General features: G+C 41.6%; 59 protein-coding genes and 3 riboswitches (1 of these 62 running past the window's edge). Of the genes, 16 read left to right on the top strand and 43 right to left on the bottom strand.

The window, feature by feature from the left end:
- The 4 genes from D0469_RS07910 to D0469_RS07895 form a co-directional block, all read right to left on the bottom strand.
- On the bottom strand, positions 1-973 hold the 5' portion of the coding sequence (locus D0469_RS07910) for an HD-GYP domain-containing protein (RefSeq protein ID WP_117326123.1). The gene continues 131 nt to the left of window position 1, outside the view; 973 of the gene's 1,104 nt are visible here — the first part of the coding sequence; it begins with the start codon at positions 971-973; the stop codon falls past the left edge of the window.
- 920 nt (positions 974-1,893) lie between these two features.
- The gene (locus tag D0469_RS07905) at positions 1,894-2,196 is read right to left on the bottom strand and encodes a YunC family protein (RefSeq protein WP_117326121.1); all 303 of its coding nucleotides are present in this window, start codon (positions 2,194-2,196) and stop codon (positions 1,894-1,896) included.
- Positions 2,197-2,263: 67 nt separating this feature from the next.
- Positions 2,264-3,631, bottom strand: a complete 1,368-nt coding sequence (locus tag D0469_RS07900) for a bifunctional metallophosphatase/5'-nucleotidase (RefSeq protein ID WP_117326119.1) — start codon at positions 3,629-3,631, stop codon at positions 2,264-2,266.
- 42 nt (positions 3,632-3,673) lie between these two features.
- Complete coding sequence (locus D0469_RS07895; RefSeq protein WP_117326117.1) at positions 3,674-4,519, bottom strand: DUF72 domain-containing protein; 846 nt, start codon at positions 4,517-4,519, stop codon at positions 3,674-3,676.
- A 201-nt stretch (positions 4,520-4,720) separates the two neighbouring features.
- Here D0469_RS07895 and D0469_RS07890 point away from each other — a divergent pair, with 201 nt between their 5' ends.
- On the top strand, positions 4,721-4,867 hold the full coding sequence (locus D0469_RS07890) for a YpzI family protein (RefSeq protein WP_117326115.1): 147 nt from the start codon (positions 4,721-4,723) through the stop codon (positions 4,865-4,867).
- A 411-nt stretch (positions 4,868-5,278) separates the two neighbouring features.
- Here the strand turns inward: D0469_RS07890 and sufB are convergent, their stop codons facing one another.
- From sufB to D0469_RS07790, 19 genes are all read right to left on the bottom strand, one after another.
- The gene (sufB, locus tag D0469_RS07885; RefSeq protein WP_117326113.1) at positions 5,279-6,676 is read right to left on the bottom strand and encodes a Fe-S cluster assembly protein SufB; all 1,398 of its coding nucleotides are present in this window, start codon (positions 6,674-6,676) and stop codon (positions 5,279-5,281) included.
- A 62-nt stretch (positions 6,677-6,738) separates the two neighbouring features.
- A complete protein-coding gene (gene sufU, locus D0469_RS07880) occupies positions 6,739-7,173 on the bottom strand; it encodes a Fe-S cluster assembly sulfur transfer protein SufU (RefSeq protein WP_117326111.1) in 435 nt (144 codons plus the stop codon).
- Positions 7,163-8,392 carry a cysteine desulfurase gene (locus D0469_RS07875; protein WP_117326109.1) on the bottom strand — a complete coding sequence of 410 codons (1,230 nt, stop codon included), beginning with the start codon at positions 8,390-8,392 and terminating at the stop codon, positions 7,163-7,165. The genes sufU and D0469_RS07875 overlap by 11 nt, the downstream gene beginning before the upstream one ends.
- A complete protein-coding gene (gene sufD / locus D0469_RS07870; RefSeq protein WP_117326107.1) occupies positions 8,392-9,702 on the bottom strand; it encodes a Fe-S cluster assembly protein SufD in 1,311 nt (436 codons plus the stop codon). Before sufD ends, D0469_RS07875 begins: the two co-directional genes overlap by 1 nt.
- Positions 9,703-9,716: 14 nt before the next feature.
- The gene (gene sufC, locus D0469_RS07865) at positions 9,717-10,502 is read right to left on the bottom strand and encodes a Fe-S cluster assembly ATPase SufC (RefSeq protein WP_117326105.1); all 786 of its coding nucleotides are present in this window, start codon (positions 10,500-10,502) and stop codon (positions 9,717-9,719) included.
- A gap of 848 nt (positions 10,503-11,350) precedes the next feature.
- Positions 11,351-11,503 (bottom strand): hypothetical protein, encoded by a 153-nt coding sequence (locus D0469_RS21335; protein ID WP_199478420.1) that lies wholly within the window; start codon positions 11,501-11,503, stop codon positions 11,351-11,353.
- A gap of 139 nt (positions 11,504-11,642) precedes the next feature.
- Complete coding sequence (locus tag D0469_RS07855; protein ID WP_117326101.1) at positions 11,643-12,008, bottom strand: carboxymuconolactone decarboxylase family protein; 366 nt, start codon at positions 12,006-12,008, stop codon at positions 11,643-11,645.
- A 351-nt stretch (positions 12,009-12,359) separates the two neighbouring features.
- Entirely contained in the window at positions 12,360-13,226 is an 867-nt protein-coding gene (locus tag D0469_RS07850; RefSeq protein ID WP_325048935.1) for a MetQ/NlpA family ABC transporter substrate-binding protein, read from the bottom strand.
- A gap of 14 nt (positions 13,227-13,240) precedes the next feature.
- Complete coding sequence (locus tag D0469_RS07845; protein ID WP_117326097.1) at positions 13,241-13,909, bottom strand: methionine ABC transporter permease; 669 nt, start codon at positions 13,907-13,909, stop codon at positions 13,241-13,243.
- Positions 13,902-14,936, bottom strand: coding sequence for a methionine ABC transporter ATP-binding protein (locus D0469_RS07840; protein WP_117326095.1), 1,035 nt, complete (start codon positions 14,934-14,936; stop codon positions 13,902-13,904). Before D0469_RS07840 ends, D0469_RS07845 begins: the two co-directional genes overlap by 8 nt.
- A gap of 122 nt (positions 14,937-15,058) precedes the next feature.
- Positions 15,059-15,174, bottom strand: a riboswitch (SAM riboswitch).
- 166 nt (positions 15,175-15,340) lie between these two features.
- The gene (locus tag D0469_RS07835; protein ID WP_117326093.1) at positions 15,341-16,657 is read right to left on the bottom strand and encodes an O-acetylhomoserine aminocarboxypropyltransferase/cysteine synthase family protein; all 1,317 of its coding nucleotides are present in this window, start codon (positions 16,655-16,657) and stop codon (positions 15,341-15,343) included.
- Positions 16,658-16,741: 84 nt separating this feature from the next.
- A riboswitch (SAM riboswitch) is annotated at positions 16,742-16,843 on the bottom strand.
- Positions 16,844-16,914: 71 nt separating this feature from the next.
- Positions 16,915-17,265 carry an SCP2 sterol-binding domain-containing protein gene (locus tag D0469_RS22120; RefSeq protein WP_117326091.1) on the bottom strand — a complete coding sequence of 117 codons (351 nt, stop codon included), beginning with the start codon at positions 17,263-17,265 and terminating at the stop codon, positions 16,915-16,917.
- A gap of 280 nt (positions 17,266-17,545) precedes the next feature.
- Complete coding sequence (locus D0469_RS07825) at positions 17,546-17,854, bottom strand: thioredoxin family protein (RefSeq protein ID WP_117326090.1); 309 nt, start codon at positions 17,852-17,854, stop codon at positions 17,546-17,548.
- A gap of 4 nt (positions 17,855-17,858) precedes the next feature.
- The gene (locus tag D0469_RS07820) at positions 17,859-18,221 is read right to left on the bottom strand and encodes a toprim domain-containing protein (RefSeq protein ID WP_117326089.1); all 363 of its coding nucleotides are present in this window, start codon (positions 18,219-18,221) and stop codon (positions 17,859-17,861) included.
- A 233-nt stretch (positions 18,222-18,454) separates the two neighbouring features.
- Positions 18,455-18,838, bottom strand: coding sequence for a glycine cleavage system protein GcvH (gene gcvH / locus D0469_RS07815; RefSeq protein WP_117326088.1), 384 nt, complete (start codon positions 18,836-18,838; stop codon positions 18,455-18,457).
- A 96-nt stretch (positions 18,839-18,934) separates the two neighbouring features.
- Positions 18,935-19,291, bottom strand: a complete 357-nt coding sequence (locus D0469_RS07810) for an arsenate reductase family protein (protein ID WP_117326087.1) — start codon at positions 19,289-19,291, stop codon at positions 18,935-18,937.
- Between the two features lie 531 nt (positions 19,292-19,822).
- On the bottom strand, positions 19,823-21,607 hold the full coding sequence (locus D0469_RS07800) for an acyl-CoA dehydrogenase family protein (protein ID WP_117326083.1): 1,785 nt from the start codon (positions 21,605-21,607) through the stop codon (positions 19,823-19,825).
- A 71-nt stretch (positions 21,608-21,678) separates the two neighbouring features.
- Positions 21,679-22,857 (bottom strand): acetyl-CoA C-acetyltransferase, encoded by a 1,179-nt coding sequence (locus D0469_RS07795; RefSeq protein WP_117326082.1) that lies wholly within the window; start codon positions 22,855-22,857, stop codon positions 21,679-21,681.
- Positions 22,858-23,074: 217 nt separating this feature from the next.
- On the bottom strand, positions 23,075-25,465 hold the full coding sequence (locus D0469_RS07790) for a 3-hydroxyacyl-CoA dehydrogenase/enoyl-CoA hydratase family protein (RefSeq protein ID WP_407675734.1): 2,391 nt from the start codon (positions 25,463-25,465) through the stop codon (positions 23,075-23,077).
- 175 nt (positions 25,466-25,640) lie between these two features.
- On the opposite strand from D0469_RS07790, the gene D0469_RS07785 reads away from it, so the two are divergent.
- Complete coding sequence (locus D0469_RS07785) at positions 25,641-25,772, top strand: YuzL family protein (protein WP_117326272.1); 132 nt, start codon at positions 25,641-25,643, stop codon at positions 25,770-25,772.
- A gap of 258 nt (positions 25,773-26,030) precedes the next feature.
- On the opposite strand, the gene D0469_RS07780 is transcribed toward D0469_RS07785, so the two are convergent.
- The 4 genes from D0469_RS07780 to D0469_RS07765 form a co-directional block, all read right to left on the bottom strand.
- A complete protein-coding gene (locus D0469_RS07780; protein WP_117326079.1) occupies positions 26,031-26,945 on the bottom strand; it encodes a proline dehydrogenase family protein in 915 nt (304 codons plus the stop codon).
- A 392-nt stretch (positions 26,946-27,337) separates the two neighbouring features.
- A complete protein-coding gene (locus D0469_RS07775; protein WP_117326077.1) occupies positions 27,338-28,144 on the bottom strand; it encodes an ABC transporter ATP-binding protein in 807 nt (268 codons plus the stop codon).
- A 318-nt stretch (positions 28,145-28,462) separates the two neighbouring features.
- Positions 28,463-29,518, bottom strand: a complete 1,056-nt coding sequence (locus D0469_RS07770; RefSeq protein ID WP_117326076.1) for a FecCD family ABC transporter permease — start codon at positions 29,516-29,518, stop codon at positions 28,463-28,465.
- Positions 29,518-30,519, bottom strand: a complete 1,002-nt coding sequence (locus D0469_RS07765; protein WP_117326074.1) for a FecCD family ABC transporter permease — start codon at positions 30,517-30,519, stop codon at positions 29,518-29,520. The genes D0469_RS07770 and D0469_RS07765 overlap by 1 nt, the downstream gene beginning before the upstream one ends.
- A gap of 232 nt (positions 30,520-30,751) precedes the next feature.
- On the opposite strand from D0469_RS07765, the gene D0469_RS07760 reads away from it, so the two are divergent.
- The gene (locus D0469_RS07760; RefSeq protein ID WP_117326072.1) at positions 30,752-31,738 is read left to right on the top strand and encodes an ABC transporter substrate-binding protein; all 987 of its coding nucleotides are present in this window, start codon (positions 30,752-30,754) and stop codon (positions 31,736-31,738) included.
- A gap of 240 nt (positions 31,739-31,978) precedes the next feature.
- Here D0469_RS07760 and D0469_RS07755 read toward each other — a convergent pair whose 3' ends face one another.
- Together D0469_RS07755 and D0469_RS07750 are read right to left on the bottom strand one after the other, a co-directional pair.
- Entirely contained in the window at positions 31,979-32,134 is a 156-nt protein-coding gene (locus D0469_RS07755; RefSeq protein WP_117326071.1) for a DUF1540 domain-containing protein, read from the bottom strand.
- A 53-nt stretch (positions 32,135-32,187) separates the two neighbouring features.
- Positions 32,188-33,000, bottom strand: coding sequence for an IucA/IucC family C-terminal-domain containing protein (locus tag D0469_RS07750; RefSeq protein ID WP_233522983.1), 813 nt, complete (start codon positions 32,998-33,000; stop codon positions 32,188-32,190).
- On the opposite strand from D0469_RS07750, the gene D0469_RS07745 reads away from it, so the two are divergent.
- The gene (locus D0469_RS07745; RefSeq protein WP_117326070.1) at positions 33,001-33,207 is read left to right on the top strand and encodes a hypothetical protein; all 207 of its coding nucleotides are present in this window, start codon (positions 33,001-33,003) and stop codon (positions 33,205-33,207) included. It begins immediately after the preceding gene.
- Positions 33,208-33,239: 32 nt separating this feature from the next.
- Here the strand turns inward: D0469_RS07745 and D0469_RS07740 are convergent, their stop codons facing one another.
- On the bottom strand, positions 33,240-33,971 hold the full coding sequence (locus tag D0469_RS07740) for a GGDEF domain-containing protein (protein ID WP_158553387.1): 732 nt from the start codon (positions 33,969-33,971) through the stop codon (positions 33,240-33,242).
- A 158-nt stretch (positions 33,972-34,129) separates the two neighbouring features.
- Positions 34,130-35,305 carry an FtsW/RodA/SpoVE family cell cycle protein gene (locus D0469_RS07735; RefSeq protein WP_117326066.1) on the bottom strand — a complete coding sequence of 392 codons (1,176 nt, stop codon included), beginning with the start codon at positions 35,303-35,305 and terminating at the stop codon, positions 34,130-34,132.
- A 1,049-nt stretch (positions 35,306-36,354) separates the two neighbouring features.
- Here D0469_RS07735 and D0469_RS07730 point away from each other — a divergent pair.
- On the top strand, positions 36,355-36,678 hold the full coding sequence (locus tag D0469_RS07730; RefSeq protein ID WP_117326064.1) for an ArsR/SmtB family transcription factor: 324 nt from the start codon (positions 36,355-36,357) through the stop codon (positions 36,676-36,678).
- Positions 36,679-37,261: 583 nt separating this feature from the next.
- Positions 37,262-37,426 (top strand): hypothetical protein, encoded by a 165-nt coding sequence (locus D0469_RS21020; RefSeq protein WP_158553386.1) that lies wholly within the window; start codon positions 37,262-37,264, stop codon positions 37,424-37,426.
- A gap of 72 nt (positions 37,427-37,498) precedes the next feature.
- Here the strand turns inward: D0469_RS21020 and D0469_RS07725 are convergent, their stop codons facing one another.
- From D0469_RS07725 to gsiB, 3 genes are all read right to left on the bottom strand, one after another.
- Entirely contained in the window at positions 37,499-37,822 is a 324-nt protein-coding gene (locus D0469_RS07725) for a DUF948 domain-containing protein (RefSeq protein ID WP_117326062.1), read from the bottom strand.
- Positions 37,823-37,919: 97 nt separating this feature from the next.
- Positions 37,920-38,285 (bottom strand): metallothiol transferase FosB, encoded by a 366-nt coding sequence (fosB, locus tag D0469_RS07720; protein WP_117326061.1) that lies wholly within the window; start codon positions 38,283-38,285, stop codon positions 37,920-37,922.
- Positions 38,286-38,449: 164 nt separating this feature from the next.
- The gene (gsiB, locus tag D0469_RS07715) at positions 38,450-38,839 is read right to left on the bottom strand and encodes a glucose starvation-inducible protein GsiB (RefSeq protein ID WP_117326060.1); all 390 of its coding nucleotides are present in this window, start codon (positions 38,837-38,839) and stop codon (positions 38,450-38,452) included.
- A gap of 330 nt (positions 38,840-39,169) precedes the next feature.
- Here gsiB and D0469_RS07710 point away from each other — a divergent pair, with 330 nt between their 5' ends.
- Positions 39,170-40,036, top strand: coding sequence for a YihY/virulence factor BrkB family protein (locus tag D0469_RS07710; protein WP_117326269.1), 867 nt, complete (start codon positions 39,170-39,172; stop codon positions 40,034-40,036).
- Between the two features lie 113 nt (positions 40,037-40,149).
- Here D0469_RS07710 and iadA read toward each other — a convergent pair whose 3' ends face one another.
- Together iadA and D0469_RS07700 are read right to left on the bottom strand one after the other, a co-directional pair.
- A complete protein-coding gene (gene iadA, locus D0469_RS07705) occupies positions 40,150-41,316 on the bottom strand; it encodes a beta-aspartyl-peptidase (protein ID WP_117326059.1) in 1,167 nt (388 codons plus the stop codon).
- A gap of 271 nt (positions 41,317-41,587) precedes the next feature.
- Positions 41,588-42,793 carry a DHH family phosphoesterase gene (locus tag D0469_RS07700; protein WP_117326058.1) on the bottom strand — a complete coding sequence of 402 codons (1,206 nt, stop codon included), beginning with the start codon at positions 42,791-42,793 and terminating at the stop codon, positions 41,588-41,590.
- A 197-nt stretch (positions 42,794-42,990) separates the two neighbouring features.
- Here D0469_RS07700 and D0469_RS22115 point away from each other — a divergent pair, with 197 nt between their 5' ends.
- The gene (locus tag D0469_RS22115; RefSeq protein WP_117326056.1) at positions 42,991-43,257 is read left to right on the top strand and encodes a DUF1450 domain-containing protein; all 267 of its coding nucleotides are present in this window, start codon (positions 42,991-42,993) and stop codon (positions 43,255-43,257) included.
- Between the two features lie 67 nt (positions 43,258-43,324).
- On the opposite strand, the gene D0469_RS21330 is transcribed toward D0469_RS22115, so the two are convergent.
- Positions 43,325-44,173, bottom strand: a complete 849-nt coding sequence (locus tag D0469_RS21330) for a YtxH domain-containing protein (RefSeq protein ID WP_199478416.1) — start codon at positions 44,171-44,173, stop codon at positions 43,325-43,327.
- A 318-nt stretch (positions 44,174-44,491) separates the two neighbouring features.
- Between D0469_RS21330 and D0469_RS07685 the strand changes: the two genes are divergently transcribed.
- On the top strand, positions 44,492-44,797 hold the full coding sequence (locus D0469_RS07685; protein ID WP_117326054.1) for a hypothetical protein: 306 nt from the start codon (positions 44,492-44,494) through the stop codon (positions 44,795-44,797).
- A gap of 226 nt (positions 44,798-45,023) precedes the next feature.
- On the opposite strand, the gene D0469_RS07680 is transcribed toward D0469_RS07685, so the two are convergent.
- Positions 45,024-47,162, bottom strand: a complete 2,139-nt coding sequence (locus D0469_RS07680) for an ATP-dependent Clp protease ATP-binding subunit (protein ID WP_117326052.1) — start codon at positions 47,160-47,162, stop codon at positions 45,024-45,026.
- 245 nt (positions 47,163-47,407) lie between these two features.
- Between D0469_RS07680 and D0469_RS07675 the strand changes: the two genes are divergently transcribed.
- The 6 genes from D0469_RS07675 (at position 47,408) to D0469_RS07650 (ending at position 52,404) form a co-directional block, all read left to right on the top strand.
- On the top strand, positions 47,408-47,665 hold the full coding sequence (locus tag D0469_RS07675; RefSeq protein WP_117326050.1) for an alpha/beta-type small acid-soluble spore protein: 258 nt from the start codon (positions 47,408-47,410) through the stop codon (positions 47,663-47,665).
- A gap of 409 nt (positions 47,666-48,074) precedes the next feature.
- A complete protein-coding gene (locus tag D0469_RS07670) occupies positions 48,075-48,647 on the top strand; it encodes a GNAT family N-acetyltransferase (RefSeq protein WP_117326049.1) in 573 nt (190 codons plus the stop codon).
- A gap of 486 nt (positions 48,648-49,133) precedes the next feature.
- Positions 49,134-49,730, top strand: coding sequence for a YczE/YyaS/YitT family protein (locus D0469_RS07665; RefSeq protein WP_158553389.1), 597 nt, complete (start codon positions 49,134-49,136; stop codon positions 49,728-49,730).
- Positions 49,731-50,021: 291 nt separating this feature from the next.
- On the top strand, positions 50,022-50,522 hold the full coding sequence (locus tag D0469_RS07660) for a GNAT family N-acetyltransferase (protein WP_117326047.1): 501 nt from the start codon (positions 50,022-50,024) through the stop codon (positions 50,520-50,522).
- A 135-nt stretch (positions 50,523-50,657) separates the two neighbouring features.
- Positions 50,658-51,569, top strand: a complete 912-nt coding sequence (locus tag D0469_RS07655; RefSeq protein WP_117326046.1) for an ABC transporter ATP-binding protein — start codon at positions 50,658-50,660, stop codon at positions 51,567-51,569.
- Positions 51,562-52,404, top strand: coding sequence for an ABC transporter permease subunit (locus D0469_RS07650; RefSeq protein ID WP_117326045.1), 843 nt, complete (start codon positions 51,562-51,564; stop codon positions 52,402-52,404). The genes D0469_RS07655 and D0469_RS07650 overlap by 8 nt, the downstream gene beginning before the upstream one ends.
- A 157-nt stretch (positions 52,405-52,561) precedes the next feature.
- Here D0469_RS07650 and thiE read toward each other — a convergent pair whose 3' ends face one another.
- The 4 genes from thiE to D0469_RS07630 form a co-directional block, all read right to left on the bottom strand.
- Complete coding sequence (gene thiE, locus D0469_RS07645; protein ID WP_117326044.1) at positions 52,562-53,224, bottom strand: thiamine phosphate synthase; 663 nt, start codon at positions 53,222-53,224, stop codon at positions 52,562-52,564.
- Between the two features lie 8 nt (positions 53,225-53,232).
- The gene (gene thiD, locus D0469_RS07640; RefSeq protein ID WP_117326043.1) at positions 53,233-54,039 is read right to left on the bottom strand and encodes a bifunctional hydroxymethylpyrimidine kinase/phosphomethylpyrimidine kinase; all 807 of its coding nucleotides are present in this window, start codon (positions 54,037-54,039) and stop codon (positions 53,233-53,235) included.
- Between the two features lie 74 nt (positions 54,040-54,113).
- Positions 54,114-54,920: a hydroxyethylthiazole kinase gene (thiM, locus tag D0469_RS07635; protein WP_117326042.1), complete on the bottom strand. Its 807-nt coding sequence runs from the start codon at positions 54,918-54,920 to the stop codon at positions 54,114-54,116.
- Between the two features lie 15 nt (positions 54,921-54,935).
- Positions 54,936-55,697, bottom strand: coding sequence for a 3-oxoacyl-ACP reductase (locus D0469_RS07630; RefSeq protein WP_117326041.1), 762 nt, complete (start codon positions 55,695-55,697; stop codon positions 54,936-54,938).
- A gap of 73 nt (positions 55,698-55,770) precedes the next feature.
- Positions 55,771-55,881, bottom strand: a riboswitch (TPP riboswitch).
- 269 nt (positions 55,882-56,150) lie between these two features.
- On the opposite strand from D0469_RS07630, the gene D0469_RS07625 reads away from it, so the two are divergent.
- A complete protein-coding gene (locus D0469_RS07625; protein WP_117326040.1) occupies positions 56,151-57,260 on the top strand; it encodes a LysM peptidoglycan-binding domain-containing protein in 1,110 nt (369 codons plus the stop codon).
- A gap of 145 nt (positions 57,261-57,405) precedes the next feature.
- Here D0469_RS07625 and D0469_RS07620 read toward each other — a convergent pair.
- Positions 57,406-57,671 (bottom strand): transposase (locus tag D0469_RS07620; RefSeq protein ID WP_199478414.1); only part of this gene is annotated, 266 nt, incomplete at its 5' end.

Here is a 57,671-nt window from a genome sequence, read left to right as displayed (position 1 = left end):
GATCACTTAAACCGGGATTTTGCTTTGAAACTACCCCTATTCTCCCATCGCTTAATTCCACCATCAGGCCAACCGGATATATGGCAACGGCCCTCCGAAAGGCTTCCACAATATGGACTTCAAACTGGGTTGCAGAACCTGCATATAAAATTTCCAGACCTTCATGAGGCAGCATTGCTTTTCGGTACACACGATTGGAAGTCACTGCATCAAATACATCGGCCACCGCGATAATCCGCCCAAAAAGGTGGATATCTTCTCCTTTAATACCTCGCGGATATCCTGTACCATCAAGCCTTTCATGATGCTGATAGGCACAATGGGCAACAACCAGTGGAACAGTTACTGCGTTACGAAGCAGCTGGAAACCTAGTTCTGAATGCTTCTTCATTTCAGCAAACTCCTCCGCAGTCAGCTTATCAGGTTTCATCAATATTTTTGCCGGCACAAGCATTTTTCCTACATCATGTAATATTGCGCCCATTCCCAGCGTCTCAATCTGCTTTTGATTCAGTTTCATTTCAATCCCAATTGCCAAAGAATATAAAGTTACATTCAAGGAGTGTGTAAAAATATAATTATCATGGATAAAAACATCCGCCAGAAGAGATAGCAGCTCTTTATTTCCGTGAATCTCCTTTAGTATATGGCGAATCAGCTCGTTAATCTGTTTTGCAGCTTTTTCAATGACAATTGACGCATTTTTGTCTTCCTTCTGTATATGGGCAAAGGTATCAACAATCGTTTTTATAGCTTCACGTTGCAGGTCTTCCGAAATGGCCCTGGCAGGCTTGATATGTTCTGTTCTCCGTTCCTGAATGTACACAAAAGGTATATTAAGTTCCATCAATCGCTGTATCATTCTTTCTGTTAATTCAACGCCATCCTTGAGAAGGATTTGACCGTTCTCATTATAAAGGCTTCTCCCAAGCTTTAAACCGGGGATAAGTGTGTCCGTGTTAATTAACCTCATGTTTTTACCCCTGATTCTCTTTTCATATTTGGGCTCTGTTAAACTTGCCTGTTGATTTCCGCTCTAGTGGTGGTTCCAGCCCTGACGTAGAGGACGTGCTAGTGCCGATGCCGCCACATGACGTGGCGATGAGCTAGACATCATAGAAAAGCGGAAGCGCCCTGTTTTAGAGGAAGAACGGCTAAATTCGCCACGTCCTGTGGCAACGCCGTTCTGACCCACATCCTGTGGGCCTCCGACAAGCATAAGACAAGCACTGACAGAAGGCACTTTTTGCCTTCCGAAGTGATTGGCTTATGACCAAGGTTGCGATGGCACTTGATCGCAACACAGGGTTGTGACGGCCTTTGGTCACAACATTCGAGGGGCTGGGCGCTGCAGCTAGACATCAACAAAGTGCCAAAATCAACAATGAGCTTTAACATAGCCCTAGTTTAAAATGTAAATGTTGTCCATTAACCCACCTATCCTACAACACAATTCTCATCTTCCATTATCGGATATTTGAAAAAAAAATAAAGAATTTTATTGATTATTAGATATTTTTTTTCGCTTTGGTGAATTTTTACTCATATTTCTGGCAAAGCATGTATTGCCCATTCCAGGTTGTTTTCAGCCTAAAACTTTTTACAGAATTCTTCCCAGAACAGCGTTTGGAAGATTGTTTGCCATCCCTCGCTGATTATGTTTCAAAGAGTCTTTTACTTAATGACTAATAGTTTTCCTTACATTGATAGACTGGTTCCTCCTAGCGCCTTGCCATTTTCGCTTAAGGTTAGAGCACTCTAATAGTGTTTCCGCTTTACCACATCTCTCATTTCTTACAGAAAAGATAAATGAAGTTAAAAAAGCCCCGCCAATAAAGGCAAGGGCAATGAAATTTTTCATTGAGAATGAAAAAGGCTCACACCTGGGACGGACTATAGCATTTTCAGGAGCGCATCCCTGCCTATCATTCCTTTTGTAATTCCCAATTTTTCTGCATGGGTTGTGACAGATTCCATACTGGCTTCCAGCAGTTCATCTAATGTTCTGACCCCAACCGCCCTGGCAGCAATTATTTCCCTGCTGCTGAGTTTTTCATTCAATAGTGCCACATCAAGTGCACCGCACATGATATATCCCTTCTCCGAAGAAATAGATAGCAGATTGGTTTTCGGGAGCTGAACTGAAACACCAAGAAATGTGTAACCATTTACGACGATTGGCTCAATGGTAATCATGGATAAACCGCTCCTTTCCTTTCACAATGTTAATTTATGAAAAAGAAAAAGAAACGGTTACGGTACTTTACTTTTTTAGCTTCCAGGCCAGCAGATCCCTCATAAATTCCGGCATATAATACCGTTTATCGGGAGATCGCCTTATTCCCGGAAAGAAATTCCCAAACGTAAACATATCAGGAATAGCAAGACGGTAAAGCTGATCAGGGACGATTGGATTGCCATTAATGGTGACATGCAGCTGTCCGCCGGAATTATTGTTTTTAAATTCAATTCCGTGATAGACCATTGAACCCATAATCTTTCCCCTAAAACCGAAACCTTTAATTTGGAGATGTGGCCATTCCTCATTCCTGGATTCCAACAGAACTTCTTTTAATTCTGAACCGGTTAGGGTTACCGTACAAGGATTGATCGGATGAGGACAGATGAAATGGAGCATCGCTCTTGTAACAGGTCCTTTGTTAAGGCTGGACATAAGAAGTCCAGCATTCAAAAAGGAGCAATCAGCATCGCACCATTCCCGAAGTGCCTCACATAATAGATCAGGAAGAACTGAAGGAGCAAACCAATCATTTGATAACTTTTCCGGTAAAACCGCTACTACTTCCCCAAGCATTGATTTACCTAATTCGAATAGTGTATCCTCCCATTCCTTTTCACCATGACTATAAGCAAGCTTGTTTGTATCATATAGCTGTGCCGCCTTTTTTACAGCTTGATTTTTATCGATAGTAACCTGAACGTGGCCTATAAATTCGCCGTATTTTCCTGCACAGCATAATAAGCTCTGATTGCTAAGCTTCCCCTCATGAAGGATATGATGGGTATGTGCGCCAAGAATGATATCGATTTCCGGAAAATCCTCAGCCATCCTCTCATCTTCTGAGAGTCCCAAGTGAGATAAAACGACAATTATGTCAGTTTTACCTTTCAGATCTTGGAGCTGATGCTTCAATTCTTGAAATGGTTCGGACACTTGCCAGCCCAGTTCCGAATAAAAAGCATGAAAATAGGCTGTTAACCCCACCAGGCCAATCCTGGTACCTTTATTCGTATTATGTATAGCATACGGAAGCAACCATTTCGGCCTTCTGCCGTCGACTTCATATAAATTGGCAGCAAGAACTTTAAAATTCGCTTCTTTATATAGGGAATCCAGAGCTATATGCGGCAAGGTAATCCCTTCATTATTACCCACAGCCGCATACTGAAACCCCGCCTCATTTAAAAGCTTTACATTCCCTTTCCCTAATGTTGCTTCCGTATATGGATGCCATCGATCCATATGATCGCCGAGATCCACCAGCAAAAACTCTTCACCCGTATCGGTGTGGAGCTCCTTTCGCTTCTTCAGGAAATTACAGATCCGTGGCCAGTTTTCAAAATGGCTGTGAAAATCGTTTATGTGGTAAAAATGTAATATTTCTGACATCGTTCAACCCTCTTTGCTTGCCCGATTAAATTCCCCGCTGTCTTAAAATAAATCCAGCTGTTGGGGTGCCAGCCCTTTATATTCTATGCCGAGGATACGCATCAGTTGCTTTGCATTATCAGCCGCATCTCCACCCGAATTATTATTGAACATAACATACACATCTTCACTTTCGTTTGTAAGCTGGATCAGCATCTTTGCCCATTCCTCCAGTTCCTGCTGATTGTATCGGTATAAATATCTTACCTCCCGCCAATCTTTTCCGCCGGTTTTTTGCCACCCATGCAGATTACGGCCATGAAAACGGACAAGTGTTTTTTCTTTGTTCGTAGACTTCAAAACGATAGGAACGGAACCATCCCCAGCCTGCGGTTCATCACAAATACTATGGATCCATCCTTCTGATTCCATGAATGCTAGCGTTTTATCGTAAAATTTTGGTGCAAACCAGGACTGATTCCTAAATTCTAGCGCAGCTGGAATTTCCCCGAGCTGTTCTTTACACCAGCGCAAATAATCTACATTCTCCTTTGTGCAATCAAACCAAGGGGGAAATTGAAACAAAGACATAGCCAATTTATCTGCCTCCAGATACAATTGCAGTGACTCACGGAATGCCTTAAACATTTCCTGTTTGCTTGTAAAAGGAATTTGTCCGCGCTGATGACCTGTCATCCCCTGATATGCTTTAACAATAAACAGAAAATTTGCAGGTGTATCCGACACCCATTTTTCAATATTCCGTTTCGGCTGTATTGCATAAAAGGATGCATCCACCTCCACAACTGGAAAGTGAGAAGCGTATTCCTTTAGTTTATTTCTTGGAGAAATCCCCTCATGATAAAGACTATCATGATCTCCCCAACCAGTTACACCAATGTATATCATAGTATCCTCTACTTTACAAAATTATTTAAAAGGAGAAGCTGTATAAAATATTACCCTTTTCCTTGAGATTTCTAACTCTTCGAAGAACACGCTCTTGTTAAAGAGTAGCGAAATGTAGGCGTCGGGAATGAACCCATCGACAGTTCAAATTTGAATAATCTTTCATCTATCGGTCAAGTTAAGAAAGGGAGGTGTGTAAACATGGGAAGAGACCGCCAGGAAAAAAAGTTAAGGAATAGCGGCAGAGTTGAATCAGATCGGGATCATGACCTGCATTATCCAGGAGCCACTAAAATGTCCGGACCAGAAGAAGCAAGGAAACTAAATGACAACAAACAGAGCTATTAGTTTCAAGAACACAAAAAAGCAAGCTCCCTTGATAAACATAGATTTTCCCAAAAAGCAAACCCCGCCTATCAAGGGCGGGGTTGTTTAGATAAGAAAGTATGCTTTTTGAAGAAGTAAAGATGTCTAGCTTCAGCGCCCAGCAATTTTTTTTACGGAGTAAAATAAAGCCCCGACGCACAGGACGTGCTAGTGCCGATGTCTCCACACGACGTGGCGATCCTAATCGGCCTCGAATGTTGTGACCAAGTGCCGTCACAACCCTGTGTTGCGATCAAGTGCCATCGCAACCTTGGTCATAAGCCAATCACTTCGGAAGGCAAAAAGCGCCTTCTGTCAGCGATTTACTCATGCTTGTAGGTCTTGCACAGGGTGTGCTGGCCGTTCCTTTGTGACAGGGTGCTTACGCTTTTCTTATCCAATGGAACCTTCCATTTCAAACTTGATCAGGCGGTTCATTTCAACTGCATATTCCATAGGAAGTTCTTTTGTGAATGGCTCAATGAAGCCCATTACGATCATTTCCGTTGCTTCCTGCTCTGATACACCGCGGCTCATGAGGTAGAATAACTGTTCCTCTGAAACCTTGGATACCTTTGCTTCATGCTCTAGTGAAATATTATCGTTCAGAATTTCATTGTATGGAATTGTATCAGATGTTGATTGGTTATCCATAATTAGAGTATCACACTCAATATTAGAACGGGCTCCATCCGCTTTGCGGCCAAAGTGAACGATTCCGCGGTATGTTACTTTACCGCCATGCTTCGAGATGGACTTGGAAACAATCGTTGAAGATGTATTTGGTGCAAGGTGAATCATCTTCGCTCCTGCATCCTGGTGCTGTCCTTTACCAGCGATTGCAATAGACAATGTCAGCCCACGTGCGCCTTCTCCTTTTAGGATAACGGCAGGATACTTCATTGTCAGCTTAGAGCCAATATTTCCGTCGATCCATTCCATGGTGGCGTTTGCTTCACAAACGGCACGTTTTGTAACCAGGTTGAATACGTTGTTGGCCCAGTTTTGGATTGTCGTATAACGGCAATAAGCATCTTTCTTAACGATTATTTCTACAACAGCACTGTGAAGTGAATTTGTCGTATATACAGGAGCTGTACAGCCCTCTACATAATGTACAGACGCGCCTTCATCAACAATGATTAACGTACGCTCAAATTGACCCATGTTTTCAGAGTTAATGCGGAAATAAGCCTGAAGAGGCGTATCTACTTTGATTCCTTTTGGAACATATATGAATGAACCTCCGGACCACACAGCAGAGTTCAATGCAGAAAACTTGTTATCAGTAGGAGGAATAGTCTTCCCAAAGTGCTCGCGGAAAATATCTTCATTTTCCTTAAGAGCGGAATCAGTATCCTTAAACACGATTCCCATTTCTTCAAGATCTTCCTTCATGTTATGGTACACTACTTCTGATTCGTATTGTGCTGATACCCCAGCCAAATACTTTTGTTCAGCTTCAGGAATCCCAAGCTTATCAAATGTTTGTTTAATTTCTTCTGGAACCTCATCCCATGAACGTTCTGATTTCTCAGAAGGCTTAACATAGTAAGTGATTTCGTCAAAGTTTAGGCTGGCCATGTCTCCGCCCCATTGCGGCATTGGCATTTCATAGAAATGCTCCAATGATTTTAAGCGGAAATCAAGCATCCACTGCGGCTCGCTCTTCATTCGGGAAATCTCTTCAACGATCTCACGGGTCAGGCCGCGCTTTGACCGGAAAATAGATACGTCTCTATCAGAAAAACCATATTTATAATCACCGATCTCTGGCATTTTCTTAGCCATTGGTCGTTTCCTCCATTCGTAAATAGCCAGGACTTAGCTGCAAGTCCATGAAACTATTATCATTATTTGTCGTTCAGGCCCTTCTCCATTGCTTTCCATGCCAGCGTTGCACATTTTATTCTCGCAGGGAATTTGGAGACCCCCTGAAGGGCTTCGATATCGCCAAGGTCCAATCCTTCATCGTCATATTCTTTTCCTTGAATCATATCTGAAAAGATTCGGGAAAACTTTAAAGCTGTTTCGATATCTTTCCCCTTTATTGCCTGAGTCATCATGGAGGCAGAAGACATGGATATAGAACATCCTTCACCGTCGAATTTTGCATCAGTAACTTTACCGTCTTCCACTTTAAGTGTTAACCTGATCCGGTCTCCGCATGTTGGATTATTCATATCAATAATTAGACTGCCATCCTCAAGCGCACCCTTATTTCGGGGGTTCTTATAATGATCCATAATAACCTGCCGATATAGTGTATCTAAGTTATTAGAAGACATCGCCAAAATACTCCTTTGTTCTGACAAGCCCTTCAACCAGCTTATCAATATCTTCTTCTGTGTTGTACAGGTAAAAACTGGCGCGTGCAGTTGCTGAAACCTTGAGCCATCGCATCAGCGGCTGGGCACAGTGATGACCTGCCCGGACAGCGATTCCCTCTGCGTCGAGAACTGTTGCGACGTCATGTGGATGAACATCAGTTATGTTAAATGTTACTACACCCGCGCGCTGATCTGCGTTTTCAGGTCCATAAATAGTCAGACCTTCTATAGCAGACATTTTATCAAGAGCATAAGCAGCGAGTTTGTGTTCATGTTTTTCAATATGGTCCAGGCCGATCTGTTCCAGGAAGTCAATAGCGGCTCCCAGCCCAATCGCGCCTGCTATGATCGGAGTCCCTCCTTCAAATTTCCAAGGAAGCTCCTTCCATGTGGAATCATACAGATCAACAAAATCGATCATTTCGCCGCCGAATTCCACCGGCTCCATAGTTTCAAGGAGTTCCCTCTTTCCGTATAATACCCCGATGCCGGTAGGGCCACACATTTTATGCCCAGAAAAAGCAAAGAAATCGCAATCCAAATCCTGAACATCTATTTTAATATGCGGCGCGCTCTGGGCTCCATCGACCACCATAATCGCACTATTTTCATGGGCAATTTTCGCGATTTCTTTAATAGGATTGATTACACCCAGTACATTGGAGACATGCATAATGGAAACAATCTTTGTATTCCCAGTTATAGTTTCCCTGGCATCCTCAAGGGAGATCGTGCCATCTTCCTGAAGCGGCAGATATTTTAGTGTCGCTCCAGTTTGTTTAGCTATCTGCTGCCAAGGGATGATGTTGCTGTGATGCTCCATATAGGAAATAACAATTTCGTCGCCTTCGGAAAGATTGGCGCCTCCATAGCTTCTGGCAACCATATTTAAGGATGTGGTCGTTCCCCTTGTAAAAATAACCTCTTCAGCAGATTTAGCATTGATAAACCTGCGGACCTTTTCCCGTGCTCCTTCATAACCATCGGTTGCTTTTGTGCCCAGGGTATGGACACCGCGATGGACATTCGAGTTGTACTCGCGGTAATACTTTGATAAAGCATCGATCACTTGAATGGGCTTTTGGGAAGTAGCGGCACTGTCAAGATAAACCAAAGGATGTCCGTTCACTTCCTGATCCAAAATAGGGAACTGGCTGCGAATTTCAGCTGCAATCATTATTGCACTTTCCTTTCGATTACCTCTACCAGCTGCTTTTTGACTCCTTCAATTGGCAGTTCGTTTACAACCGGTGCAAGGAATCCATGGATGACTAATCGCTCTGCTTCAGTTTTTGAAATCCCCCGGCTCATCAAATAGTAAAGCTGTAGAGGATCGACACGTCCGACAGACGCAGCATGCCCTGCCGTTACATCATCTTCATCAATAAGCAAGATTGGATTTGCATCTCCGCGTGCTTTTTCACTCAGCATCAATACACGCGATTCCTGTTCAGCATTTGACTTAGTTGCACCATGCTCAATTTTGCCGATCCCGTTAAAGATGGAAGAGGCACTGTCCTTCATTACACCATGCTTTAATATATAGCCTTCTGAACGTTTTCCGTGGTGGATAACGCTTGTGGTAAAGTTTTGCTTTTGTTCACCACGGCCCACAACTACAGTCTTTGTATCACCAATTGATCCATCGCCCAGCAGGTAGGTAATGTTCTCAGAAATTGTATCGCCGTCATTCATAAGCCCAAGGGCCCAATCTATCCGCGCATCTCTCATTGCAACACCACGGCGGTTAACATATGCTGTAATTCCTTTTGCCAGTGTATCTACTGCGCCATAGGTAATTTTTGCATTGTTATTCGCAATAACCTCTGAAATGGTATTTACAATCCCACTTTCAGAAGAGCCTGTTGAAAAATAGTTTTCAACATATGTCACTGAACTGTTCTCATCAGCAACGACCAAAACATGATTGAAAAGGGCGGTTTCCACTGTATCGATAATGTAAACTGCCTGAATAGGCTCCTTAATTTCGACATTCTTCGGAACATATAAAAATGCTCCCCCGTTCATCAACGCTGCATGAAGAGCTGTTAAACGATGTTCATCTGCCTTTACTCCGTTTCTCATAAAGAAGGATTCAAGCAGATCGCTATGCTCACGCGCAGCCGTAAAGATATCAGTAAAAATCACGCCTTGGTCCTTTAACTCCTGAGACATTGAGAAGTATGCAGGCGTATTATTTCTTTGAATATATAAATTTTGTGACTCATTTTCAATATTAATTAGTGCTTTTACATCTTCTGGAAGCTCCTGCAGGCTGGTGAACGCTTCGCTCTCTACAGTATGCTGGGCAAAAGATGTAAAGTTCCATTTATCAATCTTTGTTTTATCAGGCCGTGGCATTGGGAGTGTTTCAAATCCGGCGAAAGCTTCTTCGCGTTTCTTTGTCAGCCAGGCAGGTTCATTATTTTGTTTTGAATAGGAGTTAACAGACTCCAAATCCATTGGGAATTTCGTTTCCGTTGTCATGGCAATCCTCCTTACTACGCTTCTTGGCCGACAGTTTCGTCTTCGATGCCTAGTTCTTTTTTAATCCAGTCATATCCTTCAGCTTCCAAACGCTGTGCCAGCTCAGGACCTCCAGATTTTACGACGCGGCCTTGCATCATAACGTGTACGAAGTCAGGAGTAATATAGTTTAATAAACGCTGGTAATGAGTGATGATCAAGCAGCCAAAATCCTCACCGCGCATTTCATTAATACCATTTGAAACAACTTTCAATGCGTCAATGTCCAAACCGGAATCAATTTCGTCCAGGATCGCAATTTTAGGCTGAAGCATCATAAGCTGAAGAATCTCGTTACGTTTTTTCTCACCGCCGGAAAACCCTTCATTTAAATAACGCTGTGCCATGTCTTGGTCCATTTCAAGAAAATCCATTTTCTTATCCATTTCGCGGATGAACTTCATTAATGAAATTTCATCGCCTTCTTCACGGCGGGCATTAATGGCAGAGCGAAGGAAGTCTGCATTTGTAACTCCGCTGATTTCAGATGGATATTGCATAGCAAGGAAAAGACCGACGCGTGCACGCTCGTCCACTTCCATTTCCAGTACATCTTCACCGTCGAAAGTAATGCTTCCGCTTGTTACTTCATATTTTGGATGGCCCATGATGGCAGAGGAAAGTGTTGATTTTCCTGTACCATTTGGTCCCATGACTGCGTGGATTTCGCCGCCCTTTATTTCGAGGTTTACGCCTTTTAATATCTCTTTGCCTTCAATAGAAACATAAAGATCTTTAATTGTTAAAGTTGAACCTGCCATAATATAACCTCCGTCATATATCCTGTTTGATTGTGTAGAAAAGTTTTTGTAATGGTTTGAAAACATCCATTCTCATTTTATTCTCATTACAATCTTATAACAAATTAAAACTGTAAGCAACTAATAAAGAAATGTTTCTCCTATCTCTATAGTCGTTTGTTTTTTCCATTGGCATTGTTAACATGCCTGTAATTTCCGCTCCAATACTCGCTTTCTGCGGGTGGATCGGAAGCCTCCTTAGCGCTTGTGCCTGCGGGGTCTGCCTTTACCCGGTTTCCCCGCAGGACGTAGAGTTGGCTTCCCCGAATAAAAACCGCTCAAGAAAATGCGGGTGGAAATGCGGAAGCGCCCTGACAAGCATAAGACAAGCGCTGACAGAAGGCGTTTTTTTGCCTTCCGAAGTGATTGGCTTATGACCAAGGTTGCGATGGCACTTGATTCCAACACAGGGTTGTGACGGCGGTCACAACATTCGAGGGCTTTTTTTTCCTAAGAAAAAAAGTTGCTGGGCGCTGCAGCTAGACATCATAGAAAAGCGAAAGCGGCCTGGTCAGCCCTGAAAAGCATAAGACAAGCGCTGACAGAAGGCGTACTTTGCCTTCCGAAGTGATTGGCTTATGACCTCGAGGGGCTGGGCGCTGCAGCTAGACATCAGCAAAGTGCCAAAATCAACAATGAGCTTTAACACAGCCTTTCCATTAATTAAGGTAGGCAAATACTGTGTCATTCCAAACAAATTTGCATCTCCGATAGTTTTTCTATTCTGCCTCTGATTCATTCTTTGCCGCGCCAAAAAATGTAAAAAGGCATCGCCAATAATAGGGATGCCTTTTTTCTTCCTTTAAAATTTATACGTGAACTCTCCGCTGCAAATCATTTATCATTTGAGCGCTTTGTGCATAATCCTTTTCTCTTTGCTGTTCAACCTGTATTCGCTTATCAAGATTCAAACTGTATTCATTATAACCAATCCCGTGAGCTTGCTGCATTGCTTTCTCCATCTCGGTAGTCACTTTTAGTTCTAACGGGTAAATAATGAATCATCCTTTCTCTATTTAAACTCACTCATTCTTTACCCCATTGAATTAAGATTAAACGGCTAATGCATACTTTCTTGCAAAAAATAACAGATTACCAACCTTATTGCTGCATTCCTTTTAAATCCTGTATAGCTTCTTGAATAAGGGTAACTGCCTGGCTCATTGCAGTCCCTCCTCCAAATGCAGCCGTTACCCCAACTGCTTCATAAATGGCTTCCTCTGTTGCTCCATGGTCCAGGCATCCCTTTACATGATAAAGAATGCAGTATTCATCCTGAGTGTACAGGCTTATCCCTAAGGCAATCAGCTGTTTTTCTCTTTGAGACAGTACACCTTCTTTAAAGCATGCTTCAGTAAAAGCATTATAGTGCTGTGCGATTTCGGGCATTTTTTGCATAAACTTGCCCAAGCCTTCCTTATAATCGTAAATCGCTGCTTCAGTTGCATTATTCAGTTCAACAGTCATTCCAGTCACTCCTAACAAATAGTATCTGGATTAGTATGAAACCTGCAAAGGGGTTCTATCCAAACATGAAGATAAGAAAAGTGCTTTTCCAGAACTAATAGGATCGTATGTGCTGTGCCGGCCTGAGCTTGTGGCCGTTCCATGTTTAAAAATTACCTTCTTTCCTCAGAAAAGAGTAAGTGCCCTGACAAAAGTAACTTCGACTAAGTTCTGGCAATCCTTGTCCCAAACATGGACGGACACGCATCCTCCCAGGGAAAAATAGTCTGTTCTTGTTAAAACAGGAGTTCTTATCTAACAAAAAAACCCGCACCACTACTATTAGTGTACGGGCCCTTCTTAAGTATTTTATTATTCTGTTACAGGAACAACTGCACCTTTGTATTCAGATTTAATAAAGTCTTGGATTTCTTGTGAGCGAAGAACTTCAACCAGTGTTTTGATTTCTTCACGGTTTTCGTCTCCTGCTCTTACAGCAATAACATTGACATATGGAGATTCTGAATCTTCAATTTCAATTGCATCTTCCATTGGATTCAAGCCAGCGTCAATCGCATAGTTGCTGTTGATCATTACAGCGTCACCTTCATTTTTTTCATATACCTGTGTTAATAATGAAGCTTCAATATCAGTTTTGAACTTAAGCTTTTTGCTGTTTTCTGTAATATCATCAACAGTTGCAGTTGTCTTGTCGATACCTTCTTTAAGCTTGATCACACCTTTTGCTTCAAGCATAGAAAGAGCGCGTCCATGATCTGCAACAGAGCTGCTCATAATGATTTCAGCACCTTCTGGAAGGTCTTCAAGTTTTTTGTGTTTCTTTGAGTAAATACCAATTGGTTCAATGTGAATTCCGCCGGCATTTACAAAATCATAACCAAATTCTTTCTTTTGCGCTTCTAGATATGGAATATGTTGGAAGTAATTGGCGTCAAGCTGACCTTGATCTAAGTTCTTGTTAGGCAGGATGTAGTCTTGAAAAGGAACGATTTCCAATTCAACTCCCTTTTCTTCAAGAATAGGCTGTGCCTTTTCCAAAATTACTGCGTGCGGAACATTTGATGCACCAACAATAAGCTTTTTTGTTTCTTCGCTTGTATTTTCTTTGCTTCCATTATCCGCGGTGCCGCCATTTCCGCTTTCTTCTTTCTTTGTACCGCAGGCAGCCAGTGCCAGCGCCAGCACTAACAATAAAATAAAACCTGTTAACTTTTTCAATTTTCCCATCTCCTTTAACGTTTATCTAATTTAGAAGTTATTAAATCTCCAATAAATTGGATGATAAATACAATTAATAATACAACAATTGTCGCAACAAGTGTTACATCATTTCGGTTCCGCTGAAAACCTTCCAGATAGGCGAGATTTCCAAGGCCGCCTGCACCAATTACTCCGGCCATCGCTGTATAGCCAACAAGTGCAATAGCGGTAACTGTTATTCCTGAAATAAGAGCAGGCATTGATTCTGGAAGAAGGACCTTCCAAATAATTGTACTAGTCTTCGCACCCATTGACCTGGCTGCTTCGATAACACCTTTATCTATTTCCCTGAGCCCGATTTCTACCATCCTAGCATAAAATGGAGCAGAACCGATTATAAGTGCAGGCAGTGCCGCGTTTTCCCCGATCATCGTTTGCATGATAAACATTGTAAATGGAATAAGCAGAACGATTAGGATAATAAATGGTATAGAACGGAAGATGTTGACGAATGCACTGATAATTCCGTTGATCATTCTATTCTCCCAAATATTTCCCTTTGATGTAAGGAAAAGCAATAATCCTAGTGCTATTCCAAGTATAAAAGTTACAGCAACTGAAATAGCAGTCATATATAATGTTTCATTTGTTGCTTCAAGTATTCGATCCCAACTAACATTTGGAAACATGTTTTCAATCATTTGAAATGACCTCCACCCCTACCTGCTGCTGCTTAATGAATTCAAGAGCGTGGTCAATTTCTTCCGCAGGTCCGTCAATATGGATAAATAACGTTCCATAGCTGCCATCCCTCGTTTGGGAAATCTTCCCTTGAACGATATTGACATCCAATTTAAAATTGCGGATAAGCTGAGTAATTAGCGGATTCTCAGCACTTTCCCCTACAAAGGTCAGCTGTATCACTTCACCATCAGGGAAACGGTCAAGCAGATGTTCCACTGTTTCCTTCGTTTCTTCAGGCTCGGTTACCTGCTGGACAAACCGCTTTGTAATAGGCTGCTCCGGATTTTTAAACACATTAAGCACCGGTCCGATTTCAACTACTTTTCCTGCTTCCATTACAGCAACGCGATTGCAAATTTTCCGGATGACATGCATTTCATGGGTAATCAGTACAATCGTTAATCCCAGTCTTTTATTGATATCCACCAATAACTCCAGAATAGAGTCTGTGGTTTGGGGATCAAGCGCTGAAGTAGCTTCATCACAGAGCAATACTTTCGGATTGTTGGCAAGAGCTCTTGCAATACCTACTCTTTGCTTTTGCCCCCCGCTAAGCTGAGATGGATAGGCATCTTCTCTTCCTTCAAGCCCAACCAGCTTAATCAGTTCATTTACCCGCTGCCGTCTTTCTTCTTTTGGCAGCCCGGTAATCTCTAGAGGAAAAGCAATGTTCTCCCTTACCGTCCTAGACCAAAGAAGATTAAAATGCTGAAAAATCATACTGATTTCATGACGTGCTTTTCGCAAGCTCGAACCCTTGATTTTGGAAACCTCTTTTCCCGCAACAACTACAGAACCGGATGATGGTGTTTCCAGTCCATTAAGCATTCGGATAAGCGTACTTTTTCCTGCACCGCTGTACCCAATGACACCAAATATCTCACCCTCATCGATAGTAAGGCTGATATCATCAACGGCCACAATTGAGTCTTTTGCTTTCAGACCCGATTTAAATATCTTGCTTACATTTGAAAGTGTAATCACTGCTTCTCCCCCCCTCTTCTCCATTAATCTTTGACTCTAATTTATATGTTCCCTCGAATAGCCTGAAAAAATAATAAAAGCCTTTCTGCACATGAGCAGAAAGGCTTTACGTTTTTACCTTTCTCTCATCTTTCAGAGCCGTTTTCCGGCTCTGTGTGAATTGGCACCTTTTCAAGGAAAATTCCTTGCCGGTTGCCGGGTTTCATCGGGCACATCCCTCCACCTCTCGTGATAAGAGCTATCTATTTGATTGTTAAAAAGTATGTTCTATTTTCAGGTACGAGTGTGATTTTATCACGGTGAAAAGTAAGTGTCAACGGATTAGATATAAAAATTAGCAGCCAATATTTTGAACTCAGGAGGAAGCTTCAGCAGAAACAAGAAAGCTGCTTATTTTCGAAATCCTACACAGTTCTTACGGCTCGTGAAGTTATACCTGTAGCTATTTCAATTGCCTGCTCCAAATCATCAATAAGGTCATTAGCGTTTTCAATACCTATTGAGAGCCGGACCAAATCCTCAGTTACACCGGACTTTTTCAAATCCTCCGGCAGCAGCTGCTGGTGGGTTGTGCTGGCTGGGTGGATAATCAAGCTCTTTGCATCACCTACATTGGCAACGTGTGACCACAGGACTATATGATTGATTAGCTTGGCACCTGCTTCTCTCCCCCCCACAATGCCAAATGTTAAAACAGAGCCAGCCCCCTTTGGCAGATATTTTTCAGCAAGCTTCTTTGAAGGGTGGTTTTCATCCCCGGGATAGGAAACCCATTTAACTGCAGGGTGGTTTTTTAAATAATCCAAGACTATCTTTGTATTGGCAATATGCTCCTTCATTCTTACATGCAGTGTTTCCAGCCCCAGCGTGAATTGAAACGCGCTGGTCGGGCTTAATGCCGGCCCTAAATCCCTCAGCAGCTGTACCCGCGCTTTTGCAATGAATGCTGCAGCCCCCAGTGCCTCGCTGTATACCAAATTGTTATAGCTTGAATCAGGCTCTGTGAATGCTGGGAATTTAGGAGAATTCCAGTCAAACTTGCCACCATCTACGATTATGCCGCCCATAGTGGTGCCATTTCCAAGCAGCCATTTTGTAGCAGAATGAACGACAATATCCGCTCCGTGGTCAATCGGACGGCAAAGATATGGCGTAGCAAAAGTATTATCTACTATAAGAGGAATTCCTTCCTCATGGGCAATCTTCGCCACCTCTTCAATATCCAGGACATCCAAGCTTGGATTACCAATCGTTTCCCCAAAGAGCGCCTTAGTCTTTGGCGTAATGGCATTGCGAAAGTTTTCAGGGTCTTTCGGATCGACAAAGTGAACCTTGATTCCGTATTTCGGGAAAGTATTGGCAAATAAATTGTATGTCCCCCCATACAACGTGGAAGCAGATACGATTTCATCTCCAGCACCTGCAATGTTAAGAATGGAAACCATAATGGCTGCCATCCCGCTTGAAACTGCTAAGGCCCCGATGCCTCCCTCCAGCAGTGCAGTCCTTTCCTCAAATACTGTGACTGTAGGGTTATGAATACGTGTATAAATGTAGCCCTCTTCCTTTAGGCCAAACAAATTTGCTGCATGATCTGTGTCCTTAAAGAGAAACGCGTTGCTCTGGTAAATCGGAACCGCCCGCGCACCAGTAACGGGATCTGCATTAAGGCCGCCATGAATACTTAGAGTTTCAAAACGGTAATTTTTGCTTTCTGCCATACTCTCATCTCCTAACTGGTTATTTGATAAGTTAAAGTAAAAAACAAATAAAAAACCTCTTCCAAGAAGAGGCTGGTCTATCTCTCCCTATCTTTCAGAGTTATACTCTGCTGGAATTAGCACCGTGTACTACATACCGGTTGCCGGGCTTCGTCGGGCCAGTCCCTCCGCCTTTCTTGATAGCTATTCATCAAGTCTTTATAGGAAATATATCACGGTAACGTCAGCCGGTCAATTATTTGCGTGAATATTCACAATTATTTCACTGCATAAGGCTTACATAGTAAAAACAAGGATTCCAAAAATAGAATTTCTCTGAATCTGCCTGTAACTTTAATGTCACCTCTTCTCATCATCGTTTGCAGTCTTGCTTTCCCATTCAAAATCTCATGTATTGATTGCAGGTTGCCAGAAATAATTACGTCCCTATTGGTGTCCCCTTCCCTAGCATCTTCACTTCCGCTCAATGTGAAGTGGCTTTCTTCTTCCCCCGAGATAAAGTGAACCCTAATATTCTTTTGCTGTATAAGTGATTTTAAATGTTTTCTATCCTTTATATTATCTTTAAGCAGTGCCAGTAGCTCCTCTATGAAAATCCCCCATTTCATAATGGTTTTAGTAAAATATTTCCACGAAGATAAACAAAAATCCTTTTATATCCTGTCGACATTTAATGAGATAAAGAGACAATCAGCTAAGCAATGTCTGTCATATTTCCCAGAAAATAAGTTTTCTGTCGGTATATGTAGATATGCGTACAGCTATCTCATAGTGTATAGATAAACGAAAATAAAAAAATCCCTGTCTCTAGACAAGGATTCTTAATTTCATTATTTATTTGGAATCAAACCGATAGCTATCTATTCTAAGAACTTATATCAGGCAGTATTAAGAGATTCCCTTTAATTCTTCAAATAAGTATGGGACTGAGTGAAATGCATAAATTTTCTTTTCCAGCTTCCCATTTTTAAAAATCAATAAACAGGGAACACTTTCGATTTCATATTGTGAGGCAATATTCTTCATATAATTAAGGTTCATTTTTCCGCATTTTATCCCAGGCTGAACCTCCAGGGTAACCGTTAGCATCTTCGTTGCGACCTGGCAAGTACCACACATTGGGGTATATAAAAACAAACAGAATGACTGCTTCCATTGAATTGATAGGTTCAGTTCTTCCTCTGCCCATTCCTTCATATTTTTAATTCATCCTTTGTTCCAAATATTCTGCGTAAACATCTATATTCGCGGTCAGCAATACTGTGGCAATGTGATACTTCGGAGCAGTTGCCACCTCACGATACATCCTATCGATATAGAGATGAACCGCGTCAGGCATTTCCCTTTTAAATTGCTTTCTAAGCTTTTCTCCTGACTCGTCCGCATCTACCAGGATAAAGACATCTTTGTTATACAATTCATCCACAAGTTCATCCAGTCTCGTTAAGGAAATGGTTCCATTCGTACAGATTATTTCAACATCCTCTTTAACTACACTTTCAACCTTGCGCTTATCCGAAGATCCTTCGACAATGATAACCTTTTCAGAATAAACACTTTCCATAACTTATCCTCCTGACAAGAAAAAAACGGATGGTGTACCGAGACTTCGTCCCACTTATATAAAGTCATTTGACGGAAGAACAGCAACTGTGAAGCCACAATGTGTTTTAAAGTAATATAAAAGAGTCAGGCAATACCCTAAATTCTATATTCAGCTGAATAGAAATATAAAGATGTGCTTTTTCCTTGTTAATTGGTCAAAAAAAGGAAAGGCCCATGCCTCTCCTTAAGCAATTAATCTTCTTTTGTCATTTCTTCGTATTGCTCTGCGGACATAAGGTTATCCAATTCACTTACGTCAGAAGGCTCGATAACGATCATCCATGCTTTTTCATACGGAGATTCGTTTACATATTCAGGATTATCATTAAGATCCTCATTTACTTCAATTACTTTTCCGCTAATTGGCGCATAAAGTTCAGAAACCGTTTTTACAGACTCAACGCTCCCAAAAGGCTCATCAGCAGTTACTGTATCCCCAACTTCCGGAAGCTCCACGAATACGATATCCCCAAGCTCAGATTGGGCAAAATGCGTAATGCCTACACGCACGTTTTCTCCCTCGGTTTTTACCCATTCATGTTCTTCTGAGTAGCGAAGTTCTTTAGGTGTACTCATAACAATCCCTCCAAATTAATAATAGATCTATTTTAGTATAATAGATTTTTCCTTTTTTTAAAGGTGAGCGCCTTCAAAATTTGCTGTTTTTTGTATTTAAAGCCATTTTTCGGAAAATTCATCTTCCTTAAATCCGACAGTCACCGAAGATCCGTCCGTAACAATTGGCCTTTTAAGCAGCATTCCGTCGGTTGAAAGGATGTCCAGAAGTTCTCCGATTGATGCATCCTTTATCCTATCCTTTAATCCCAGTTCCCTATACTTCTGGCCACTGGTATTAAAAAACTTTTTTATGTCTAGCCCGCTCTTCTTATATAATTCCTCGATTTGCTGTCTGGCTGGCGGATTTTCCGCGATATGTACAGGCTCATACTTGATATTATGGCTATCCAGCCATTTTTTTGCGTTACGGCAAGATCCGCATTTCGGATACCAATAAAACGTTACCGTCATAAATTCACCACCTTAAGTTAGCATAACCGTTCTGTTGCCTGAATACAAAAAATATGCTGTCAAAATTTAATATAATTTCGCTGTTAAACTTGCCTGTTGATTTCCGCTCTAGTGGCGGTTCGGTAGCCTCCTCGGCGCATCTCTGCCTGCAGGGTCTCCCTTGACCCGCTTTTCCCACAGTACTTTGAATTGGATTCGCCGAATAAGCACCGCACGAGAAATTGCAGATGCATTTTCAAGGAGTCTCACACCTTCCTCTCCACTATAGAAAAGCGAAAGCGCCCTGAGTAGAGGAACGTCGGCTATAGGCTGGAACGTCCTGTGCGTCGGAGCTTTATTTTCCTGCGGAAAAAGGTGCTGGCTGCTGCAGCTAGACATCAACAAAGTGCCACTATCAACAATGAGTTTTAACATGGCCTATAATTTAGAAAAGCTTTAACCAATCTCTAATAAAAACGAGAATATCCATTTGGATATTCTCGTCTGTATTCCTTGGCCAAAAAAGCTTCAGTAGCCAGTAGACTCATATTTTTATAAAACAAATCTTTCAGCTTCAACCAGCTTCTCAGCTGCTTCACGCTTTTTGCCGATTACATTGATCGGTGTATGTCTAGTGAATTTGCGCAGTGCGGAAAGCATCATCCGAAGAGTATCTCCGCTTTCAACAGCCAATAGGGTCTCTTTTGCATGCTGTTCAATTAAGTTGAACGCTTCCTGGCAGAAAATTTCAGTATAAAGCAGTTTTTGCTGATTCTTTTCGAGGCCAGATTTCGCAATTGCTTTTTCTGTGCGCAAAACGGCTGATTCCATTGCATATGCCAAGGAAACGATATCAGCTATATTCACAAGCACCTCTTGCTCATTTTCAAGCGCTTTACCGAATTTCTGAACTGCTAATCCTGCTGAAAGCAAGCCGATTTTCTTGGCATTTTTCACTAAATGTTTCTGGGCTGCAAGCGGCTCGTCGCCTGGTTCTTCAGGCATCATCATCATCAATTCTTCCTGTAGAGCCTGAGCTTTCTGGAATAACGGCAGCTCGCCCTTCATTGCTTTACGGATGAAAGTGCCTGGCACTAGCAGGCGGTTAATTTCATTTGTCCCTTCAAAAATACGGTTAATTCTTGAATCGCGGTAAGCTCTCTCAATTTCATACTCTGCCATAAATCCATAGCCGCCATGCAGCTGTACGCCTTCATCGACTACATAATCCAGCACTTCAGATGCGAAAAATTTGTTTAAAGAACACTCGATCGCATATTCTGCAACGGATGCCGCTACCTTTTTACGGTCTTTTGCTTCTTCATTCGTCAGTCTGCCCATGTGGTCTTCGAATAGACCTACTGTACGGTAAACTGAGCTTTCTGCTGCATAGATTTTAGAAGCCATTGTGGCTAGCTTTTCTCTTGTGAGGTTAAAAGAAGAGATCGGCGTCTTAAACTGCTGTCGCTGGTTTGTGTAGGCAGCAGCGATTTGGAATGCACGTTTTGATCCGCCTACAGCTCCCACTCCAAGCTTGTAACGGCCAATATTAAGGATGTTAAACGCAATAACATGGCCTTTCCCAGCTTCGCCAAGCAAGTTTTCTTTTGGGACCATAGCATCCTCGAGAATCAATGTACGTGTAGACGAGCTCTTGATACCCATTTTCTTTTCTTCAGGCCCAACAGATACACCTGAATATTCCCGCTCAACGATAAAGGCCGAAAATTGCTCTCCATCAATTTTTGCATATACTACGAAAACGTCGGCAAAACCGGCATTGGTGATCCATTGCTTTTCACCATTCAATACAAAGTGAGTGCCTTCAGCATTCAATTTAGCTGTTGTTTTTGCCCCTAAGGCGTCTGAGCCAGATCCTGGTTCAGTCAATGCGTAAGCAGCAATTTTTTCTCCGGTAGCCAATAGAGGAAGATATTTTTGTTTTTGTTCTTCGTTACCGAACAGGACGATTGGAAGAGAACCGATCCCAACATGTGCTCCATGAGTGATGGAGAATCCTCCTGCCTGCGACATCTTTTCTGAAATCAAAGCAGAACTGATTTTATCAAGGCCAAGGCCGCCATATTCCTCCGGAACATCAGCTCCAAGGAGACCAAGTTCGCCTGCTTCTTTCAGCAATCTTACTGAATGCTCAAATTCATGGTTTTCAAGCTTTTCTACAACCGGGAGTACTTCATTTACTACGAAGTCTTCTGCTGTTTTCGCGATCATTTTCTGCTCGTCCGTATAGTCCTCTGGAGTAAAAACGTTTTCATATGCAACATCTTCAATTAAAAAGCTGCCGCCTTTAATAATGCTCTCTGTTTGATTTGACATCCTTTTTCCTCCTTAAAATATAGGAATAATTATATTTTTGATTCCACTTAGGGAATACGGCATTTTGTTCATTAAGCCAAAAGTTCGAATACCCCGGCAGCGCCCATTCCGCCACCGATACACATTGTTACAACACCGAATTGAGTATTTCTGCGCTTCATTTCATGCAGCAGGGAAAGTGTCAGCTTGGCTCCTGTACAGCCAAGCGGGTGGCCAAGTGCTATTGCTCCACCGTTCACGTTCACAATTCCCTCATCCAGTCCCAGCTCCCGGATAATCTGTATGGATTGGGATGCAAAGGCTTCGTTCAGTTCAAACAAGCCAATATCAGACAGCTCAAGTCCAGCCAGCTTTAAAGCCTTGGGAATAGCCGCAACCGGCCCTACACCCATGATTTCCGGCGGGACTCCCGCTACGGCGAAAGATCGGAATTTGCCCATTGGCATTAAACCAAGTGAGGACGCTTTTTCACTGTCCATTACCATTACTGCTGCTGCTCCATCGCTTGTTTGCGAAGCGTTTCCTGCGGTTACAGAGCCTGTTACTGAGAAAGCAGGCCTTAATTTACCCAGAACCTGAGCTGTAGTGCCTTCACGGACACCCTCGTCCTGGGAAAATTGAAAAGATTGTTCCTTCAGTTTGTTGTCTGCACTAACAGACCGAATTGTTACATCCACCGGAACTATCTCATCGAGGAATTTGCCTTCTGCAATAGCTTTTGCTGCCTTTTGATGGCTGCGTACTGCGAATGCATCCTGGTCTTCTCGGGAAATGCCGAATTTCTTCGCAACCTCTTCTGCTGTATGGCCCATACCCATGTAATATTCAGGAGCTGTTTCAGCAAGCTTCGCATTAGGGCGGGTAACATGGCCCATCATCGGCACTAGGCTCATCGACTCTGCTCCGCCAGCAATAATGGTGTCGCTCTGTCCAAGCATAATACGTTCTGCACCATAAGCAATGCTCTGCAGACCGCTTGAGCAGTAGCGGTTTATTGTTATGGCTGGCACTGTGTAGGGAAGCCCAGCCAGTGCACCAATATTTCTCGCCATGTTCAAACCTTGTTCGGCTTCAGGCATGGCGCAGCCAATTATTAAATCATCTATATTTCCTTCATAATTTCCGGCACGCTTTATTGTCTCTTTTACTACCAAAGCCCCTAAATCATCCGGCCTTACAGTGGCAAGAGAACCTTTTTTCGCCTTACCTACAGGAGTCCTGGCTCCTGCTACAATTACCGCTTCTCTCATGAGGATCCCCCTTAATTAGAAATGCGCAAGCGCCCAAGCAACGGAATAACGGCTAGTACCGCCACGTCCTCACAAAGCTTCTCCGCTCTGTTTCGTGCGATGTATCGCTTCCGTTGTGCTTGATGTGCTGGTGTCGAGCTTTTATTCTTACGGAAAAAAATTGCTGGGCGCTGGAGCTAGAAATTTATAATAAGTGAAAATTTATTAACAATCTAAACTAGTTACGAAGAGGTTTGCCTTTTAAAAGCATGTGCTGCATTCTTTGCTGTGATTTTGGCAGTGCAATCAGGCTTAGGAATGCTTCGCGTTCCAAGTCCAGCAGGTATTGCTCATCGACTTCCGTACCGTATGGTACCTTGCCGCCAGCGATTACATAAGCAAGTTTCTTCGCAATTTGCATATCGTGGTCAGAAATAAAACCTGATAGACGCATAGCTTCGGCTCCCAGAAGCAATGCTGCATAGCCTGTTTCACCAACAACCGGAACCTTTTGGCGGATCGGTGCTGTATATCCGCTCTCCTGAAGGGCAAGTACAACCTGCTTGGCATCGTAAAGCAAATGGTCGCCATTCACGCTGATGCCATCTGCGAAGTTTAAGAAATTGTATTCTCTAGCTTCGGCAGCAGAAGTGGATACCTTTGCCATCGCAATTGTTTCAAATACTTTATTCGCCACCTTCTGAAGGTCAAACTCTACACCCTTCGGCATGCTCTTCAAATGCTTAATATATAATTCTTTATTGCCGCCGCCTCCTGGAATGAGACCGACGCCTACTTCCACAAGTCCCATGTATGTTTCAGAGGATGCCTGGATATGTGCAGCAGGGAGACAAACCTCTGCTCCTCCTCCGAGTGCCATAGCAAACGGAGCAGCCACTACAGGTTTATTACTATATTTGATTTTCATCATAGCTTGCTGGAAATGGCGGACAACCATATCCAATTCAAAAATATTGTCGTCCTGTGCTTCCATAAGCATCATTGCGAGGTTTGCGCCTACACAGAAATTTTTGCCCTGATTTCCAATTACCAAGCCCTTATAGTTCTTTTCAACTTCATCCACAGCGAAATTAATCATTTGCACGATATCAAGGCCGATTGCGTTGCTTTGGGAATGGAATTCGAGTAACGCAACTCCATCACCAATATCAATAAGACTGGCGCTTGTATTTTTCTTGATGACACCCTTCTGTTTTTTCAGTGCTTGCAGATTGATAACTTTCGGATTCTCAACCAATTCTTTATATTCACCGTTGGAATAATATAGAACTTTCCCTTCCGCTTCTTTGTAGAAGGATGTATTTCCGTTTTTTAGCATCTGCTTGATCCACTCTGGAACCTGTAGTCCTTGTTCCTCCATTTTGGCTGTTGATTTCTCTAGGCCAATTGCATCCCATGTCTCAAAAGGTCCCTGTGACCAGCCAAACCCCCATTTCATCGCCTGGTCAATCGCTACAATATCATCAGCTATTATGCCAAGCAGGTCAGCCGAATACAGCATTACAGGGCTGAAAATATTCCATAATAGTTCGCCCGCACGGTCATCGCTATATACAAGCGCTTTCATTTTGTTCGCTAACCCTTTTTCCTGTTTACTTAACTCTACCGAAGCCGCTTTTAATTTCTTTCTTTCTTCATATTCAAGAGTCTCCGGATTCAATTCGAGGATCTCTTTTCCTTTCTTCAGGAAAAAGCCTTGTCCAGATTTACTTCCAATCCACCCATTTTCCACCATTTTCTTCAGAAATGCCGGGATTTCAAAAATTTCTTTTTCATCACCTTCAACCTGGTCATATACGTTCTTTGCTACATGGACGAATGTATCAAGCCCTACTACGTCCAAGGTACGGAAGGTGGCACTTTTCGGACGGCCGATGAGCGGGCCTGTTACAGAGTCAACTTCTCCTACACTGTACCCGCCTTTCAGCATTTCGCGGACAGTCACCAGCAGCCCATATGTTCCAATCCGGTTCGCAATGAAGTTGGGCGTGTCCTTTGCTTCAACTACACCTTTTCCAAGCACGTCTTCACCGAAAAGCTTCATGAATGAAAGAACGTCAGGATCAGTATCCTTAGTCGGTATAACTTCAAGAAGTTTCAAATACCTTGGCGGGTTAAAGAAATGAGTGCCAAGAAAATTCTTTCTGAAATCCTCAGAACGACCTTCTGCCATGGCTTCAATTGAAATTCCTGATGTATTTGATGATATGATACTTCCTTGCTTCCGGTATTTGTCAACCTGTTCAAAAACAGTTTTCTTAACAGCAAGGTTTTCAACAACTACTTCAATTACCCAGTCAACTTCACTGAGACGTTTCATATCATCCTCGAAGTTCCCTGCTTCGATCAAAGTAAGGTTTTTCTTTGAGGTCAGCGGAGCCGGCTTTTGTTTTAACAGCTTTTGTATGGCTCCCTGGCTGATTCTGTTTCTAACGGCTCTATCTTCAAGGGTCAATCCTTTTTTCTTTTCATCCACAGACACTTCCCGAGGCACTATATCCAATAACAATGTAGGTATGCCGATGTTCGCAAGATGTGCAGCAATTCCTGATCCCATAACACCTGAACCTAAAACAGCAGCCCTTTGAATTTGTCGAACCAAGTTCATATCCCCCTTACATATTTGTTGAATGAATACTCATTCATTTTATTTTCAAAAAAAATTTCAAGCAATTTCCTGATACTTTAACTATAAAAGAAGTTGGAAAATTCCGCAATCACTAATATCTATTTTTTAAACTTTTTTTGCTAATCAGGGGAAATATATAATGGGGGGTGAAAAAATGGCCAGACTAAAAAAGAATCCTTCTAAGTCAGGCGTCAGCGCTGCAAGCGTGAAGGGAAATGCAGGTCCCCATGCGGAACGAGAAGGACCGAAAAAAGTAAACAGCCAGAACAACCAGTTTAAAAAGTAGGGCTAGGTCAAAAGAAGACAACCTGCTGTCACAAAATGTTATTTCCGTGAAAATAAATTTAATCTGTGATTATAAAAGTTTTTCCGGAAAAATTCCTCTCTTTTCCGCAAGACTTATATTGAAAATTAAATTTATTCCATAAAATGCCCGCATGTTGATAAATCCGCAGAAGACCCGTATTTACTATTAAAAGTGATACGGGTCTCTGCTTTTAATCATTCATCCTGGTGATAGTTCCAAGAAAGAAAACGTAATTTATTACTTGAACATTCCCTTAAGCACAAATGCTACGTTTGCCGGTCTTTCTGCCAGGCGGCGCATGAAGTATCCGTACCAATCCGTCCCATAAGGTACATACACTCGCATTTTATAGCCTTCCTTAACCAATTCCAGCTGTCTTTCTGACCGAATGCCATATAACATCTGGAACTCAAATTGGTCATTAGAAATATTATGATCTTTTACCAGCTGTTTTGTATATTCGATCATTGCATCATCATGTGTGGCGACAGCTGTATAGTTTCCATTGAGCAAATGCATTTTAATAATGGTTTTAAAGTTGTCGTCTACATCCTTTTTTTCAGGAAAGGCCACTTCAGGAGATTCTTTATAGGCTCCTTTTACCAGCCTCAAATTTGGATGAAATTCATTAAGATCTTTAATATCATTTACTGTCCTGTACAGGTATGCCTGGATAACCGTACCGACGTTATCGTATTCGGATTTAAGCCTTTTAAAAATATCTAGACTCTTTTGGCACCTTGAAAAATCCTCCATATCAATGGTTACAAATACATGATTTTTCTTTGCTGCTTCAAGTATGCGGCGCATGTTCCTCATAACTACTTCATCGGAAATATCAAGTCCCATTGAGGTCATTTTCAATGATAGCTGGGAATTCAGTTTTTGTTTGCCGATTGCTTCAATGGCCTTGATTGAGTTGTCAGCCATTTCATCTGCTTCGCGCTCATTATCGACAAATTCCCCTAAATAATCAATTGTCACTGCAAGGCCTTGCTTATTTAGATTCTGGATAACTGCTGCTGCTTTTTCAACAGTTTCTCCCGCAACAAATCTGGCAGCCCCAAATTTCAAGCCATATTTTTTTGCCATTCTTGTTAAACTTCTATTTTTAGAAAGGAAGAGAAAGAAATTTCTCATTGCCTGCTCCATAAAACGCCCCCTGAAAACGCTTTATTATTTTAATATAGAAATAAATCTAAATTTCGACAGATCCATTTTAGCATCATTCCTGATATTTGAATATGAAGATTATTTAGAAAAAGGCAATCGCCGTGTTAAGCCCTGCCTTAAGAAATGTGGAATAAGTTCTGGCAGGGATGAAATCTAAGGCCATTTCAACCTCCGTCCGGCATCAACGTCAGTGCATCGTCACAAAGTGCAGCTTTTGTTTCGTGTGATACTTCGCTGCCGAAGCGTTCCTTCTCCTGTACGAAAAACTGGCGGAAGAACTAGACATCTGCAATCTTTGAAAAGCTATGCTTCGTAAATAAAGACCTATCAAAATAGGTCCAATTTAATCATATCTTCTATTATCATAGTATTCACTGACCCTTAAGAATGCATCTTCCTTTTCCATAAGGGATACACAACGGCGTTCCAAATAATGGGTCCACCGTCACTTCACAATCCATGCTGAACACGCTCTTCACTAGATTACAGTTAATTACATGCTCTGGTTTGCCTTGGGCATAAATTCCTTGATCTTTAATCGCAACGATATTATGCGCATAGCGGCAAGCAAGGTTAAGATCATGAAGAACCATTACAATTGTTCTTTGCTCCTTCTCATTAAGCTCGAATAGCAAATCGAGAATTTCAATCTGATGAGTCATATCTAAATAGGTGGTCGGTTCATCCAATAAAAGAATATCCGTGTCCTGGGCAAGAGTCATTGCTATCCACGCACGCTGCCTCTGTCCCCCAGACAATGAATCGACTGTGCGATCTTTCAGCTCTTCAAGCCCCGTTGCTTTTAAAGCATATCTTACCTTAGTTTCGTCTTCTATGGACCACTGTTTCAGCCACGATTGATACGGATATCGGCCCTGCTTCACCAACTGAAGTACCGTAAGACCTTCCGGAGCTGTTGGAGATTGTGGCAATATCGCCATTTTTTGAGCTACATCCTTTGTAGAAAGCTTGGCTATCTTCTGCCCTTCCAGCAGTACTGCCCCTGAACTAGGTTTAAGAAGCCGGGCAATGGAACGCAAAATTGTAGATTTCCCGCAGCCATTTCCCCCGATAAATACTGTAATTTCTCCTTTTGGAATCTCAAGATTAAGTTCATTTATAACCACCGAATCCCCATATGAAAGTGTCAGGTTATTTGTTTCAATTGAAAGTTCCAATAATGCCCGCTCCTTTTTCAAAGATGTAAATATTGCATTTTTAACATGTACCGATGTCTAGCTACAGTGCCCAGCAACTTTTTTTCCTCAGGAAAATAAAGCCCCGGCGCACCGGACGTCCTAGACCTTAGCCGACGTTCCTTTTTGAGGGCGCTTCCGCTTTTCTATGCTGTCTAGCTCCAGCGCCCAGCCCCTCGAATGTTGTGACTAAGAGCCGTCACAACCTTGGTCATAAGCCAATCACTTCGGAAGGCAAAAGGCGCCTTCTGTCACCGCTTGTCTTATGCTGTCAGGGCTGACCAGGGCGCTTCCGCTTTTCTAAGCATTCCTGGTTTTAAATAATAGGTAAATAAAATATGGTGCTCCTATACATGCAGTAAAAACACCAGCAGGTACTTCCAAAGGAGAAAATAATACTCGGCCTGCCAAATCAGCTAGCATTACGATTATTCCTCCCAATAATGCTGACACAGGCAACAACGCTCCAAAAGCTGATCCAACCATTCGTCTGGCCATGTGCGGCGCCATCAGTCCTACGAAACCGATTCCGCCGGCAAAAGCAACGGATCCAGCAATAAGGCCCGTACTAAGCATTAATAACGTGAACCGTTGCCGTTGTACTAGTCCTCCTAAACCTGTCGCTACCTCATCACCGAGTTCTTGAATATTTACATTGCGTGCGTATATAAAGGCAAACGCTGTAAGCACCAATATCCATGGTACTAAAACAGCCACGTTTCTCCACGTTGAACCGTATACTGTTCCAGTAATCCACATGTTTGCCTGACTGGTCTGATAGATCGGTCCCAAAAGCATCATCAAGGTTGTTAAAGCCTTGGTTAATCCCATCATGCCGATTCCTATGAGTACAAGGCGGACAGGAGAAACTCCTTTGTTCCAAGCGAACATATAAATAAGAAACGCGATAATTGCCGCCCCTACAAATGCAGCAACAGGCATCCATTTAACACTGACTGTGAGTACATGATTTTTATCACTGAAAATGGCTAAAAAGCCGACTACCGCAACCGCTGCACCTCCGGTAATTCCCAAGATGTCTGGAGAAGCAAGCGGATTCCGGATCATCCCCTGCAGCAACCCTCCAGCGACTGCTAATCCCATTCCAGCCATTGCAGCTACAATTATTCTTGGCAAACGGAATGAGTTGATAACAAGGCGGTCCATTTCCGTTCCCCCGCCGAATAATACTTGCAGCACCGTAAGAGGACTGAGCTTTAATTCACCTAAACCGACACTAATCAGAAAGACAGACAATGCGCCGGCAAGGAGTGCAATGAAAACGAGTAATGCCTTTTTATCAATTAAGAAGGAAATATTCCCTTTAAACGGCCGAAAGATTTTGTATTGCCCCATTACCCATTAAACCCCTTTCTCGCGATATAAATGAAGAAGGGGGTTCCGATAACCGCTGTCATTACACCAACTGGGACTTCCTGAGGCATCAAAATGTATCTGGACGCTATATCAGCCACAAGGAGCAATACCCCGCCCAATATGCCGGAACACGGAATAACCCACCTATGGTCAATGCCGACAATGAAACGTGTTAGATGCGGTACCACAATACCTATGAATCCTATTGGACCTGCAACGGCTACTGCTCCGCCTGACAGAACGATAACAATCATCCCGATGATTATTTTTAAGAGTCCAGTGTTTACACCAAGGCCTTTTGCTACGTCCTCGCCCATTGATAAAACATTCAGCTTTGCAGCAATCAGAAAAGCAATAGCCCCTCCCGCTGCCAAATATGGAAGCACAGCTGTTAAATTATCAAGCTTGCGGCCGGAAACTGATCCAGCCAGCCAAAACAGTACCTGCTCCAAGGCAGCTTCATTTAATACAAGAAGTCCCTGGGTTAAGGATGCAAACAGCGCGGTCATGGCTGCTCCTGCTAGAGTAAGCTTCATCGGGGTTAATCCTTCCCTTCCGTAGGAGCCAATGAAATAAACACTTATTGCAGCTATAGCTGCCCCCGCAAATGATAACCAAGTGAACAATTGCAAATTGCCAGCACTGAACACAGTTACGGCTATTACGACAGCCATACCTGCTCCGGCATTTATTCCGATGATGTCAGGTGATGCTAACGGATTTTTTGTTAATGTCTGCATTAGAACACCTGAAATAGCTAAACTTGCACCCACCGCAGCAGCAATTAATGACCGGGGCAATCTTACCGACTGAATAATAATATGTTCATTTGAACCATCAAACGCAGTGAAGGCATCAATAGCCATCTTCCACGTGGTATCTGTATATCCATAAACAACACTAGCACACATTAAAAATAGCAAAAATATAGTTCCTAAAAGGAGTCCATTCCATCTCTGTCCTGTATTTTTCAAAAGCATACCTATATAATCCTTCCACCAAAATATTGAAAGATTCTTTTTCAGTTTTCAGTCTATGGTAACCGTCTAACTCTGTCAATGAAAATCATTTTCAATTACCAGCATCTTTTTCTTTTATAAATGAAGATGAAAATCATTATCATTTTATTATTGACATAGATGGTTAAGCGTTTTAAGATAAATTTGTAACTGAAAACGGTTATCATTTATATTTTTTAGGAGGATACATAACATGAAAGGTTTTAAACTTTCTTTTACCATCATTTCGTTATTTGCATTAATCCTTCTTGCAGCTTGTGGAAATACATCGGAAAAGCCAGCTGCCAGCAATCAAGCGGACAAAAAAACAGCGGATACAAGTTACACTGTAGAACATGCAATGGGAACTGCTACTCTGGAAAAGAAGCCTGAAAAAGTTGTCGTTCTAACAAACGAGGGTACAGAGGCATTACTCGCTTTAGGAGTAAAACCGGTTGGTGCTGTTCAATCCTGGCTTGGCGATCCTTGGTACGACCATATAAAAGATGATATGGATGATGTAGAAGTGGTCGGAGTTGAAGGAGAAGTAAATTTAGAGAAAATTGCAGCGTTAAAACCGGATTTAATTATCGGGAACAAATTAAGGCAAGAAGCTGTATATGAACAATTAAGTTCGATTGCCCCTACAGTCTTTTCAGAAACATTACGGGGAGATTGGAAAGAGAACTTTAAGCTATACTCTAAGGCGCTTAATCTCGAAGATGAGGGAACTAAAGTGTTAAGCGATTTTGATGCACATGTTGAAGAAGTAAAACAAAAACTGGGCGATAAGGTCAATCAAGAAGTGTCTGTTGTAAGATTTATGGCTGGCAAAACTCGAATATACTATACTGATTCATTTTCCGGGATTATTTTTGACCAATTAGGATTTAAACGCGTCAAAGAACAGGAAGAGCTGTTTACCCCAGAAAATAAACTAGGTAAACTTGCGATCGATGTTGGAAAAGAAGTATTACCGAAAATGGATGGCGATATCCTTTTCTACTTCACATATGCTCCACAAGGGGATAAAGAAGCATTGAATACTGCAAAAGAATGGACAGAAGATCCGCTTTGGAAGAATCTTGATGTTGTAAAAAATGGAAATGCCCACGAAGTTAGTGATGCGACCTGGAATACTGCTGGCGGGGTGCTCGCTGCAAACATTATGCTTGATGATCTAGAAAAAATTATGCAATAAAAGCGCAAACGCTCTGCAAGAGCAAAAACGGCGTGAAAAAGAAACCTCGGCGGTCTAAGATCGCCACGCCCTGTAGTGTCGTCGGCACTAGCACTCCTGTGCGTCGGGGTTTTATTTTCCTCCGAAAAAGTTGCTGGCGGATGGAGCTAGACATCTAGTTAAAAACGTAATACTTTCTTAAAAACACAAACCCGGCCAGGAAAAATTGGCCGGGTTTTTTAGGTGTAATTAAAAACGCTTTTAGACTTGCGGTTCAAATGTTTTGCAATCTGTTTCCTCCGTAGTAGAAGCCTGTTTCCCTTTATGGCTTACTACATAAATAGAATCAGCGCTGCACTTATTTCCAGAGGCCCAATAGCTGCAATTATTTACTTCACAAAGAACATCTTTAGCCATAGTTTCCACCCCCTTACCTCTATTCTTGGCTTTGGAAGGAGGAAAGATACAGCTTATTGACTCTTGGTGGACGGAAGATTATTGCAATTAGTTTCTGCGTTTTTTTTACTTCGAAACGCACAGTTCCCTTTAGGGCAATTGGAACAGAAGTCCTTGCTGCCAGCCAGTTCGTGGTATAGGCAACACGTTTTCCGGATTCGGATTGATTGATTAACGCCAGCTTCAGGGCAGTATCTTTTCAGAGGATTTTCCTTTTCCCCGAAAACATGCCCTGGTGCATCTTTAATCAAATAAAGCAAATCCTCCTGCGTACGGGTATTTGCTTTTAAATCGAGCTTTTCCCCTATTTTCTTTTCATATAGCCAGAAGACATAAACCGCGGTGTTTTCCCACAAAATAGCTTTAGGAATTCTGGTTGCTGCCGAAAGAGAATGCCATATTTTTGTAATATTGCCGGCAAAGAGCTCCGTAAGGACCTTTTCTCTCCATTCGGAATGATTTTGATCCGGCTCGCTTACACTTAAGTCCAGTAACCGCAGGTTAGGCACCCATTGATCACACAAATATTCAGCCTCAATCTGAGTATTCTCTATTGTTGAATTCAACCCTTTTGAAAAAACAGACATAGCATATAAAACTGGAGCGGTAGTCAAAAAGCTGTACCTTTTCGAAAATTGTGAGGCTGTGACAATGTCAGAAGGTGACTGAAATACATCCTTTAGGTCTTTTATATAAGACAGGCATTTTTCTGTATCCCATAATTCCAGTGCGTTAACGGATCCATTTTGCATCCTCGATGCATGTGTGGTAAAGCGAAAATTCCTTGAAAGATAACCGATTTCAGAAGGTCCCAATAAGGGGTCCATATGCTTAAATCCCTCCGCCTGCTGTTGAATTATGCTGTATTAATTGTATTATATATAATTGTAAATGATTTTCATTATCACTTCAATCTATTTCAAGTCATCGGTACAATCCTTGGCAGGCACCAAAAAGCAGTTGAAGGAGAGACGGAAGCATCCTATCCTTTAACTGCTTTTTACGCGCATGAAATGCATTGGGCGATTATGTAATTTATATAACTTTGCTTTCCTTGTTTTGCTGACTATTGAACTGCCTGCGAATTTACCAGATCTGTTCTTCCTCTCTTTACCTCATATAACATATCATCCGCCAGCTGAAGCAAATCCTTGGCCTCCTCCTCATTATAGGGGGTCGCAGATGCCAAACCATGACTTGCCGTTAAGTAAGGAGACTTTAGAGAATTCTCATGAACGATTCCGAGCTTGTTAATGTTGTTTTTTAATTCCTCCGCCATTTTTTGTCCATCTGCATAACTTGTACGAGGGAGGATTATTACAAATTCTTCACCGCCAAAACGGAAAACCATCCCAGGATAGTCAATAGCAGCTTCTAGGGTGCGTGCAACAGTTTTTAAACAATCATCCCCCGCTAAATGGCCATACGTATCGTTGTATGATTTGAAGTAATCGAGGTCAAGGATCATAATAGTCAGAGGCTGGTTTTCCTCCGCCATTTCTTTCCAAGTTTCAGTATAATAAACATCGAAAAATCTCCTGTTTGGAATTCCTGTTAATCCATCTGTATAGGAAAGTTCTTTTAACTTCTCATTCCTTTTTTGAAGCAGGCAAACATTTCGATATGCCAAAACAAGTGTTACGATTAATGCTGTATGCATTACTGTATACAGCATTCTTTGCGGAATGCTATCTACTTCAAAAAATAATGCTGATATATCAATAACCACTACAACAGCAATCAGAAAAATCAATATATAAAAGTATTTAGCACTCTTTTTCTCTTTTAGCTTTTTCATTGATAGCCCCCCAGTAACTCCTTTGCCCGCATTTCTTACCATAAATAAATACCCAGTTAAAGCATGTAGAAACCCTCCAATAGTACTTTATTCTTAAATAAAAAAAACAGGTGCCTTTGATTTTGCACCTGTTTTACTAAAAACATTTAATTTAACCTTTAAGTATCAGTAGAGAACATGTACTTTTTATGATGGTAACGGATACTGAAAATTAACCCAATACCAAGCATATTTCCCAAAAGCGAGCTTCCTCCGTAACTGATGAATGGAAGCGGAATACCTGTGATAGGCAGCACGCCAATCGTCATGCCGACATTCTGGAAAACGTGGAAGGTAATCATACTAATGACACCAACGCAGAGATACGTATAAAAATCGTTCTTCGTTTCCATACCGATTTTGGTAATGTGGTAAATCAGCAGAAAGAACAGGGAAATCACAATGCTTGAGCCAAGGAATCCAAATTCCTCGCCTATAACACTAAAAATGAAGTCAGTCTGGCTTTCCGGTAAGTATACTTCCCTGGAACCTACTCCCTTGCCTATTGTTTGCCCAGAACCAATTGCCAGAAGTGACCTCGTTAACTGATATCCAGTTGATCCGGCGTTATTATATGGATCAAGCCAGGAGTAAATACGGTCAAATTTATATTGTTCGACACCAAGGTATTTTTCAAGTATTTCTGGATGCCAGAGAACAAAGTAAAAAATCACCGATATTATCGTAACCCCAGTAGCAAAGATAGGGAACAAAATCTTCCAGGAAATCCCTGAAATAAAAATCATCCCCAGCATAATTGACAATAAAACAAGAGATGTCCCTAAATCGGGCTGTTTCATGACTAACCCGATAGGAAGGAATGTGATCAGACCAATTTTAGCCAGAAGCCATAAATCGGTTTGAACGGTTTTTATCCGATTGTTTTGGTTATGGACGGAAACCGTATTGGCCAATGCCAAAATCAGAAATACTTTCATAAACTCTGAAGGCTGAAGCGATCCGATCAGTGGAACCCTAAACCAGCTGCGGGCTCCATTAATTTTTGGCACAAGACTGTCCGGTGAAATAATTAAAAGAACCAGCAGCACTATCCCGAATCCGTACGCATACCAAGACAATTTTCTAAGCTGGTCCGAGTCGAGACTAATTACTCCAAAGATGATACCAGTACCGACCGTGTAAAAAACCAGCTGTTTTAAGAGGAAGTTCGTGCTTCCATATTGCCCGGTTGTTTGGGCACTGTAAATGGAAAGGCAGCTGGTCAGAAATAAAAGAAATAAAATCAGGGCAAGTCCATAATCAATACGAGAAGAAAAATTTTTATCCGATTGCATATTAACTCTCCTTATAGAAAAGCGCAAGCGCCCTGTTTTAGAGGAAGAACGGCTAAATTCGCCACGTCCGCATGTCTTCGCCGTTCTGACCCACATCCTGACTAAAGGAACGTCGGCTAATGACTGGCACGTCCTGTGCCAATCGCCGACGCCAGCACATCCTGTGCAAGTCCGGCAAGCATAAGACGAACGCTGATGGAAGGCTCTCTTTGCCTTCTGAAGCGATTGGCTTATGACCTGAGTTGGGATGGAACTTGACCGCAACAAAGGGTTGTGACGGCCTTTGGTCACAACATTCGGAGCCGACTAAGTTCGCCACGTCCTGTGGCGACGTCGGCACTAGCACGTCGTGTGCGTCGGGGCTTTATTTTCCTGCGGAAAAAAAGTTGCTGGGCGCTGGATCTAGTCATCAGTACATGTTGAGACAGTTATACTTTTTACATTCAAGATCATGCGCAAGTTCTGTTACTTGCAATAATAACCGCTAATCATACCTTACCCATTATACTTCATCAAGATGAAATCTCAACGCTCAATAATGGGCTGGATATTATTTCTATACCAATTATTATACATAAAGGAAATGCAGATTCCGATTAAGAGTAACTTCCCATTTTATTGCGAGCGCTTTCCTTTTTAGTTACCTTAGTTCTATAAGGGTTAACCGTATATTTATCACTAATCTCCCTAGAGAATCTAAAACTGACTTTCAGAGATAACTGATTCCCCAAAAACGGAAAACCAATTTATTAAGTTTTGATTGGGTTGATTATGTATTATAGTTAAAAGCATAAAAAATGCTAAATAATTTGGCTTTTAATTGCAATCGCTGAAAAACGTGCGATTATGAAAGGCTGCATCTTACAGAAGGAAATAAACTGGAAGCTGCAAAGCTATTGCATATCAGTAACACGAGTCTATACGAAAAGTGCAAGCTTTACGGAATTTAAGAAAGGCCAATTTCTTCCCCCTCTTGTCTCCCTTTGATGTACTGCGATATAATAATGAAAGTAAATCAATTTAATTTGATTAAAATGGGGTGAAGAAAAATGGGCAGCGAAACGCCGGAAAATGCGTCCGTACTAAATCGGTTCCAAGGTTATGAACGCAGCTTCAAAGCTTTGGCAGATGAGAAAAGACTGCATATTTTGCATTTGCTTTGCACAAAAGGATCCATCTGTGTTTACGATTTAACCGAGATTATGGGGCTGACCCAGTCAAAACTATCATACCACTTAAAAATTCTTTTGGATGCTGACCTAATCTCCAAGGAAACGAAGGGTACCTGGAGTTACTACCATATAAACGAATCAGAAATAAATCAATTGCTTTCGCTTGAACTGTGCCGCTTTTTTAAGCCGGCAAGAAGCTGAATTCGGCTCAGGACGGGGCTAATTATATTTTAAAGATTAAAACGCATGGAGCTGTCCATGCGTTTTTTGCTAATCATTTTAAAATTCCAGTATCAGGTACACTAATATCCGACCATCAAAAGAGCAGAGTTTTGATACTTATGTATTCAGACGATCCGTTTTCCCTCTTGTTAAAGAGCGTAAAAGATTCCATGCTTTAAATTTGCAGATCATTTCTCCTACTGTAGTTCATTTTACTGGAGTTCCCCATGGAGTGTTATTAATATGCAATGCTCCCAGGGAAGTACCAATTAATGGTTGAAGTGAATATCCCCCTGGATGTTTGACATGTTTTCATTAAAGGGTATAAATTACTAATTTCACATAAAGATTTGACCATTTTATCCGTACCGGCTTCTTGATCGTTACCTATTGCGTAACGGTTTGTCTTCCTTATTACAGAAGTGTTATTTTGCTGATTTTCCACTTCGTGTAGCTCTGATGGATAACTTAAACAACTTAATGAGCAGATGAGTGTATATTTTCCGACGAGAAAAGCATACTGAGCCTAGAATATGCACAGTAGCTATAGGAGTGATCGTAATTGTACGACCAAGAAGAAATAAAAATTTTCAAAAAAGAACTTAGCCGATTAAAGACTGATTTTGAACGCTGTCCGGTAAACAGCGTTAGAAAAGAAATTTCAGAGGATATATGTTTTTTGCAAAGTATTATTCAATCAGTAGAGAACAATAATCATCTTCAATAAAAAATGATCCGAATATCCAAAAAAATCCCTTTGTCCTGAGATTATCTGGACAAGGGATTTTTCTCCTTAAGCCTATTGTCTGCTATTAGCAGTGACAGGCTTGCGTTTTGCCTCTTTCCAAAACTGTTTTATTGGCTCGGGAGTCTCCTTGGCTTTTTCAACTACGGCCATTACAACTTCTTTCTTTTCCTGAATATCTTCCGTGAATTGCTGCTGGTTTAGCATAAGCCGGTCTTTTTCTTGCATAATGGTATCGGTTTTTGCCTGAATGCGGGCAGTTGTATCTGTCACATCCTGTAATATCGGTTTGGTAGCCTTAAAAGTTCTTACTGCAGAAATTGCTAAATATACAAGGCTCCCGACTACAATTAAAACACTCAGATAAACGATGACCATGCTGAATATACCTCCTATCGTTGTTTCTTTTTATTTACCCTTTTGGCCTCTTCCGGAAACAGCGAATAGAATGAAACAAAGAGCAGGCAAGCTATCATCAATCAAAGAAAACCATATGGTCCTTTTCATCCCGATAATAGGAAAGCCGGTCTTCAAGTGTTCCTGTATGAAACTCAAATGTATGTCCATCCGGATCAGTGAAGTAGATTGATTGTTTATCTCTTTCATTTCTTTCCCGGCCCTGCAGGATATTAACGCCAAGATCCTTAAGCTTTGCTTCCATCTCATTGATATCCCCCGGATCAATACTAAAGGCAATGTGTGTATAGAATTGGTGGATGTCATTTCGCTGAATGCCTTCTTCTGTATTTAATGCAAGCCAAATGCCATTTAAATCAAAGTATGCCAGCTTCCTTCCTTTGACTAATAATTTTTCCCCCAGCACATCCTGGTAAAAAGCAATTGACCGGTCCTTTTGTTACGCCTTTTAACAAATTACTATCAGAAATGCGTAAGCGCCCTAGCATAGGAAGAAGGGCTAAGATTGTAATACGGAACAAGAAAAACCCCGGCAGTCTTTGTGACCACCGGGGAGTTTCGTTCATCATTATTTATATCGATACTAGCTTAGTCATTATCACGTTGTTTTGCGCGGGCATTGCCGCCCTTTTCACCAATTTCCCGATAAAAATCTTTATCATGGTTGTCCGAAGTTGCTTCTCCGCCTTTGCGGCCAATCTCCTGATAAAATTCCTTATCATGATTCTCAGAGGTAGCCTCTCCGCCTTTACGGCCGATTTCCTGATAGAATTCCTCACCGTGATTTTCTGCGGTTGTTTCTCCGCCTTTTTTTCCAATTTCCTGATAGAACTCTTTGTCATGATTGTCAGAAGTAGCCTCTCCGCCTTTACGGCCGATTTCCTGGTAAAACTCTTTGTCGTGATTTCTAGAAGTTGCTTCCCCACCCATGCGTCCTGCTTCTTCACGAGACATTTTTCCATCATTGTTCTTTGCCATGAAAATCACTCCTTAAGTTTTTTTGGGGTGTACACTTGTGTTAAATAGCCTATTTTTGGACTTCCCAAACTAGTTTTAAAGAATTAATTTTCTTTTTATTAAATTGTAATCATTTAGAAATAATAAAGGAATTTTACCCAGACTCTCAATATATGTCCACAAATGATAGAATAAATGATCCGAGAGAGTAATATTATTACTTCTCCGCAGCCACACCAGCTCATTTGTAAACATTGACAGCTTTTATTTCCCGATCTTGCGGTTAATCTGCCTTCGAAACGGGAAAAGGATAAAAAAATCACTTGCAAACAATAGGAGCTGATGCGAATGATGAATCGGTGGTTGGGCATCGGAAAGAAAGTTAAAAAGGAACTGAAAGATGACAGGGCTACGGGACTGGCAGCAGAACAAGCTTACTACTATATGCTCGCTCTATTTCCCATCTTAATTTTGCTGCTTTCTATTGTTCCATATTTAAATATTGACCCGCAAAAAGCGATAGGGTTCATTAATAGCTATTTGCCGTCTGAAACGGCTTCCCTTATGGAGGAAACCGTCGTTGATATTGTAAGCGAGAGGAACGGTGGCTTGCTCACCTTTGGTATTCTGGGCACCATCTGGTCTGCCTCAAATGGGATGAATGCCTTTATACGTGCTATGAACTTCGCCTTTGATGTGGATGAGACAAGGTCCTTCATAAAAACACGGCTTCTTTCAATCGGCTTAACACTAGGGATGATAGTTGCATTTCTTGTGGCTTTGGTTCTTCCCGTCTTTGGGGATGTCATCATTGACCTGATTAAAAAACTCTTATTCCTTCCGGACAGCATGGAAATCTTATTCCGTGTACTTCGCTGGGCGATTTCCATATCGGTAATGGTTGTTGTGCTAGCCTTGTTATACCGTCTGGCGCCCAATAAGCATTTCCCATTCAAGCATGTATTACCGGGAGCCCTTACCGCCACATTGGTTTGGCAGCTGATTTCCCTCGGTTTTTCCTTCTATGTCAGCCACTTTGGAAATTACGCTTCCACATACGGAAGTCTAGGAGGCGTAATAATCCTTATGCTTTGGCTGTATTTTACAGGACTCGCCCTTGTGCTGGGAGGAGAGGTCAATGCTGTTTACCACAGGGAGAAAATGACTGCCGAGAATGAAAAAAGAAGTTCGAAAAGAAGCTCTGCGCTTACCACATAAGATGTCTTAACTAAAAAAACCGGCATAGCTGAGGAAAGCTGTGCCGGTTTTTTTGCTGGTTAACATGTAGGTTTCTGAACGGAGGGTGTTCAGATCGCCAAACCCGCTGCAAGCTACCATTCAAAAACATCTTTTACCACTGCTTCCCCGCCTTGAACCATTACTTTTCCTCTTGCGAGTACTGTGTCAATCACCATTGTCTCTTTGTCTACGATAACTACATCTGCATCCTTGCCTTCTTTAATTGATCCTTTCGCATTAAGCCCAAGTATTTCGGCAGGGTTTGAGGTAATGACGCGAATAGCTGTTTCAATTGGCAGCTGCTCCTCTAGGATAGCATCCTTAACTTCGCGGTAGAGTGTGGCTGGCTTGCCAACCTTGAACCCAACTTGTTTTAAATTGTCATCGAAAACAGGCAAAGAGATCTGACCGTCTGACGTAAAGGTTATCTGTTCGATGGGTACACCATGTTCGAGCATTTCCTTTAATGCTTTTGAACATTTTACTTCTTTTTGCATTGATTTTGGATCTGTACAGGTAGTAAAATCTACAAACCCGCCCCGTTTAGCATACTCAATCCCTGCTTCGAACAAATTCCTTGTCCGGTTAATATGTGTACAATGAAACTGGGTAATGCTCACATTGGTTGTGGAGACTACCTCTTCCAGAAGTGATAACCGGTCTGGCCCCTCACCGACATGCACATTTACAACTCCTTTTACACCGCAAGCTTTGCCTGAAATCATAGCCAGTGAAGCTATTCGTGCAAGTTCCCTTGAAGTCGGCTGAGAGGACCGCGCATCAGCGATGGCCACCTCCCCAACACCAATTATTTTATCAATCAGCATAATATCATTCTCGATTTTACCTGATAATGTCTTGACAGGGACTTGGTAGGATCCGGTATGAATAAACGCACTGATTCCTTCGTTTTCAAGCGAATATGCCTTTGCAAGCAGTGCTTCCATTGTCCGGGTGGTACCATCCGTTCCAATCACACCCACTACCGTTGTTATTCCAGCCGTTGTAGCATCTGTCATGCGCAGTTCCGGAGTCCTTGTATGAAACCCCTCTTCTCCTCCGGCTCCAATAATGTGAATATGTGAATCAATAAAACCTGGAAATACGAGTTTCCCCTCGGCATCAATAATAGTGGCGGGGACAGCTGGCGTCTCGATTGTATCCAATATATAGCCAATTTTATCACTAGTTATAAGAATGTCCTTTTTCCCGATAAAGTCAGGACTGTATACCAATCCATTTTTTATTAAAGTAAGCATCCCACCACCGCCTTTCAATAAGTCAAAAGAAAAAAGTGCAAAGCAACGAAAAAACCTTGCCAGTAAACAATTGTGACAAGGCTTGTCTTTAAGATTTTCCGCTACCTTCTAATTCTGCTTTTGCTTTTCATTTTGTATAAAAAATAAGCACCTACTATAAGGGCCATTATGATAAGGGGCAAGAATGAAAGCAATGTCTGCTGTAGTTGCTCAGAGAATTCCAAAAGCCACCCTCCAGATTATATTTGATTTTATATATGATATTTTCAGATTAATACCCTTCTTGTTCTTGTGTAACTAATCTTGAGTCCATATGCGACTTCAGCAGGTATTTCACGAACCTGTCATCCCTAACCAGCCATGAGGCATAATTCCTTTTCACAAATTTTTCTACTTCATCATAGGAATCATACTGTTCTGGCTGCGGGATGTGATTGATATGCAAATTCCAGTGGTCCTGTTCTTTGAAAATAAAGAAAAAGTCATCATTTGAATTCATAAAAAGACTTCCTGAAGGGTTATCTTTAAGATTGTATCTGTTTCTATGAGCGTCCTGCTGAATAGGTTCAGAATGAAAGGTTTGTTCAACAAATTGAAGATAAGCCTCTAATGTGAGATTACAGCCAGCTGCCTTTTGGTGACCGCCTCCATCATATTCGGCAGCTATTGCTGATACATCTACATCATCATGGATTGTCCTTAAGCTCATTCGTTTGCGGCCAAGCATGACTATAGAAATATAATCGAGATATGGGAATTCCTTAGATAATTCATTTCCAAGCTCCGAATGATAAGACTCAGCATGGACGATCCCAACAAAAAAGCCATTAATCTGCGCTTGGTATACCTCGCGTTTTTTCCTGCGTATGTATCGCTCCACTCGTTCTTCTTCTATTTCCAATAGCTTTGTTTCAAGTTCATCAAAGGCAAAATCATTGCCGTCAGCTAGCTTGCGAAGCATTTTCTCTTCAAAATCCTCGATTGAAAACATGAAGAAGAGATCATTAAGCCGTTTAGCATGTATATTATTAAGCCTGTCCCATTCCCATGTATCGTACTGGCGAACAAGCTCTACAAATTGGTCCATTGCTGGTGCAGGCTGAAGGTAGCCGTTCTCCTGCAAGTACCGATAGAGCAGTGATGTCGCTGAAGCCGGACTGCCATCAGCATGTGTAATATCTACCCTTGCCCATGGATGACGGTTAAAATGCTCTGCAGACTTATGGTGGTCAATGAGAATTGCATTTCCTCCGGATTGTACAAATTCATCTATTTTTTTCTCATTTTCTTCATTCACGGATAAGTCCGTGATCAGCAGTTCTACATTTGTATTATTTTTATCAAGAAAAATAGCAGTTTGATGATTAATGCTGTCAATGGAGTTATAGCTGACATCCACTTCTTTTCCAAAAGCAGCTTTTGCAAGAATGCCGCAGCCTACCCCATCAAGGTCATTATGCGTCAACAGTCGTAACATGAACATCCTCCTTACCCCCATTATCATGCCCATGGTCAGGAGTATTATTTATTACACAGAAAGAAAAATGAAAAGTGCATGGGTAAGATCTCTTGCATCAAATAGGGAAAGGATAAATCTCTTTACATTTTGAAAATTGATTATGTAAACTAGGTATGCAGGTTATTTTCATATGAACTGAGGGCTGTCAAAATAAAATGAAATCCTTGTTATCAAGTATATTTTCTAAGAAAAAAAAGCTTTCGATAGAATTCTGCCAAAACAATCTCGACCGGTTTTTAGATAAAGATACTCAATCATCCCTTGGACACCTTTTACGCGAAAATGCCATTCAATATAAAGAATTTGAGTGTCTGAGCCATTGTAAGGAATGCAAAAAATCACCGTATGTCAAATTGAATGACGAAATGATCACGGCAAATACTATGGATAATCTGATTAAAGAAATTGAAAGTAAACTTTAAGATAGCAGTTTAAGCAGCAGAAAACCCCTTTCCATAAGGCAAGGGGTTTCTTAATATTATTCTGGAATTAAAGCTTTGATGTATTTGAGCCTGCAGTTTTATTAGTCCCAGTAGCTGTAACTCCTTCAGTTGCTGAATTTGTATTTGTAGCTGTAGCCATTGTATTTAGACCCTCTCCGGCAGCATCTCCTGATGTATTAGATGGTGATGAAGTTGTTGCAGAAGATGAACCGGTAGTTTCCGTAAGCTTGCTGGTTGCCTCAACGACTTTAGATCCAATTTCCTTTAACTCGGTAGTTGCTTCCTTCGCAGTAGCCATTGCATCGCTTGAGATAGTTTTCACTTCATTTACTTTTCCGAAAATATCTTCATTCACAACTTCGTATAAATGCTGGGCATTGCTGATTGCTTCTTTTAATGTATTGGAAGCCTCTTTAAAGCGTGCCATCATGGTCATTGGGTTTTCCTTCGCTTCATTAATCACATCTATGGAATTATCCTTAAGACCTACAGCAGTTTCCTTAACCTTCCGGCGGGTATTTGTATCGAGCAGTGCAAGACCTACTCCAATAAGTCCTCCTATAATTAAGCCTCTTAGTAACTTACTGTTTTTGTCGCTTTCAGCAGTCATTGTGTGCTTTACATTTACTCCATCATGCATGAAGTTACTTGTATTGCCTGGGTAAGTACTCATTCCGTTGGAAGCATAGCTATCAGCATTGCTATTTGAAGTCGTTCTGTTAGTTTCATAGTTGTTAACGTTGCTGGTTGCAGTCATTCTGTTAGCTTCATAGGTATTGCCATTTCCAGTTTCGTTCATTCTTGTTCCTGCATAGTTGTTTACCCTGTTGTTTTCACTCATTCTGTTTCCATCGTAATTGTTTGTACTGTTATCGCTCTTCATATTCTTTGCCATAAAAATGTTCCTCCTCTTTTTGTTTTACTGCTTGTCAACTTATTTCCCGATTATTTTATTGTTTAAACAAAAACGAATAACAAAAAAATAACATCATTGGTACTCACTTTCCTCACAAGGAAATACCGGTTAATCAGATGAATGAGTATTACAGAATTGCATTACGGCAGAAAAGTCCTATCTTATGCCCAGTCTTCCCTTTACAGGAGTTTCAAGGTAGTCATGGCATTAACTTAAATACTTGCGAAATAAAAAGCATATAGCAAAAGGGACATGCATATTTTTTCAATAAGTGTAGCTGCATGGGAGATGGAAAGAATGAAACAGATCATAAAGAGCATTTCTTTGATAGGATTGATATTGTTAATGGGTTCAGTCGCCTATTTGGAAACGGAATTTTTTAATTTTGACGAAAAAGTTTCCAGGCCAGTATCCTCCGATTTTAAAACCGATGAAGAACTTCCCTCATTGGAAAATATTCTAGATGACAGCAGAGAAGCAAACGGCTATCTTGTAGAAACATACCAGGAGTACGAGGTATATAGAAATAAGAATGGAATCATAACTAAGACTGTACCGACCGGAAACTTTTCTTCTATTCGCTACAAAATCGATCAAAAGTAGAAAAGCGACAAGCGCACTGACAGAGAACATCACCGTATCCATCTCCATGCGGAGGAAAAACGGCTAACTTCGCCCCGTCCTCACAAAGCTGTCGCTTTGTTCCGTGCATGTATCGCTGCTCCATATCGTGTGTCGAGAAACCGCACTAGGACGGCATGCCATGTTCATCAGTATAATGTCCGAAAAAAATAGCCTCCCAGTTATTTCTGGGAGGCTATTTTTACATTTATGCTTCTTTAATTGTCAGCTTGCCTTCTTCTACAGTTGTTGTAAAGTTTTTCACTTCAGGCTTTTCAAAAATGAAATCAGCAATGCCATCTTCGAGCTGTTCCTGAATTACTCGGCGCAGCGGTCTTGCACCAAATGATGGGTGATAACCAAGCTCGGCAAGCTTTTCTTTAGCCTCAGCCGTTACATTAAGTGAAAGTCCCTGACCCTCAAGTGTTTCATGAAGATCTTTCAGCATAATATCAACAATCTTCAGAAGATCGTCCTTTTGCAATGCAGAGAATTCAATAATGCTGTCAAAACGGTTTAGGAATTCCGGCTTAAAGTAGCTGCCTAATGATTGAAGAATAGATGCTTCTTCCATGACAGTATTTGTTCCAAAGCCCATCGTTTTTCTCTTTTCTCCAACCCCTGCGTTACTTGTCATAATGATAACTGTATCCTTAAAGTTGACAGTTCGGCCCTGGCTATCGGTCAAGCGGCCATCCTCAAGAATTTGCAGGAACATATGCATTACATCCGGGTGGGCCTTTTCAATTTCATCAAGCAGGATAATGCTGTAAGGCTTGCGGCGGACTTTTTCAGTCAGCTGGCCCGCTTCCTCATGGCCAACATATCCTGGAGGTGAACCGATAAGCTTAGATACGCTGTGCTTCTCCATAAATTCACTCATATCAAGGCGGATCATGGAATCCTTAGCTCCAAATAGTTCTTCAGCCAAAGTTTTGGATAGCTCTGTTTTACCTACCCCGGTTGGACCTAAAAAGAGGAATGAACCGATTGGGCGAGTTTTGGATTTCAGACCGGCACGGCTTCTGCGGATTGCTTTAGCTACTTTGCGCACCGCTTCTTCCTGCCCGATAACCTTCTTGGAAAGCTCCTCTTGAAGGCGGATCATTTTCGCTTGCTCATCCTCCTGCAATTTGCCTACAGGAATACCAGTTTTTTGTTCAATGATTTCTTGAATATGCTCCACAGTTACTGTTGGGCGTGAAGTATTTTCACCAGCTTCAAGCATTTTTTCGAGTTTTGCTTCCTCATCTCTTAGCTTGGCAGCTTCTTCATAGGCTTCTTTCTTTAATGCCTGTTCTTTTTCTTCATGAATCTGGGCAAGGCGTTCTTTAACATCTTCTTCTTGTCCATCTTCTATAGTTAAGTTCAATTTTGAACCGGCTTCATCCATCAGGTCAATCGCTTTGTCAGGAAGGAAGCGGTCCTGGATGTAGCGGTGAGAAAGCTCAACTGCTGCTTTTAGGGCTTCATCGCTGTACCCTACTGCATGGTATGCTTCATAACGGTCTTTCAGGCCTTTGAGAATTTCAAGCGCTTCACCCGGAGTTGGCTCGTTGACTTGAACAGGCTGGAAGCGGCGTTCGAGTGCAGCGTCCTTTTCAATCTTTCTGTATTCCTTCAAAGTAGTTGCGCCGACAAGCTGCATTTCACCGCGTGCCAACGCTGGTTTTAGGATATTTCCTGCATCCATAGATCCTTCGGCAGAACCAGCTCCAACGATTTGATGAATTTCATCAATGAATAGAATAACGTTTTTGCGTTGCTGCAGTTCGGAAATAAGCTGTTTCATCCGCTCTTCAAATTGGCCGCGGATTCCTGTATTCGAAACAAGTGAAGCAACATCTAGAAGGTAAACCTCTTTTGTACGCAGTTTTACAGGCACATCCCCATCGGCAATCTTCAGTGCAAGCCCTTCAGCAATTGCTGTTTTACCGACACCTGGTTCCCCTATCAAAACAGGGTTATTTTTATTTCTTCTATTTAAAATTTCAATAACACGCTTTACTTCCTCATCACGCCCAATGACCGGATCGATAAGCCCAGCCTTCGCATTTTGAGTCAAGTTGCGTCCATATTGGTCGAGCAAACCGCCTCTGCCACCCTGTGCTGGCTTCGGTTGTATTTGTTCATCTATATCAGCTTGCCCTGGGTTATGGCTAAATCCTTTAAAGAAATCATCAAACGGGAAATTACCCATGTGCTTATTTCCTCCCATGGCTGCCCCTAGCTTATTTTGTTCTTCTTTATAGCATTCGGAGCACAAATGAAAATTTTGCTGGCTGCCATTAATACTTACACGTAATTGAATATTCGCTTGATTACTTTGACATTTTTGACAATGCATATGTGTCTCCTCCTTGAAATTTCTACATTATTTTAATTGATTATTTGAGTAAGCGTAAGCGTAGTAGGTTAAGGTGATTAATTTACCCTTTAACTTTGACTATCTTTGACTTTCTAAACCCATTATACTCTGACCTTTTCTGACTTTCAACCCTTTTATCAAAAAAAATTGTTTTATTTTAAAATCATGGATGAATTAATAAGACATAAACATAACGGAAAATCTAAAATGAAGGAGGGATAAAAATGGCACGAAGAAGAAACAGCATATTGGTACCGGAAGCTAGACAACAATTAGATCAATTAAAAGCAAAGGTTGCAGGCACGCAAAATCCGGAAGATGCCAGATTTGAAGCAGCTGCTGAAGTTGGTGTACCGCTGCAAAAAGGCTATAACGGTCAGTTAACTCCCAAACAGGCCGGAAAAATCGGCGGAAGACTAGGCGGAGACATGGTACGGGAATTAGTTAAAATGGCGCAGGAAAATTTAAATAAGAAGCAGTAGTTCAACATACGAATTTTATAAAAATAATAAAGGATAGGCAGCCGAATTAATTTCTGACTGTCCTATCCTTTTAATTATTCTACATATTTTTTCAAAACGGATGATACGAGAATTCACTTTTTGGATTATACGGGAAAAGGGGGAGTGATCCAGATCTAAAGTAGTAGACCCAAAGGGCAGGCCTAAGAAACTTTCAATAACCCTTGAAATCATGGTCCCTCAATCGTTAAATCCATGATTTAATAAAACAAAATGCCTTCCGCTAAATTGATGAATTAGATTGTTAATTTTTCCAGAAAAATATATGATTATTTCAATTATAACCAAAGGGATAAGTTTATTGCGTATGGTTAATGTTTTATCAGTGAGCAATGGTTGTTTAAATTTTAACAAGTTCAAGGAGAGTTTCATGACTACAACTAATTTTAATCTTTTTTACGGTGAGAGGATAAGACTTTCAGCGGCCAGGGAAGAAGATATCTCCATTATGATGAAGTGGGGAGAAGATGCTGAATACTTGCGTAACGTAGATACAGAGATTGCCTTTCCTAAAAATAAAGAAGAGCTAGCATTAGAGGGAAAGGCTTCTCCAAATGAAGTGTATTTCCGGCTGAGAACCATTGAGGATGATCAATTGATCGGATTTATCGCTATCCACAGCATTGAATGGAATAATCGCACGGGACTCTTGGCAATAGGAATTGGTGATCCTTCAAATCACAATAAAGGTTATGGAACCGAAGCTTTGAAACTAATTCTTCGTTATGCTTTCCACGAGTTAAATTTAGATCGGGTCGGCTTGGAAGTTATTGAATATAACAAAGGTGGAGTCAGAGCGTACGAAAAGGCTGGTTTTCAACAGGAAGGCAGAAAGAGATCAGTGGTGTACCGGGACGGAAAGCGGTACGATATGATTGTTATGGGCGTTTTACGGCATGAATGGGAAGTTTCTCAACGCAGCCTAACTAATAAGCTACTATAATTAAGGTAGAGCTATTCCTTCATTTAAAGATAAAGGGATAGCTCTTTTCTATGGCAATTTTTAATATTACTGTTTAAATCCCACAGTATAATAGTGAAGTAGGAGTTACCACAATTTGTTGTTAACAATGAGGAGAGAAGATTTTGATTCACTGGATGATATGGTGTTGGGAGCTATTTGTTTCGAACCAATTATTCCGATGATCCGAGGGAAAGAAAACTTAAGGGGCTTTTCACTTTTTATGTGATTTTGAAAATTCCATCCACCAACGTTGATACTGATTATCTTTTATAATATCCGTATTTACTGTGGGTACCGTCCGGACAACCAAGTATATAAAACCAGTTTTCCTATGGCATTTTCTTACATTGAGGAGTATATTATTTAAATAATCAAAAAATGAACACTTTATTTCAGGAAGTATATCAAAGGGAGAGACCTGTTTTGAGACGATACATACGAATTATCCTGTTTTTTGCTGGTCTGATGATTTTTGCATTGGGAGCTGCTATTACGGTCAAAGTTAAACATTTGGGACTTCATCCATGGGATGTGCTGAATGTCGGCCTTTTTGAACAGTTTGGACTTACGATTGGATCATGGTCGGTACTATGCGGATTGGTTCTGCTTACTATTTCCTGGACAAAGGCGCGCCAATATATCAGTATTGGAACTTTTTTGAACGCAGCACTGATCGGTCCGTTTATGGATTTTTATTTATGGCTCGACTTTTTGCCTACAGCCACTCATACTTGGGTTGACTATCTGATTATTTTAAGCGGCATTATACTTACCGGGATAGGCGGAGGCATGTATGTAGCGGCAGGACTTGGAGCCGGACCGCGTGACGGTTTCATGCTTTCTATTTCTGATACAACTGGATTATCAGTCAGCAAAGCGCGTATTCTCGTGGAAAGCATCGTATTGCTAATCGGATTTTTCATCGGAGGACCGGTATTCGTTGTTTCTTTCATTTATACCTTTATTCAAAGTCCTATCTTTCAGAGATCTTTAGCGTTTTTTAAACAAGTAATAAATCAGCCTAAAATGCGGGATCCTCAGCTTCAGAAAAAAGCACTTTGAATAAATTGAAGATTATCAAAATCCATATTGCCGTAATTAAAAATCTCTGCCCTAAGTTGTGGGCAGAGATTTTGTTTGTTGTCTATTACATTGACCAGCCTGTGTGGTAACCACTTTTTTCTCCATTGTTTTTTGCCTTTTGGAAGGAACAGGCTGTAGAGAACTGGCACGGGGAAGAGTGTCAGCCTATTAAACTAGTGCAAGTAAAGCTTAATACAACATTATATAGAAACACATGCTGGTTGAGTGTAAAATATGAAGAAAAAGCTTAATCAGCAGGGAGACAATCAGATGGAAAATGTAATCTTCAGAGACGCAAAATATAATGATCTTCCAAAAATTATTGAAATTTATAACAGCACGGTTGCCTCCAGAATGGTAACGGCTGATACAGAACCTGTATCTGTTAAGGATCGATTAGGCTGGTTTAATGAACACAGTGCGGAAACTCGTCCTTTATGGGTCATTACTAAAGATGAAAAAATTGCTGGATGGTTAAGCTTCCAATCTTTTTACGGAAGGCCTGCCTATCAGGCGACAGCAGAAATCAGCATTTACCTTGATGAAGCCTTTAGGGGACAAGGCCTTGGCCGGTCCGCCCTTTCAAAAGCAATCGAAAGTGCACCTGAACTTGGAATCAAAACTATACTTGGATTTATTTTTCACCATAACCGGCCAAGCCTAAAACTGTTTGAGGCATTTGGGTTTGAAACGTGGGCCCACCTTCCTCGTATCGCCGAGCTTGATGGCGTTGAAAGAGATCTGGATATCCTCGGAAAACGAATTTCCTAATACAGAAAAGCAAAAAGGCTGCCGAGTATTTGGCAGCTTTTATACATACAAGGAAATTTTTCCTGGGCGGTGAACGAATTGGTTTCATTAACCGTCATACATATAATTAAACCTGGCAAAAAAAGAGGTGCCAATATGGCCAACATAATTGAAGTGGAAAATATACAAAAGGAATTTAACAGAAAGCCTATTTTAAAGGACGTTTCTTTTAGCATTAAGGAAGGAAGCATCAATGGCCTGCTTGGCCCGAACGGAGCTGGAAAAACAACGATTATCCGCCTGCTTAACGGTGTTATAAACGCCACGGACGGAGATATGAAGGTGATGGGGCTAGACCCCCGCAAAGATGGAGATGAAATCAGAAAGAGAGCAGGCATTGTAACGGAAAGCGCCTCGCTTTACCATGATATGAGCGCCTGGGATAATCTCGTATTCTATTCAAAAATTTATAATGCATATGACCCTAAAAGAATAACCCAGCTGCTGGAGCAGTTTGAAATGCTCCCGTTTAAAGACCAGCTAGTAGGATTGTTTTCCACAGGTATGAAGAAAAGAATTTCGCTGGCAAAAGCTTTGCTGCATAAACCAAAGATACTCTTTCTTGATGAACCGACCAACGGGTTGGACCCAGAAGGCATAAGCTCAGTTATTCACTATTTGCACAAGGTAAATGAGGAAGAAAAAGTCACCATCCTTATTTGTTCCCACGTGCTCCATCAACTGGAGGATTTATGTGATTCCTACCTCTTTTTAAAGGAGGGAAGAATTATAGAAAAAGGGATTCTGCGAGAGCTTGAAGATAAATATTTAACTGATGTCAGACTACTTGTAGAAACCGGATTAAGGCCGCAGGAGGGCAGCCATTATAATGGTTTCGCTTATGAGGTAAAAGGAACAAATAAACTTGAATTCCTGCTGGATTCAAAAGATGAGATAGCCCCATTGCTAAGGCAAATCCTTAATGACTCTTGGGTACACTCGAGCGTAATTATTAACAGGAGTCTGGAATCAATCTATTTTAAGATTGGAGGTATTGACCATGAATAAGACGACAATTACAGCTATTGCGGAAAAGGATATTAGAGCGACATTTGCATCCAAAAAAATCTGGATGCCGATGGTTATCCTTGCAGTCTTTCTCTGCATCTTTTTTCCGGCTGCATTCACTTATATTGGGCTGCATACTGAGCTTCTAAACCATTCATCAGAGGACTTGAAAAAACCAATTGAACAGGTAATAAAAAACTTTTCAATTGAAGAAACCCGAACCACTCTGGCAGCCCTTCCGACAATTGGTGAGCAAGTAGTGTATTTCTTTTTAAATTTCATGCTTACACCGTTTTTCCTAATGGCGGCCATCGTTAATTCAATGGTCACCTCATCCAACAGCTTTGCAGGGGAAAAGGAACGAAAGACTCTTGAAAGCCTATTGTTCTCACCTTTATCTGTAAAGGACCTGTTTATAGGTAAGGTACTTGCTTCTCTGATTCCAACACTATTGATTGTATTCAGTTCCTTTCTATTAAATTTCATTGTCATCAATCTGATAACCTACCCTTTTTTTAAACAGATCTTGTTTTTGAATACCACCTGGCTAATCCTGATATTTTGGGTGATCCCAGCCTTGGTGCTGTTTAATATTCTTTTAAATGTTCTGGTCTCTTCGAAGGTAAAGTCATTCCAGGAAGCCCAGCAGTTTGGCGGGATTATGATTCTTCCGATTGTAGGTATCCTTATCAGCCAGGTGACAGGACTATTCTTTCTCAGCCCTTTTATTTTGTTACTAATCGGAGGTGGATTCCTGCTGGGAAATGCACTCCTGCTTAAGATCATCACAAAATTAAACGACCGCAATTCTCTGTTTGAAAGCCAAATACATTAAAGGACAACGTTACCGCTAAATCTTCATCGATTTTTTACTATACTGAGGATGAGTTGGGCCCATTTTCACGGAATTATTTTTTTCTTCACGGAATCGAGCCCCATTTCCACGAAATTTATTTTCCTTTCGCGAAATCGATTCCCATCCTCACGATATATTAATTCTTCACAGAGAATACACTTTTCTTCAATTCAATTACAGCATCAGGTATGGATGCAGCCTTGCTTATTGCCGTAATCACGGAAACACCGTCGGCACCTGCGCTGATGACAATTGCGGCATTTTCTGGTGTTATCCCGCCAATTCCAACGATCGGCATGGTAATTCCATTGGCACGGAATTCTTGGATTACAGTCGTTCCCTGAACAGGCTTGGCGTCTTCCTTGGTTTCAGTCAGAAAAATCGGTCCAATGCCAAAATAATCGGCACCAGACTGAATCGCTGCAGTGGCTTCCTCGTATGAATGGACAGATATACCGAGAATTTTATCGCCGATCTGCTTCCGCACATATTCGGCAGGCTCATCCTCCTGGCCAATATGAACACCATCGGCATCAAGGGCCATTGCCAGTTCGATATCATCATTAACCAGGAATGGAATTTGATTGTCCCGGCATATCCATTGCAATTCCTTAGCAAGCTTGTACTTTTCATCCCCTATTAAAGCGCCTTTTCCCTTTTCACGAAATTGAAACATTGTAATACCGCCTGCTATTGCCTGTCTCAGCACCTCAGTTGGGTGAATCGTACAATTCACACTTCCCATTATAAAATAAACTTTTAATGCATCTTTTAAATTTTCCTTGCTGATTCTCGCCATGTTCCTATTTACTCCTTCAAGGCACTCAATCTTCTATAGGCCCCGTGATTCGTTGGACCATGTCCCCGCCCAATCGAAAGTTGGTCTTCTATAGCCGCCTGGATAAAATCTTTCCCTTTTGAAACCGCTTCATGAATATTGCTTCCTTTTGCCAGTTCCGCAGCAACAGCAGCAGAGAAGGTGCATCCAGTTCCGTGGGTGTTTTTTGTATTGATCCTCCTGCTCCTGAACGTAAAGAAATCAGTGCCTGTATAGAGCAGATCAATCGATTCGCTTGGATCCTCATCATGGCCGCCTTTAATCACAACATTCTTGACTCCAAGCTCTAAAAGCTTTTTAGCAGCTTCTTTTTTATCCTCGTCAGTTTGGATTCGCATTTCTGTCAATACTTCTGCTTCAGGTATATTCGGCGTAATTATCATCGCAAGAGGCAGTAAATATTTTTTTAAAGCATATACGGCCTCGTTCTGAAGCAAGGATGCCCCTCCTTTTGCAATCATAACGGGATCGACAACGACATTTCCCCACTGGTATTGTTTTATTTTCCCTGAAACTGCTTCAATGATCTCCGCATTAAACAGCATCCCGGTTTTAACGGCATCTGTTCCCATGTCTTCACCAATCGATTCTATCTGATTAGCAACTGCTTCGGCTGTCATTGGGTATACTGCCTGGACGCCTAGCGTATTTTGAGCCGTCACTGCCGTAATGGCTGACATGCCAAACACTTCAAGCTCTTGAAACGTCTTGATATCTGCCTGGATTCCTGCACCGCCCCCACTGTCGGAACCAGCAATTGTTAAAGCTTTTTTCATGGTTGTTTCCGCTCCTCTCATACTTCTGACAAAAGGGTATCCCTCGTCATATTGGATATCCGTATCACACTTCCTTATAGTTTTCTAAAAGATCCATACTGTTCTAAATTTTCAATGGTAACGTGGGATAATTGGTTCAGAAATTCAATCTGAAAACTCCCTGGTCCAAGTTCAGCCGTTTTTTGCGCCGCTATTTCTGCAGCGACTCCATAGGAAATTAATGCCGCAACAGAAGCCAAAACCGCATCCTTTTCAACTGCGGCAAAAGCTCCGATGACTGATGTCAACAGACAGCCGGTTCCCGTGACTTTTGTAAGAATTGGGTGCCCATTGCTCACAACAAAGGTTGCATCGCCATTAGAGACAATATCCTCTTTTCCTGTAATCACGACCACTGTTTTGAATTTCTTAGCCGTTGCTGCTGCAAGCTCTGCAAAGTCTCCTTGCATATCTCCTGCATCAACACCCTTGATTTGGCCCTGCTCACCGGCTACGTTTGCAATTTCTGCTGCGTTGCCTCTTATTACAGCGATATTTACTTCATTGATGATTCTTTGAGCGGTTTCGGTCCGATAAGCTGTCGCTCCCGCCCCGACCGGATCAAAAATGACTGACACTCCATTTTTGTTCGCCGCTTTACCGGCGATGATCATCGATTCCACTACATCGGAGTTCAATGTTCCGATATTTAAAACGAGAGCACCGGCAATGCTTGCCATCTCGGCTACTTCCTCTTCTGCGTAAGCCATAACAGGCGATGCGCCAAATGAAAGCAATCCGTTCGCGGTAAAATTAGTAACAACTACATTCGTAATATTATGCACAAGCGGATTTACTTCCCTTACTCTTTCTAATGCTTGGCCAATCAATACCTTATCCATCTTATATCCCCCTTATTAGTCCATGACTAGTCCGCCGTCTACCACCAGGTTCTGCCCAGTCACTGCCCTTCCCCATGGTGAAGCAAAGAAAATAATGGCATCTGCCACTTCCGATGGGTCTGTTACTTTCCGTAGCGGTGTTGATGACTCTATCAATTGAAAGACCTCCGCAGATGTCGCGGAGCTTGCATCTGTCATTTTTAGCAGGCCGCCGGAAACCATGTTAACGGTAATGCCATATTGCCCTAATTCATTGGCCATATTACGTGTAAAGCCTAAAAGAGCAGCTTTGCTGGTTGTGTAGTCGTGGTAGGCTACAACAGGGTTTTGAAACAGATTTGTTCCAATGTTAATAATTCGTCCAAATTCAGCTTCCTTAAAGCCTGGAAGTCCCGCCTGTATAGTATTTAGCGACCCTCTTACAGCACTTTCCAGCTGTACATTGAAATCCTCCCATGAAATCTCCGATGCATCCTTTTTTGTAACTGGATCGAACCGGAAATTTACAAGGGCATTGTTGATTACAGTAGTAATAGGTTTTCCAAAATGGGCCTTTGCTTCCCTGAACATTGCTTGAACTTGCTCAATATCGCGGACATCGGCCTGAATCGCAATCGCATTCTCACCAATTAGGCTCTTCAGCTCCAAGGCTTTTGCCTCACTATTAAAATAGTTAATGACCACTTTTGCTCCCTCTCTTGCAAAAGCCTTAGCCGTTTCGCTGCCCAAGCCACGGCTGCCTCCTGTCACCAGTACAACTTGTTCATTTAACCTCATAACTATTAACCTCCTAAAATAGAAAAAACCAGACCCATAAGTGGACCTGGCAAAGTATGTAGAGGAATAATTCTATTTCCCGTCACTACTTTCCTACGCTGGCATCACCCAGATCAGGTCCGAAGGGTTGATAAACGGTACGTTTTTCTCTCAGCCCCTGATAAGGGCACCCCTAGTAGTAAAAAATGAAATTTTCTAATTAATCATACTGCTGGCGAACTAATAAGTAAAGGTGAAAAGTATTCATAAGTCATTTTCAATTTCGGGTCAGATCGTAGTGGGTGCCATTATTGACCATTTCTGCTGCATTTCAACTTGTATTGTATATACGATTGTAATGTTAACAGATACACCTGGCAGAAATGCAGGAACTAAATAACTGCCTTCCATCCATATTGGAATATTTTCCAGTAAATAGTTGTTTTCTTCAGTCGATAGAAAAAGAGAATCATAATGACGAAGATAACAGATATTTACGGGGGAAAAAACATCATGAAAAAGCACTGGGTTTTATCATTAACTTTGGCTACTACCATCTTCTGCGCAAGTTTTGGAGCAAATGCCGAAGCGCAAGCTCTTCAATACAAAGTTCAACCTGGGGATACTCTTTGGAAGGTCTCAACCAAGTTTAAGACTACGATTCCTAAATTGAAGCAATGGAACAGATTAAAGGCTGATAAGATTCAGGTTGGGCAAGTGTTGATAGTATCTCCTGGCGCTCCACAAAGTACTGCCAAACCAGCAAATGTACATATTGAAACTGACCAAAGTTCAATTACCTATACTGTTAAGTCAGGGGACAGCTTGTTTTCTATAGCAAAAGCGAGAAACACAACTGTTGATGCGATAAGGACTTTAAATAAATTAAATACAAATTCTATTAAAAAAGGTCAACAGCTTTTGATTCCCTCGCAAACAGGTTTCCTGCCGCCAAGTTCCACACAGCTTGCGACAATCCACAAAGTTCAATCGGGTGATACATTATGGATTATTGCAAATAAATATGGAGTATCGGTTGTTGAAATAAAATATCTAAACGGACTTAACACTGATGTTTTGTATATAGGGCAAGAATTAAAAATAACAGAAGGAGCAATTCCACCGCCAAAGACTCCTGCATTTTTAGCTGATGCTGTTTTTCCACTAGCGAAAGAAAGTTATACTCCATTTGGTGACACATGGGGAGCATCCCGCCAATTTGGGAGGACTCGCACACATGAAGGAACGGATATCATAGCTCCGAAGGGAACAGCTGTTTACTCTGCAACTGGCGGAACAATCGTAAACTTCGGCTGGAGCCAGCTTGGCGGCTGGAGAATATCAGTTAAATCGCCAGAGGGGTATCATTTGTATTATGCACATTTAAGCAAATATGCACCCGGTGTTGGGATCGGCAAGAAACTGAGTAAGGGACAAGTGATAGGGTATGTTGGAGATAGCGGGTACGGCCCTGAAGGAACAACAGGAAAATTTGTTTCCCACTTGCATTTTGGGTTATATGATAGCAAATGGAAGGCTATCAACCCTTACGATCACCTGCGGTATTGGCAAGCCAAACTATAAGTTAACATACAGTCGGAGGCAATAAATTGCCTCTCAGATTGTCGACAAAAGGGGTTCGGAATGGTCTCATTCCGAACCCCTTTTTAGTGATTATTTCTTTTTTTGCTTATTTTGAGTGTGAATGGACCTCACTTAGCCTTATTAATTAGGCCATTTCTGGACCTTGCCATGTCCAGTTTGCCATCTTCTTCAAATTCATGGCAGCGAAAGTAAGCATCGCCTGCATCGACAATTTTTTAAGTCCCCTTAACGTTGGCAGGCGCATGCCATGCTTTTCTTTTGCATCTGCGAATACGCGTTCTATCGTTTCTTTCCGTTTCGCATAAATTGGTTTTACATCCTTGTGGTGTCGCAAATGATCTGTTTCCTCTACATAATCCTGCCAAATATGCCTCGTCACCACTTTTTGAT

The sequence above is a fragment of the Peribacillus saganii genome (genome assembly GCF_003429095.1).
In the GTDB taxonomy this organism is placed as follows: Bacteria; Bacillota; Bacilli; order Bacillales; family DSM-1321; genus Peribacillus; species Peribacillus saganii.
The sequence above is the reverse complement of the archived record's forward strand: the minus strand, read 5'-3'. Positions and strand labels throughout refer to the sequence as shown.

Coding starts and splice junctions, on each gene's coding strand:
- D0469_RS07630 (WP_117326041.1), bottom strand. CDS start 55,697: ATGAGGTTAAATGAACAAGTTGTACTGGTGACAGGAGGCAGCCGTGGC.
- thiM (WP_117326042.1), bottom strand. CDS start 54,920: ATGGATAAGGTATTGATTGGCCAAGCATTAGAAAGAGTAAGGGAAGTA.
- sufC (WP_117326105.1), bottom strand. CDS start 10,502: ATGGCAGGTTCAACTTTAACAATTAAAGATCTTTATGTTTCTATTGAA.
- iadA (WP_117326059.1), bottom strand. CDS start 41,316: ATGCTTACTTTAATAAAAAATGGATTGGTATACAGTCCTGACTTTATC.
- D0469_RS07780 (WP_117326079.1), bottom strand. CDS start 26,945: ATGGAGCAGGCAATGAGAAATTTCTTTCTCTTCCTTTCTAAAAATAGA.
- D0469_RS07770 (WP_117326076.1), bottom strand. CDS start 29,518: ATGGGGCAATACAAAATCTTTCGGCCGTTTAAAGGGAATATTTCCTTC.
- sufU (WP_117326111.1), bottom strand. CDS start 7,173: ATGTCTTCTAATAACTTAGATACACTATATCGGCAGGTTATTATGGAT.
- D0469_RS07680 (WP_117326052.1), bottom strand. CDS start 47,162: ATGCATTGTCAAAAATGTCAAAGTAATCAAGCGAATATTCAATTACGT.
- sufB (WP_117326113.1), bottom strand. CDS start 6,676: ATGGCTAAGAAAATGCCAGAGATCGGTGATTATAAATATGGTTTTTCT.
- thiE (WP_117326044.1), bottom strand. CDS start 53,224: ATGGCGAGAATCAGCAAGGAAAATTTAAAAGATGCATTAAAAGTTTAT.
- D0469_RS07785 (WP_117326272.1), top strand. CDS start 25,641: ATGGCCAGACTAAAAAAGAATCCTTCTAAGTCAGGCGTCAGCGCTGCA.
- D0469_RS07660 (WP_117326047.1), top strand. CDS start 50,022: ATGGAAAATGTAATCTTCAGAGACGCAAAATATAATGATCTTCCAAAA.
- D0469_RS07760 (WP_117326072.1), top strand. CDS start 30,752: ATGAAAGGTTTTAAACTTTCTTTTACCATCATTTCGTTATTTGCATTA.
- D0469_RS07710 (WP_117326269.1), top strand. CDS start 39,170: ATGAATCGGTGGTTGGGCATCGGAAAGAAAGTTAAAAAGGAACTGAAA.
- D0469_RS07820 (WP_117326089.1), bottom strand. CDS start 18,221: ATGGAAAGTGTTTATTCTGAAAAGGTTATCATTGTCGAAGGATCTTCG.
- D0469_RS07875 (WP_117326109.1), bottom strand. CDS start 8,392: ATGATTGCAGCTGAAATTCGCAGCCAGTTCCCTATTTTGGATCAGGAA.
- thiD (WP_117326043.1), bottom strand. CDS start 54,039: ATGAAAAAAGCTTTAACAATTGCTGGTTCCGACAGTGGGGGCGGTGCA.
- D0469_RS07725 (WP_117326062.1), bottom strand. CDS start 37,822: ATGGTCATCGTTTATCTGAGTGTTTTAATTGTAGTCGGGAGCCTTGTA.
- D0469_RS07895 (WP_117326117.1), bottom strand. CDS start 4,519: ATGATATACATTGGTGTAACTGGTTGGGGAGATCATGATAGTCTTTAT.
- D0469_RS07795 (WP_117326082.1), bottom strand. CDS start 22,857: ATGAGAGAAGCGGTAATTGTAGCAGGAGCCAGGACTCCTGTAGGTAAG.
- D0469_RS07800 (WP_117326083.1), bottom strand. CDS start 21,607: ATGTCAAATCAAACAGAGAGCATTATTAAAGGCGGCAGCTTTTTAATT.
- D0469_RS21330 (WP_199478416.1), bottom strand. CDS start 44,173: ATGGCAAAGAATATGAAGAGCGATAACAGTACAAACAATTACGATGGA.
- D0469_RS07670 (WP_117326049.1), top strand. CDS start 48,075: ATGACTACAACTAATTTTAATCTTTTTTACGGTGAGAGGATAAGACTT.
- D0469_RS22120 (WP_117326091.1), bottom strand. CDS start 17,265: ATGAAATGGGGGATTTTCATAGAGGAGCTACTGGCACTGCTTAAAGAT.
- D0469_RS07685 (WP_117326054.1), top strand. CDS start 44,492: ATGAAACAGATCATAAAGAGCATTTCTTTGATAGGATTGATATTGTTA.
- D0469_RS07835 (WP_117326093.1), bottom strand. CDS start 16,657: ATGGCAGAAAGCAAAAATTACCGTTTTGAAACTCTAAGTATTCATGGC.
- D0469_RS07810 (WP_117326087.1), bottom strand. CDS start 19,291: ATGACGGTAACGTTTTATTGGTATCCGAAATGCGGATCTTGCCGTAAC.
- D0469_RS07745 (WP_117326070.1), top strand. CDS start 33,001: ATGCTTAAATCCCTCCGCCTGCTGTTGAATTATGCTGTATTAATTGTA.
- D0469_RS07790 (WP_407675734.1), bottom strand. CDS start 25,465: ATGAACTTGGTTCGACAAATTCAAAGGGCTGCTGTTTTAGGTTCAGGT.
- D0469_RS07730 (WP_117326064.1), top strand. CDS start 36,355: ATGGGCAGCGAAACGCCGGAAAATGCGTCCGTACTAAATCGGTTCCAA.
- D0469_RS07700 (WP_117326058.1), bottom strand. CDS start 42,793: ATGTTACGACTGTTGACGCATAATGACCTTGATGGGGTAGGCTGCGGC.
- D0469_RS07735 (WP_117326066.1), bottom strand. CDS start 35,305: ATGCAATCGGATAAAAATTTTTCTTCTCGTATTGATTATGGACTTGCC.
- D0469_RS21335 (WP_199478420.1), bottom strand. CDS start 11,503: ATGGAGAAAGCAATGCAGCAAGCTCACGGGATTGGTTATAATGAATAC.
- D0469_RS07845 (WP_117326097.1), bottom strand. CDS start 13,909: ATGATTGAAAACATGTTTCCAAATGTTAGTTGGGATCGAATACTTGAA.
- D0469_RS07740 (WP_158553387.1), bottom strand. CDS start 33,971: ATGAAAAAGCTAAAAGAGAAAAAGAGTGCTAAATACTTTTATATATTG.
- D0469_RS07650 (WP_117326045.1), top strand. CDS start 51,562: ATGAATAAGACGACAATTACAGCTATTGCGGAAAAGGATATTAGAGCG.
- D0469_RS07905 (WP_117326121.1), bottom strand. CDS start 2,196: ATGATTACCATTGAGCCAATCGTCGTAAATGGTTACACATTTCTTGGT.
- D0469_RS07665 (WP_158553389.1), top strand. CDS start 49,134: ATGATTTTTGCATTGGGAGCTGCTATTACGGTCAAAGTTAAACATTTG.
- D0469_RS07675 (WP_117326050.1), top strand. CDS start 47,408: ATGGCACGAAGAAGAAACAGCATATTGGTACCGGAAGCTAGACAACAA.
- D0469_RS07765 (WP_117326074.1), bottom strand. CDS start 30,519: ATGCTTTTGAAAAATACAGGACAGAGATGGAATGGACTCCTTTTAGGA.
- D0469_RS07825 (WP_117326090.1), bottom strand. CDS start 17,854: ATGAAGGAATGGGCAGAGGAAGAACTGAACCTATCAATTCAATGGAAG.
- D0469_RS07655 (WP_117326046.1), top strand. CDS start 50,658: ATGGCCAACATAATTGAAGTGGAAAATATACAAAAGGAATTTAACAGA.
- D0469_RS07625 (WP_117326040.1), top strand. CDS start 56,151: ATGACGAAGATAACAGATATTTACGGGGGAAAAAACATCATGAAAAAG.
- gsiB (WP_117326060.1), bottom strand. CDS start 38,839: ATGGCAAAGAACAATGATGGAAAAATGTCTCGTGAAGAAGCAGGACGC.
- D0469_RS07900 (WP_117326119.1), bottom strand. CDS start 3,631: ATGTCAGAAATATTACATTTTTACCACATAAACGATTTTCACAGCCAT.
- gcvH (WP_117326088.1), bottom strand. CDS start 18,838: ATGAGTACACCTAAAGAACTTCGCTACTCAGAAGAACATGAATGGGTA.
- D0469_RS07750 (WP_233522983.1), bottom strand. CDS start 33,000: ATGGACCCCTTATTGGGACCTTCTGAAATCGGTTATCTTTCAAGGAAT.
- sufD (WP_117326107.1), bottom strand. CDS start 9,702: ATGACAACGGAAACGAAATTCCCAATGGATTTGGAGTCTGTTAACTCC.
- D0469_RS07755 (WP_117326071.1), bottom strand. CDS start 32,134: ATGGCTAAAGATGTTCTTTGTGAAGTAAATAATTGCAGCTATTGGGCC.
- D0469_RS07890 (WP_117326115.1), top strand. CDS start 4,721: ATGGGAAGAGACCGCCAGGAAAAAAAGTTAAGGAATAGCGGCAGAGTT.
- D0469_RS22115 (WP_117326056.1), top strand. CDS start 42,991: ATGAAATCCTTGTTATCAAGTATATTTTCTAAGAAAAAAAAGCTTTCG.
- D0469_RS07855 (WP_117326101.1), bottom strand. CDS start 12,008: ATGACTGTTGAACTGAATAATGCAACTGAAGCAGCGATTTACGATTAT.